The sequence below is a fragment of the Kitasatospora sp. NPDC057738 genome (genome assembly GCF_042798815.1).
GTDB lineage: Bacteria > Actinomycetota > Actinomycetes > Streptomycetales > Streptomycetaceae > Kitasatospora > Kitasatospora lactacystinica.
In genome coordinates, this window is record NZ_JBHVJT010000044.1 from 38,048 (window position 1) to 78,523 (window position 40,476).

The 40,476-nt window shown below is 72.4% G+C and carries 30 protein-coding genes; 8 read left to right on the top strand and 22 right to left on the bottom strand.

Annotated features, from left to right (window positions below):
• Nucleotides 1–94: 94 nt before the first annotated feature.
• From ACFVGO_RS23540 to murJ, 3 genes are read right to left on the bottom strand one after another with little or no spacing between them, the layout of a single operon-like run.
• Nucleotides 95–448, bottom strand: a complete 354-nt coding sequence (locus tag ACFVGO_RS23540; protein WP_380633841.1) for a hypothetical protein — start codon at nt 446–448, stop codon at nt 95–97.
• Nucleotides 449–462: 14 nt separating this feature from the next.
• A complete protein-coding gene (locus ACFVGO_RS23545; RefSeq protein ID WP_359903620.1) occupies nt 463–783 on the bottom strand; it encodes a hypothetical protein in 321 nt (106 codons plus the stop codon).
• Entirely contained in the window at nt 780–2,354 is a 1,575-nt protein-coding gene (gene murJ, locus ACFVGO_RS23550; protein ID WP_359903622.1) for a murein biosynthesis integral membrane protein MurJ, read from the bottom strand. The genes ACFVGO_RS23545 and murJ overlap by 4 nt, the downstream gene beginning before the upstream one ends.
• Nucleotides 2,355–2,500: 146 nt before the next feature.
• Between murJ and ACFVGO_RS23555 the strand changes: the two genes are divergently transcribed.
• Both ACFVGO_RS23555 and ACFVGO_RS23560 read left to right on the top strand, forming a co-directional pair.
• The gene (locus ACFVGO_RS23555) at nt 2,501–3,175 is read left to right on the top strand and encodes a response regulator transcription factor (RefSeq protein WP_359903625.1); all 675 of its coding nucleotides are present in this window, start codon (nt 2,501–2,503) and stop codon (nt 3,173–3,175) included.
• Nucleotides 3,169–4,590, top strand: coding sequence for a sensor histidine kinase (locus ACFVGO_RS23560; RefSeq protein WP_380350114.1), 1,422 nt, complete (start codon nt 3,169–3,171; stop codon nt 4,588–4,590). The genes ACFVGO_RS23555 and ACFVGO_RS23560 overlap by 7 nt, the downstream gene beginning before the upstream one ends.
• Nucleotides 4,591–4,613: 23 nt before the next feature.
• On the opposite strand, the gene ACFVGO_RS23565 is transcribed toward ACFVGO_RS23560, so the two are convergent.
• The 4 genes from ACFVGO_RS23565 to ACFVGO_RS23580 form a co-directional block, all read right to left on the bottom strand.
• Entirely contained in the window at nt 4,614–5,855 is a 1,242-nt protein-coding gene (locus ACFVGO_RS23565; protein ID WP_359903631.1) for a histidine kinase, read from the bottom strand.
• An 8-nt stretch (nt 5,856–5,863) separates the two neighbouring features.
• On the bottom strand, nt 5,864–6,586 hold the full coding sequence (locus ACFVGO_RS23570) for an ABC transporter permease (protein WP_359903634.1): 723 nt from the start codon (nt 6,584–6,586) through the stop codon (nt 5,864–5,866).
• Complete coding sequence (locus ACFVGO_RS23575; protein WP_359903636.1) at nt 6,583–7,557, bottom strand: ABC transporter ATP-binding protein; 975 nt, start codon at nt 7,555–7,557, stop codon at nt 6,583–6,585. Before ACFVGO_RS23575 ends, ACFVGO_RS23570 begins: the two co-directional genes overlap by 4 nt.
• 194 nt (nt 7,558–7,751) lie before the next feature.
• Nucleotides 7,752–9,905: a prolyl oligopeptidase family serine peptidase gene (locus tag ACFVGO_RS23580; protein ID WP_359899583.1), complete on the bottom strand. Its 2,154-nt coding sequence runs from the start codon at nt 9,903–9,905 to the stop codon at nt 7,752–7,754.
• Nucleotides 9,906–10,218: 313 nt separating this feature from the next.
• Between ACFVGO_RS23580 and ACFVGO_RS23585 the strand changes: the two genes are divergently transcribed.
• The 5 genes from ACFVGO_RS23585 (at nt 10,219) to ACFVGO_RS23605 (ending at nt 16,401) form a co-directional block, all read left to right on the top strand.
• Nucleotides 10,219–10,413: a DUF2304 family protein gene (locus tag ACFVGO_RS23585; protein ID WP_049658010.1), complete on the top strand. Its 195-nt coding sequence runs from the start codon at nt 10,219–10,221 to the stop codon at nt 10,411–10,413.
• A 105-nt stretch (nt 10,414–10,518) separates the two neighbouring features.
• On the top strand, nt 10,519–11,427 hold the full coding sequence (gene mshB, locus ACFVGO_RS23590; RefSeq protein WP_380633846.1) for an N-acetyl-1-D-myo-inositol-2-amino-2-deoxy-alpha-D-glucopyranoside deacetylase: 909 nt from the start codon (nt 10,519–10,521) through the stop codon (nt 11,425–11,427).
• Nucleotides 11,424–11,882 (top strand): DUF6113 family protein, encoded by a 459-nt coding sequence (locus ACFVGO_RS23595; RefSeq protein WP_359899579.1) that lies wholly within the window; start codon nt 11,424–11,426, stop codon nt 11,880–11,882. Before mshB ends, ACFVGO_RS23595 begins: the two co-directional genes overlap by 4 nt.
• Nucleotides 11,883–12,126: 244 nt before the next feature.
• Nucleotides 12,127–14,538, top strand: a complete 2,412-nt coding sequence (locus tag ACFVGO_RS23600) for a hypothetical protein (RefSeq protein WP_380633848.1) — start codon at nt 12,127–12,129, stop codon at nt 14,536–14,538.
• Between the two features lie 150 nt (nt 14,539–14,688).
• A complete protein-coding gene (locus ACFVGO_RS23605) occupies nt 14,689–16,401 on the top strand; it encodes an ABC transporter family substrate-binding protein (protein WP_380633850.1) in 1,713 nt (570 codons plus the stop codon).
• Between the two features lie 24 nt (nt 16,402–16,425).
• On the opposite strand, the gene ACFVGO_RS23610 is transcribed toward ACFVGO_RS23605, so the two are convergent.
• From ACFVGO_RS23610 to typA, 12 genes are all read right to left on the bottom strand, one after another.
• Nucleotides 16,426–17,475 carry an ABC transporter ATP-binding protein gene (locus ACFVGO_RS23610; protein ID WP_380633852.1) on the bottom strand — a complete coding sequence of 350 codons (1,050 nt, stop codon included), beginning with the start codon at nt 17,473–17,475 and terminating at the stop codon, nt 16,426–16,428.
• A 156-nt stretch (nt 17,476–17,631) separates the two neighbouring features.
• A complete protein-coding gene (locus ACFVGO_RS23615; RefSeq protein ID WP_359899596.1) occupies nt 17,632–18,690 on the bottom strand; it encodes a dipeptide ABC transporter ATP-binding protein in 1,059 nt (352 codons plus the stop codon).
• A 25-nt stretch (nt 18,691–18,715) separates the two neighbouring features.
• Nucleotides 18,716–19,768 (bottom strand): ABC transporter ATP-binding protein, encoded by a 1,053-nt coding sequence (locus ACFVGO_RS23620; protein WP_359899571.1) that lies wholly within the window; start codon nt 19,766–19,768, stop codon nt 18,716–18,718.
• A gap of 15 nt (nt 19,769–19,783) precedes the next feature.
• On the bottom strand, nt 19,784–20,698 hold the full coding sequence (locus tag ACFVGO_RS23625) for an ABC transporter permease (protein WP_359899595.1): 915 nt from the start codon (nt 20,696–20,698) through the stop codon (nt 19,784–19,786).
• Nucleotides 20,699–20,774: 76 nt separating this feature from the next.
• A complete protein-coding gene (locus tag ACFVGO_RS23630) occupies nt 20,775–21,701 on the bottom strand; it encodes an ABC transporter permease (protein WP_380633855.1) in 927 nt (308 codons plus the stop codon).
• 126 nt (nt 21,702–21,827) lie between these two features.
• On the bottom strand, nt 21,828–23,453 hold the full coding sequence (locus tag ACFVGO_RS23635; protein WP_359899567.1) for an ABC transporter substrate-binding protein: 1,626 nt from the start codon (nt 23,451–23,453) through the stop codon (nt 21,828–21,830).
• Nucleotides 23,454–23,674: 221 nt separating this feature from the next.
• Nucleotides 23,675–24,691: a dipeptide ABC transporter ATP-binding protein gene (locus ACFVGO_RS23640; RefSeq protein WP_359899565.1), complete on the bottom strand. Its 1,017-nt coding sequence runs from the start codon at nt 24,689–24,691 to the stop codon at nt 23,675–23,677.
• On the bottom strand, nt 24,684–25,733 hold the full coding sequence (locus ACFVGO_RS23645) for an ABC transporter ATP-binding protein (RefSeq protein ID WP_380633857.1): 1,050 nt from the start codon (nt 25,731–25,733) through the stop codon (nt 24,684–24,686). Before ACFVGO_RS23645 ends, ACFVGO_RS23640 begins: the two co-directional genes overlap by 8 nt.
• Before the next feature lie 19 nt (nt 25,734–25,752).
• Nucleotides 25,753–26,697: an ABC transporter permease gene (locus ACFVGO_RS23650; RefSeq protein ID WP_359899562.1), complete on the bottom strand. Its 945-nt coding sequence runs from the start codon at nt 26,695–26,697 to the stop codon at nt 25,753–25,755.
• A complete protein-coding gene (locus ACFVGO_RS23655) occupies nt 26,690–27,616 on the bottom strand; it encodes an ABC transporter permease (RefSeq protein WP_359899560.1) in 927 nt (308 codons plus the stop codon). Before ACFVGO_RS23655 ends, ACFVGO_RS23650 begins: the two co-directional genes overlap by 8 nt.
• A gap of 140 nt (nt 27,617–27,756) precedes the next feature.
• Nucleotides 27,757–29,394 carry an ABC transporter substrate-binding protein gene (locus ACFVGO_RS23660; protein ID WP_359899558.1) on the bottom strand — a complete coding sequence of 546 codons (1,638 nt, stop codon included), beginning with the start codon at nt 29,392–29,394 and terminating at the stop codon, nt 27,757–27,759.
• Nucleotides 29,395–29,825: 431 nt separating this feature from the next.
• Entirely contained in the window at nt 29,826–31,730 is a 1,905-nt protein-coding gene (gene typA, locus ACFVGO_RS23665) for a translational GTPase TypA (protein WP_359899557.1), read from the bottom strand.
• A 256-nt stretch (nt 31,731–31,986) separates the two neighbouring features.
• Between typA and ACFVGO_RS23670 the strand changes: the two genes are divergently transcribed.
• On the top strand, nt 31,987–33,111 hold the full coding sequence (locus tag ACFVGO_RS23670; RefSeq protein WP_380350090.1) for a hypothetical protein: 1,125 nt from the start codon (nt 31,987–31,989) through the stop codon (nt 33,109–33,111).
• Nucleotides 33,112–33,148: 37 nt separating this feature from the next.
• Here the strand turns inward: ACFVGO_RS23670 and ACFVGO_RS23675 are convergent, their stop codons facing one another.
• The 3 genes from ACFVGO_RS23675 to ACFVGO_RS23685 all read right to left on the bottom strand — a co-directional run.
• Nucleotides 33,149–34,972, bottom strand: a complete 1,824-nt coding sequence (locus tag ACFVGO_RS23675; protein ID WP_380633861.1) for an ABC transporter family substrate-binding protein — start codon at nt 34,970–34,972, stop codon at nt 33,149–33,151.
• 93 nt (nt 34,973–35,065) lie between these two features.
• Nucleotides 35,066–37,666 (bottom strand): SpoIIE family protein phosphatase, encoded by a 2,601-nt coding sequence (locus ACFVGO_RS23680; protein ID WP_380350085.1) that lies wholly within the window; start codon nt 37,664–37,666, stop codon nt 35,066–35,068.
• A 228-nt stretch (nt 37,667–37,894) separates the two neighbouring features.
• The coding region (locus ACFVGO_RS23685) for a SpoIIE family protein phosphatase (RefSeq protein WP_380633863.1) at nt 37,895–40,476 on the bottom strand (2,582 nt) is incomplete at its 5' end.

Genomic DNA, 40,476 nt, shown 5'->3' on the forward strand with positions numbered 1-40,476 from the left:
GGGGGGGGGGGGGGGAGCCGTAGGGGGGGGGTGGGGGGGTGGGGGGGGGGGGGGGGAGGGGGGGGGGGGGAATTACGCTCCCTCCTCCCCCCCGCTACGGCAGCCAGCGCCGGGCGGCCTCGACGCTGTCGGCGGGGCTGGTGTTGAAGGCGATGGCGGCCTGCGGGGCGTGGCGGCGGACGAGGTTGACGACGAGTTCGAAGAAGGGCAGGGCCGACTCGGGCTTGCGGATGCCGCCGCCGATGACGACGACGTCCCACCCGCGCCCGGCGAGGGCCGCGACCACGGCGGGTTCGGCGGTGTCGTCGGGCGCGACCAGCGCGACGGCGGCGTCGATGCCCTGCTCGGCGAAGCGGGCGAGTTCGGCGTCGAGGAGGGCCCGCACGGCGTCGCCGTCCGTGCCGGGGACGGTGTGCGGGTCGAAGCCGAGAACGAGAACGGTGGGCATGTCCGAAAGGACGCTCACCCCGGCTGCCCGGGTTCCCCGCGCAGGAAGCGGGCCGCGTCGGCGAGGGTGAGCTTGGGGTCGCTCCAGGAGCAGACCTCCAGCCAGGAGAGCCGGCCGTCCTCGGCGAAGAGCAGGATCTCGCCGTCGGAGCCGATCGCCGCCTCGGCCACCACGTCCGAGCGGGCGCCGTCCGCGACGCCGGCGAAGAGGGCCGTGCTGCAGCCGCACCGGCAGCGGGACTCCACGCGCAGGTGCGGGACCTGGGCGCGCAGGGGGTGGCCCTCCGGGAGGAGGACGTCGAGGACGCGGGCGACATCGGTGGGAAGGAGAGTCATGGGCGTCTGCGCAATCGTGTGGTGAGGGCCGACAGTTCGTCGACCCGCAGGAGGTGGGCGAGCAGGAGGTAGCCGACAACGAGGGTGGCGGCGGCCGGCGCCAGGCCGTACCGCGCGGTCCACCAGGCCGCGGTGGCGGCCGGGAGGGCGGCGAGCAGCAGCCTGGCGTGGTCGCCCAGGACCCGCACCGGGCCGAGGCGGCGCCGCAGCAGCAGGGAGGCGCCCAGGACGGTCAGCAGGAACGAGCCCCCGTAGCAGCCGGCCATCCCGGTGACGGCCCAGCGCAGCGGCAGCAGCCGGTGGCAGAGCACCGCCCCCAGGGCCGTGGCGGCGACCGGCAGCAGGTTGAGCAGGAAGGGCGTGCGGCTGTCGCCCAGCGCGTAGAAGGCGCGGGTCAGCGCGTACGAGGCCGAGTAGAGGACCAGGCCGGGCGCGAAGGCGGTCAGCATCCCGGCGATGGCCCGGACGTCGGCGGGGTCGGTGCTCCCGTGCCCGAAGGCGAGCGCGCACAGCTGCGGCGCGAGGACCGCGAACCCGCAGGCCGCCGGGACGGTGACCACCGCGACGGTGCGCACGGTCCGGGCGAGCAGCGCCCGCACGGCCCGCGGGGAGTCGGCGGACGCGCTGAGCGCGGGCACCGCCGCCGTCACCAACGACACCGTGACGACCCCGTGCGGCACGATCCACAGCAGGTACGCGCTGCTGTAGGCGGTGTACCCGACGCCCGGCAGCCCTGCCGCGGCGGCCTGCGCGCCGACCGAGGTCGACAGCCTGGTGACCACCCAGTAGCCCGCCTGGTCGGCGAGCACCAGCAGCAGCGTCCACCCGGCGGCGCGCAGCGGCTCGCCGAGCCCCGCCCGCCGCCAGTCCCAGCGCGGCCGCAGCCGTACCCCGGCCGCCCGCAGGCAGGGCAGCAGCACCAGGCCCTGGGCCACCACGCCGGCCGTCGTCCCGGCCCCGAGCACCGTCAGGTCCCGCTCGTCGAAGGAGCGGTGGCCGACGAAGGCGCCGAACACCCCGATCACCACCAGGTTGTTGAGCACCGGCGCCCACGCCATCGGCGCGAACCGCCGCCGGGCGTTGAGGAGTTGGCCGAGCACCGTGAACAGCCCGTAGAAGAACACCTGCGGCAGGCACAGGTACGCCAGCAGCACCGTCCGGTCCAACTGGGCACCGTCGTACGAGGTGTAGGCCCGCACCACGTACGGCGCACCGGGCACCACGACCGCCGTCAGCACCAGCAGGGCGACCACCAGCACCGTCACCAGCCGGTCGGTGTGCGCCGCCCCGCCGTCCGCCGACTCCTTGGCGGCGCGCACCAGATGGGGCACCAGCGCGGTGTTCAGCGCACCGCCGATCAGCAGCACGAACAGGATGTTGGGCACCGTGTTGGCCACGTTGTACCCGTCCGCGAGCAGCCCCGAGCCGAGGACCGCCACCAGCAGCGCCGAGCGGACGAAACCGGTGGCCCGGGAGACCACCGTCCCGGCCGCCATCACCAGGCCGGGCGGGAGCGCACGGCGCGGCCTGCGGTGCCGGACGGGCACCGCGGGGCCTTCCGGAACACTCATCCGCCGGTCCCTCCCGCTCCGAGCAGCGCCGACCCGGACGGATCGGCGAAACCGGCGAGAGCATGCTCCGGTTCCCCTGAAGCGAGGCTGAGAAAGCTGAAGGCGGCTTAAGGAACGGATCCGGCGCCGATGGCATCCTGATCCGCATGGAGATTCTGGTGGTGGAGGACGACGCCCAGGTCGCGGCGGCCGTACGGCGCGGTCTGGAGGCGGAGGGCTACACCGTCGACCTCGCCCCGGACGGTCTCACCGGCCTGCGGCTGGCCCAGCGGCACGCCTACCGGGCGATCGTGCTCGACATCATGCTGCCCGGCCTGAACGGCTACAAGGTGTGCGAGGCGCTGCGCTTCGACGGCGTCACCACCCCGATCCTGATGCTGACCGCCAAGGACGGCGAGTACGACGAGGCCGAGGGCCTGGACACCGGCGCCGACGACTACCTCACCAAGCCGTTCTCCTACCTGGTCTTCCTGGCCCGGCTGCGCGCCCTGCTCCGCCGCAGCCAGACCCCGGGCCCGCTGCTGCGGGTCGGCGACCTCTGGCTGGACCCGGCGGGCCGCCGCTGCGGCCGGGGCGGCGCCGAGATCACCCTCACCGAGCGGGAGTTCGCCGTCCTGCGCTGCCTGGCCGAGCACCCCGGCGAGGTGCTCTCCAAGCGCCGGATCGTCGACGAGGTGTGGGACATCGCCTTCGACGGCGAGGAGTCCATCGTCGAGGTGTACGTCAGCATGCTGCGCCGCAAGGTGGACACCCCGTTCGGCGTCCGCTCGATCACCACGGTGCGCGGCGCCGGCTACCGACTGGAGACCGCACCGTGCTGAGCCGCCTCTCCACCCGCCTGCGCACCTCGCTGGCGGCCGGACTGACCGCGCTGCTGCTGCTCGGCGGCGGCGCCTGGTGGCTGCGCGGCCACCTGTACGACGCCCAGTTGGAGGCCGCCCAGGCGGAGGCCAAGTCGCAGTCCCACGACCTCAGCAACGGCTACAAGCTCGGCCAGCAGCTGGTGGACAACTGGAGGCTGCCGTACGTGGTGCTGGGCGGCGACGGCCAGGTGCTGTTCATGGGCGGCACGCTGACCACCCAGCACCTGGCCGGGCCCCCGCCCGCCTCCGTGCCGCACCTGGCCCGGGACGACTGGCAGTCCGTCCAGCGGATCACCATCGGCCCCGCGGGCACGGCCGCGGCCAACCGCTACTCGGGACGCACCTTCACCGCGATGGGCAGCTGGAGCCCCCTGCTGCGCAAGGACGGCGACCAGACGAAGCCGATGGCCGGCCCGTTCACGGTGTACGTGCTGGTCACCCCGTTCGCCGCCGAGGCCTCGCTGCACACCATCGACCCGGTGCTGCAGCTGGGCGTGCCGGCCGCCGCGCTGCTGGTCGCACTGGTGGCCTGGGCGGCGACCAGCCGGGCGCTGCGCCCGGTGGAGGCGATCCGCGCCGGGCTGGCCGAGATCGGCGAGCACCGGCTGGACCGCCGCGTCCCGGTGCCGCGCGCCGGCGACGAGCTCACCCGGATGGCCCGGACCACCAACGCCACCCTGGACCGGCTGGAGCGCTCCGCCGTGCAGCAGCAGCGCTTCGTCGCGGACGCCTCGCACGAGCTGCGCAGCCCGATCGCCGCGCTGCGCACCAATCTGGAGGTGTCGCTGGCGCACCCCGAGCGCACCGACTGGCCGGCCACCACCCGGGAGGCGCTCACCTCGGTCGAGCGGCTCCAGCAGCTCACCGAGGACCTGCTGTTCCTGGCCCGGGACTCGCACCCGGCGTCGGCCGGCCGGCTCACCGACGTCGACCTGTCCGCCGTGCTGCGCGAACTCGCCGACCAGTACCGCCCGGTCGTCGGCGCCCGGCTCGCCCTGCTGGTGGACGCGCCCGAAGCGGTGCTGGTGCGCGGCAGCCGCATCCGGCTGCACCGGCTGGTGCGCAACCTGCTGGACAACGCCCAGCGGCACGCGGCCGCCGAGGTGGTGCTGTCCGTGCGGCACACCGTGCACGGCTGTGTCCTGGAGGTCCGGGACGACGGCCCGGGCGTGCCGCCGGAGGACCGCGAGCGGATCTTCGAGCCGTTCACCCGGCTCGACGAGGCCCGCAGCCGGGACGCCGGCGGCAGCGGTCTGGGCCTGGCCATCTCGGCGGACATCGCGACCCGGCACGGCGGCACCCTGCGGGTCGCCCACGCCCCGTACGGCGCCCGCTTCGTGCTGGAACTGCCGTCGGCCGGACGGGACTCCTAGTCCGGGGCGTGGCCGGGGCGCCTCTAGGGCGTGGCCGCGGACACCGTCCGCAGCGGCACCGAGGCCCTCAGCCGAAAGCCCCTCCCCCGCTCCCCCGGCCCGGTCTCCAGCCGCCCGCCGACCAGGGCCAGCCGCTCCTCCAGCCCGGACAGGCCGTTGCCCGGTTGGGACTTGCCCGGCCCGCGCCCGTTGTCGGTGATCTCCAGGACGGCGCAGCGCTCGCCGCTCGCCTCCCAGCTCTCGTCCGCCGTCACCGTGCAGACGGTGGCGCCCTCGCCGTGCCGGACCACGTTGGTGACGGCCTCGCGCAGCGCCCAGGCCAGCGCCCCGGTCTCCTCGTCGGCCAGCGACGGCCAGGCGTCCACCAGCTCCGGCGCGGCCTCCAGCCGGACCTGCGCGGCGGCCAGCGCGGTACGGGCGGCGGCCAGTTCGACCGGCAGGGTCGGGCGACGGAAGCCGGTCACCGCCTCCCGGACGTCGATCAGCGACTGCCGGGCGACCTGCTCGATGTCGGCGACCTGCGCCCGCGCCGCCTCGTCCTTGCCGGCGTCCATGAACCGCCCGGCCAGCTCGCTCTTCAGGGTGATCAGCGACAGCGAGTGCCCGAGCAGGTCGTGCAGGTCGCGGGCCAGCCGCAGCCGCTCCTCGGAGGCCGCCAGGTGGGCGACCGCGGCCCGGGCCTCGCGCAGCTCCTTCATGGTGGCGACGAGCCGCTGCAGACCGGTCATCGCGATGCCGGAGAGGAAGGCGCTGAGCGCGAAGGTGGAGACGTTGTCGACGCCGGCCCCGATGCCCGTCCCGACGGCGGCGGTGAGCACGGCCATGGCGACCAGGGCGCGCAGCGCGTAGTGGGTCGGCACGATGATCGCGACGCACACCGAGGCGTAGATGAACAGCGTCAGGAACGCGGCTCCGAGGCCGACCGGGGCGGCGACGGCGAGCCCGACCATCGTCGTGACGACCACCAGGCAGGCCCGCGGCCGCATCCCGGCCTGCGAGCGGAAGACCACCAGCAGCACGTAGGCGGCCACGAACCCGGCCAGGCAGCACCAGCCGAGCACCGTCCCGGCCGTGGTGTGGCCGCCGTTCAGCAGGTCGCCCGCCGGGTAGGCCAGGTAGAGCATCCACAGCATCATCCAGGCGACCTTGACCAGCAGCTGGCGCCTGCTCTCCACCGGGGAACCGGGCACGTTCATGAAGGACGCGCGCGCCACGCCCGCCTCCGGCGGTTCGTCGGGGCGGTGGGCCTGGCGCGCGTCACTCATGTCGATCATCATGCCTGGCGGCTGTCGCGGCGGTACAGGGCCGCCGCGGCGGCGCCGAACACCACGAGGAAGGCGGCCAGCCCGGCGACCGCGCCGGTGTCCAGGGAGTGCCCGGGCCGGGTGAAGTCGGCCAGCCGGTTGTACAGGTACACCGGGTTGAAGCGGGCGAACCTCTCCAGCGAGCCGCTCACCGGGAACCAGGTGCCGCCGAGCAGGGCCATCGCCATGTAGGTGATCATCACGATCGGCTGCACCGCGTCCGGCGCCGCCGCGTACCCGAGCGCCACCCCGAGCGCGGCGAAGACGAAGCTGCCCAGCCAGAGCGCGGCCGCCAGCCCGAGCCACTGCGGCACGCTCAGCGAGACGCCCTGGCTCGCGCCGACCGCGAAGACCACCAGGATCGCCGGCAGCGTGGTGACGGCGGTCGCCGCGATCTTGCCGACGGTGTACGCCCGGCCGGGCAGCGCGGTCAGCCGCAGCTGGCGCACCCAGCCGCTCTTGCGCTCCAGCGAGATCCGCTGCGCGCTGCCGGTCAGCACCGCGCCGACCGCGCCGAAGGTGGCCATCGAGACCATGAAGTAGGTCTTCACCGGCAGGCCCCCGGCGAGCTGGGTGGAGCCGTAGGCGTTGATGAAGAAGAAGTACATCAGCGCCGGGTAGGCGACGGTGAAGAGCAGGTAGCGCCGGTTGCGGAGGGTCCGCAGGATCTCCAGCCGGATCAGGGTGGTCATCGCACGGTCTCCTTCTCGGTGCTCTCGCGGCCGGCGTCCCCGGCGCCGTCCTCGCGGTCCAGTTCGCCGGTGATGGTCAGGAAGGCCTGCTCCAGGCCCACGCCGGCGACCTCCAGCCCGCGCGGGTACAGCCCCGCCCGGTAGATCCCGGCCACGGTGGCGTCGGCGTCCGCGGTCCGGATCCGTACCGTCCGCACCCCCGGGACCCTCGCGGTGACGTCCAGCGACCGCACGCCCGGCAGGGTGCGCAGCACGGGCTCCTCGAACCCGCCGTCCGCGTCGTGGAGTTCGAAGGCGACCCGGCGGGCGCCGGCCCGCGCCTTGATCTCCGCCGAGCTGCCGTCGGCGATCAGCCGGCCCCGGTGCAGCACCAGGACGCGGTCGGCGATCGAGTCGGCCTCCTCCAGGTAGTGGGTGGCGAACAGCACCGTGCGCCCGGCGTCGGCCTGCGCGCGCATGCTCGCCCAGAACGACTGCCGCACGCCGACGTCCATGCCGGTGGTCGGTTCGTCCAGCACGATCAGGTCGTTGTCGCCGGCGATGGCCAGGGCGAAGCGGACCCGCTGCTCCTGGCCGCCGGACAGCTTGTCGACCCGCCGCTCCGCCAGCTCGGTGATCCCGGCGTCGGTCAGCACCTCGGTGACCGGCCGGCCGCGCGGGTGCACGTCGCAGGCGAGCCGCACCAGCTCGCGCACCTTGACGTCGGTCATCAGCCCGCCGCTCTGCAGCATCGCGCCGACCCGGCCGGCCTCGATCGCCGCCCGCGGGGTGCCGCCGAACAGGGTCACGCTGCCCCGGTCGGGCTCGCGCAGGCCGAGCAGCAGGTCCAGGCTGGTGGACTTCCCGGCGCCGTTCGGCCCGAGCAGGGCGACGGTCTCGCCCGGCCTCAGCACGAGGTCCAGTCCGTCCACGGCGCGCACCCGCCCGTAGCTCTTGCCCACGCCGCGGAAGGCGGCCACCTCGGTACCCATCGCCCGGCTCCTCTCCCTGATGGTGTCACGCTCGTGGCGTCACGGTCGGTGCTGTTCGCACCACCTCAGAGTCCCGCGCGGGCGGGTGGCGGCGGCAGTGTCCGCCGTCGTGCCTTCGGCATGACGGATGTCATGCCGGCGGCCGGTACCCCCGTCAGGGGCACCGGCCGCCGAAAGCGCTGGTCGGACGGGTGTCACACCCCCAGCGAGCGCTTCACGAAGTCGACCTGGAGCAGCAGCAGGTTCTCCGCGACCTCCTCCTGCGGGGTCATGTGGGTGACGCCGGACAGCGGCAGCACGGTGTGCGGGCGCCCGGCGGCGAGCAGCGCCGAGGACAGCCGCAGGGTGTGCGCGGCCACCACGTTGTCGTCCGCCAGCCCGTGGATGATCATCAGCGGGCGCTCCAGGCCGGCCGCGTACCCGCTCAGCGAGTTGGCGGCGTACACCTCGGGCCGCTCGGCCGGGTCGCCCAGGTAGCGCTCGGTGTAGTGGGTGTCGTACAGCTCCCAGTCGGTCACCGGCGCCCCGGCCACCGCCGCGTGGAAGACGTCCGGGCGGCGCAGCACGGCGAGCGCGGAGAGGTAGCCGCCGTACGACCAGCCGCGGACGGCGACCCGGTCGAGGTCCAGCGGGAACTCCCCGGCGAGCGCCCGCAGCGCCTCCACCTGGTCGTCCAGGGTGGCCCCGGCGAAGTCGAAGGCGATCGACTTCTCCCAGGCCGGCCCGCGCCCGGGCGTGCCGCGCCCGTCGGCGACGACCACCGCGAAGCCCTGGTCGGCGAACCACTGCGAGTTGAGGTGCGGGTTGTGCGCCTGGACGACGCGCTGGCCGTGCGGGCCGCCGTACGGGTCCATCAGGACGGGCAGCAGGCCGTCCCGCTCCCGGTCGTAGCCGGTGGGCAGGAAGACGGCGGCGGGGATGCGGCGCTCGCCGGCGAAGCGGAAGACCGGGCGGGCGGTGATGACCGGGGTCTCGGCGTACGAGGCGATGGTGGCGACGTCGTCGACCGCCAGGCCCTCGGGCAGGTCCCGGGCGACCTGGACCAGGGTGCCGGGCAGGTCCGGCTCGGCGGTGGCCCGGACGGTGATCCCGCCGCCGTGCACCGCGCTGGTGACGGAGGTGAACGGCCGCCCGTTGGCGGACTCCCAGCCCAGTCGCGTGCCGTCGTGGCTGATCCGGCCGACGCCGATCCAGCCCGGCTCGGGGTCGGTCTCCTCGGCGCCGCCGGCGGCGCCGAAGAACACCTCCCGCTCGGTGACCGCGACGACCGAGCGGACGTGCAGGTCGGCCCCGGTCACGGTGCGGTCGCCGATCACCAGCGCCCGCACGCCTCCCTCGTCGGAGATCCGGACCAGCTTGCCGTCCGGGGTCCAGGCCGGCGCGCCCGGGAACAGCTCCAGCCAGGCGCCGTCCTTCTCCTCGTGCAGCACCTCGGTGGCGCCGGTGGCGGCGTCCAGGCCGAGGATCCGCTGGCCGCGCTGGTCGCGGGTCTGGACCAGGAGCAGCGGCACGCCGCCCTTCGACCAGTGCACCCGGCCCAGGTACGGGTAGGCCTCGCGGTCCCAGACCACCTCGGTGCGCCCGCCGTGCAGGTCGAGCAGCCAGAGCCCGACCTCGGCGTTGGCGCCGCCGGCCGCCGGGTAGGCGACCTCGGCGGGCTCACGGTCCGGGTTCGCCGGGTCGGCGATCCACCAGCGGCGCACCGGGCTGTCGTCGGCGCGCTCGACCAGCAGCCGGTCGCCCGCCGGGGACCACCAGAAGCCGCGGTCGCGGTCCATCTCCTCCTGCGCGATGAACTCGGCCTGGCCCCAGGTGACGTTCGGGCCGTCCGGCTCGGCGAGCACCCGGTCGCCGCCGCCGTCGGTGCGGGTCAGCCGCAGCTCGCCGGCGGTGTTGGCGTACGCGACGTAGGCGCCGTCCGGGGAGAGGCGCGGGTCCAGCAGCGGCCCCTCGGCGGGCAGTTCGGCGGTGGCGCCGGTGGCCAGGTCGGCGGTGAACAGGCGGCCGGAGAGGGCGAAGGCGGCCAGCTGCCCGGCCGCGTCCAGGGCGTAGCCGACGATGCCGGCCGAGCCCTCGCGGCTGCGCTCGCGGCGGGCCCTCTCGGCCGGCGAGAGGTCCTCCTCGCCGCCGCCGAGCAGCGCGGCCGGGTCGGCGGCGACCCGCTCCTCGCCGGTGGCGGTGTCGAGGGTCCAGAGCAGGTTGGCCCGGTCGCGGCCGGATCGCGAGCGGAGGAAGACGACCCGCGAGCCGTCCGGCGCGACGGAGAAGGAGCGGGGCGCGCCGACGGTGTAGCGCAGGGTCCGCGCGTACTGCCTCGGGAAGGTGTCGGCAGAGGTGTGGGAGGTCATGGCACCAGACCTTATGACGACGGACCACCACCCCCGGGTGTGCGTTGATCACTCGTTCGGAGCATCGTCGACAAGTACGCCCCAAAGAGGTCCAAACCGCCTCCGACCGGCCCACGCGCCCCTCGGATGCCACGATGCCCCGGCGCGCGCGGACTCACCGAGGGTAATGACACCCTCACCCATCGGGTATGACTTGTCGCGCGAGTGAACGTCCGGCCCCGTCCCGGACCGCGGTCACCCGCAGCCCCCAGTCCCGCACCGTCCCTCGCCGCTCTCCCCCGGGCGGCGTGCCCGAGAAGGGGTGTGAGCCGACATGGCCATGAACATCTCCGCCGCCGTGCTGATGCTGGTCATCGTGGTGATCCTGATCCGCCGGTCCGGCCTGAAGCTGGCGCACGCGATCGTCTGCGCGCTGCTGGGCTTCTACCTGGCCTCCAGCTCGATCGCCCCGTCGATCAGCCAGGTCACCAGCAACCTCGCCGGAATGATCAACGGCCTGAGGCTCTGACCCCGCCGCCGCGGCCGCGAGGGCCTGCTCGTCGCACGCGCGCCCGCCCCCGCCTCCCTCCGGGCGGACGACGGGAGCGTGACGACAGGCCCTAGGCTTCCTCCCATGACCGCGACTACCGGCCGCCGCCTCCTCCTGGTGCACGCGCACCCCGACGACGAGTCGATCGGCAACGGCGCCACCATGGCCCGGTACGCCGCCGAGGGCGCCCGGGTCACGCTGGTGACCTGCACCCTCGGCGAGGGCGGCGAGGTGATCCCCGCGCGACTGGCCCACCTGACGGCCGATCGGGACGACACCCTCGGCGCGCACCGGATCGGCGAGCTCACCGGGGCGATGCGCGCCCTCGGCGTGACCGACTTCCGCTTCCTCGGCGGCCCGGGGCGCTACCGCGACTCCGGGATGATGGGCGTGCCCGAGAACGACGTGCCCGGCTGCTTCTGGCGGGCGGACGTCGAGGAGGCGGCCGGCCACCTGGTCGCGGTGATCCGCGAGACGCGCCCGCAGGTGCTGGTCACGTACGACCCGGACGGCGGCTACGGGCACCCGGACCACATCCAGGCGCACCGGGTCGCGATGCGCGCCCACGAGCTGGCCGCCGACCCGGCGCACCGGCCGGAGCTGGGCCCGGCCTGGCGGATCGCCAAGGTGTACTGGAACCGGATGCCCCGCTCGGTGATCGAGGCCGGGCTCGCCGAGGCCGCCGCCAAGGCGCCCTTCCCGGGCGTGGCGCAGCCCTCCGACATCCCCGGCGTGGTCGACGACGAGGTGGTCACCACCGTCCTGGACGGCGCGGCGTACGCGGGGCGCAAGGCCGCCGCGCTGACCGCCCACGCCACCCAGATCACCGTGGACGGCGCCTTCTTCGCGCTCTCCAACGACCTCGCCCAGCCGCTGTTCACCACCGAGTACTACCAGTTGGTGCACGGCCAGGCCGGGCCGGGCGGGCCGGAGGACGACCTGTTCGCCGGCCTTCCGCTCGACGCCGCCCACGCCGAGGAGGGCACCCGATGAGCAAGTCCGACGCCACACCGCCGCGCCGCACGCTCGCCGCCGCCGTCCTCGGCACCCGCGAGGAGCGGCTGGCGGAGCCCCAGCCCCCGCGCGCCGCCCGGATCGGGGCCTACGTCCTGTTCTTCCTGCTGGGTGCCGCGGTGTCGGTCTGCGGATCCTTTGTGCAGGCCCTGTGGCCGCCGGTGGGAGTCCTGTTGGCGCTCGCCGCGACCGGCGCCACCTTCTACGGCGGCCTGCGGGTCACCGGCACCCGGCTCGGCGCGGGCGCGCCCGCGGCCGGCTGGTTCCTGGCGATGCTGCTGCTGATCGTGCCCCGGCCCGAGGGCGACAACGTGCTGTGGTCCAACGCCACCTCGCTGGCCTGGCTGTTCGCCGGGTCGGTGCTGGGCGTGATCTGCGCCACCCTACCCACCCGCACCAGCTGGTTCCCCGGGGTGCCCGGCCCCCCGCGCTGACCCGGGTCGTGCACGGCGTACCGTACCGCGTACGACGAGCAGTCAGGAGCGTACGGCCTTACTCTCATACCGGAGGAACCGGACGTATCAGGATCTGTCCGAAGCCGTTCGCCGCTCAGTTCTTCCCAGTATGGTGGTCCCGCAGAACGCCGTACCCGACCGCCGCCCGCCCCAGCCAAGGCCCGGCGACCACGAACCGCGGTCGCGCCGCACGGCCCGCCCGCGAACCCGGAGCAGAGCAGCATTGAGCAGCCGCGAATCTGACAACGCCCACCCGACGCCCCGGCGCACGGGCCCGGACGCCTACCCGTCGGGCACACCGCCCTACGGCACGCCGGGGCTTCCCGGCGGCGACCGGGCCGACGCCGGACCGGGCGCCGCGTCGGGCGGCGAGGACGACGGTCCGAAGACCGAGACCACCCTGACCACCCGGGTCCGGATCAACATCCCCGGCTCGCGTCCGATCCCGCCGGTCGTCGTCCGCAGCACCGTCAAGAACGAGGACGGCCCGGGCGATGACGCCCCGGCCTCCGCCGCCGAACCGGGCGGCCCGCGGCACCGCTCCGCGCCGACCTCGCCCGTCCTCGGTGTGATGGACGACGGCGGCCGCCAGGCCGCCCCGCCGAACCTGCCGCCGGAGTGGCAGATCCCGCCGATCCCGCCGGCGACCTCGGAGTCGGAGTCCACCGGCGCCTGGTTCCGCCCGCGCCAGAAGAAGGCCGCGACCGCCGAGTCCGCGCCGGCCACGGCTCCGGCGACCGTTCCGGCCGGTGCCGTGGGCACGACGGAGGCCCCGGTCGCCCCCGGCGGCGCCGAGCCGCGCCCGCAGGGTGCCCGTCCGGCCGCGGGCCGGCCCGCCCGTGCCGACGGCGCGCGGAACGGCGCCCCGAACGGCCGGCCGGTGCCCGCCCAGGGCAAGCAGCCGAACCCGGCAGCCGCGCCCGTCGCGCCGTTCCACGCCGAGGCCCCGGTGGAGGAGCCCGGCGTGTACGAGGCCGCCGACCCGTTCGCGCCGGTCACCGACCCGTTCGGCACCTCCGTTCCCGACGCCGGCGCGCAGGGCCTGCCCCGGCGCGACGGCGGCCAGCAGAGCCGCGGACAGCAGAACGGGCAGCAGAACGGGCAGCCGCAGAACCGTCAGCAGCGCAAGAACCGGCCGGGCGGGCCGCAGCAGCCCGGCCCGCAGAACGGCTTCCAGCCGAACGGCCACCAGGCGCCCGCGCCGCACCCGCAGGCCGAGCCGAACCCGGAGGACACCTCCGTCGACGGCTTCGCGCCGATCCGCGACAACACCCCGCCGCCCGCCGCGATACCCGGCCTGCCCCAGAACGGCGCCCCGCACGGCGCCGACGGCCGTCCGCAGCCGGGCCTGTTCGCCTCGGCCCCGACCGGCACCGACCCGTTCGCCGCCCAGCGCCCGGCCGCCCCCGGCCACGGCCAGGAGGTCCCCGCCGCTCCGGCGGGCCCCGGCGCCCTCTTCGCGGGCGCGCCCGGCACCGCCGCGCAGCCCGGCGACCCGGAGGCCACCGCGGTCACCCCGCTGCCGGCCCCGGCGCCCGGCCCCCGGCCCGAGGGCTCCGAGGAGACCCGGAACGCCAAGGGTGGCAAGGGCGGCAAGGGCTCCAAGGCCGCCCCGGCCCCCGCTCCGGCCCCCGCCAAGGCGAAGGCCGAGCCCGCCGCCCCGGCCAAGGCCAAGCGCGGCGGGGCCGGCAAGAAGCTGGTCAAGCTGGGCGTCTACGGCATCGTCGCGGTGCTGTTCCTCGGCGCCGCCGCGTACGGCACCGGCCTGATGCTCAACCAGTCCGACGTCCCCAAGGGCACCGTGGTGCTCGGCGCCGAGATCGGCGGCAGCAGCCGCGACCAGGCGATCCACCAGCTGGACGAGTCGGTCGGCAAGGCCGGCCAGCAGCCGCTCAAGCTGAAGATCGGCGACCAGGCCGTGGACCTCGACCCGGCGGTCGCCGGCCTGAGCTTCGACACCACCGCCACCGTGGACGGCCTGGCCCAGCACAGCTACAACCCGCTGGACGTCTTCAAGTCGCTCAAGGGCGGCACCAAGACCGTCGCCCCCGAGGTCAAGGTCGACAAGGCCAAGCTCAAGGCCGCCCTCGACACCCTCGCGGCCGGTTCCGGCCAGGGCCTCCAGGAGGGCTACGTCAAGTTCGGCGACGTCAACGGCGAGCCGATCGTCGTGCCCGGCCGGGCCGGCCAGGCGGTGGACTCGGCGAGCGCCCTGGACGTGATCGCGCAGGCCTACCGCGACCGCGCCGACGGCAAGCCCGAGCAGCCGATCGCCCTGGCCGTCACGGCCGCCCAGCCGAAGATCTCCACCCAGGCCCTCCAGGGTGCCGCCGACACCCTCGGCAAGCAGATCGCCGCGGGCAAGGTGCACGTCGTGGCCGGCGCCAAGTCCTGGGACTTCGGCCCGAAGACCGCCGCCAAGGCGCTCACCCTCGTTCCGGACGCCTCCGGCAAGATCGTGCCCAAGTGGGACCTCGACGCGCTCGCCGCCCAGCTGGGCACCGCGTTCGACAAGGTGAAGGTCAAGAAGAACGGCCAGGTCGCCGCGATCACCCCGCAGGACGTCGCGGACGGCATCACCTCGGTCCTCGACAAGACCGGCGACAAGGACCGCACCTTCAAGTTCGTGGTCTGACGCGGTCGGGGGCCGGCGCGTCCGCGTCCGCCGTACCCGCACCGCACGAGGGGCGGGCCCGCATCCGGGCCCGCCCCTCGACAACACCCGTCCCGGTCAGCAAGATGTGACGCCACACCATCCGCCACATCCACCCCGGGGAGCACGCCGATGCGCCGCCGCCTCCAGCACCACGGGACGGCCCTGCTCGCCGGTCTCACCGCCCTCACCCTCTCGCTGGCCCTCTGCTCCTGCACCTCCGGTCAGGACGCCGCCGAGGCCCCGACGGCCGCCCTCGCGTCGCCCAAGCTCACCTCGGTCGACATCAACCCGCACGACCGGGCCCAGCTGCGCCAGGGCGGCACCCTGAACCTGGCGATCGCCCAGTTCTCCCGCCAGTGGTCGCCGATCCACACCGACGGCAGCGAGTCCTCGACCGTCATGGTCAGCAAGCCGCTGCTGCCGACCTTCTTCCGCTCGGACGCGGCCGGCACCCAGACCCCCAACCCGGCCTACCTGCAGGAGGCGCACGCCGAGCTCAGGGACGGCCGGCAGGTGGTCACCTGGACGCTCAACCCGAAGGCGCACTGGTCCGACGGCACCCCGATCACCTGGCGCGACATCGAGGCCAACTGGCGTGCGCTGAACGGGAAGGACCCGGCCTACAAGTCCTCCAGCAGCACCGGCTTCGAGCTGGTCTCCGCGGTGGAGCGCGGCAAGGACGACTTCCAGGCGGTGATGACCTTCGACCACCCGTTCTCCGAGTGGCAGTCGATGTTCAACAGCGCCGGCAACGCCCCGCTGCTGCCCGCCGGCCGGATCTCCACGCCGGAGCTGTTCAACTCCTCCTACCTGGACGCTTTCCCGGTCACCGCCGGCCCGTTCAAGGTCGAGCAGCTGGACCGCGCCGCCCAGACCGTCACCCTGGTCGCCGACCCCTCCTGGTGGGGCGACAAGCCGGTGCTGGACCGGATCGTCTTCCACGCGATGCTGCCCGACGCGATGCCCGACGCCTTCGCCAAGGGACAGCTCGACCTCGTCAACATCGGCCCGGACGTGGCCGGCTACCAGGTCGTCAGGAACACCAAGGGCGCCGCGGTGCGCCGGGCCGGCGGACCGGACTTCCGCCAGCTCACCCTGAACGCCCGCACCCCCGCGCTCGGCGACGCGACCGTGCGCCAGGCCGTCTTCCAGGCGATCAACCGGGACGTGGTGATCCGCTCCGACCTCAGCGGCCTGGACTGGCCCGCCGTCCCGCTCAACAACCACCTGCTGGTCACCAACCAGAACGGCTACCGCGACAACTCCCTGGGCCTGGCCCGCTACGACCCCGCCGAGGCGGCCCGCAAGCTGGACGCGGCCGGGTGGAAGCTGGACGGCGACGTGCGGAGGAAGGACGGCCGCGAGCTGAACCTGCGGATGGTCGTCCCGGCCGGCGTCAACCCGGCCCAGGCCGAGGCCGCCAACGCCACCAGAATGCTCAAGGACGTCGGCATCAAGGTCACCACCGTGACCGCCCCCGCCAACGAGTTCTTCGACAAGTACGTCAACCGCAACGACTTCGACATCGCCGCCTACTCGCTGATCGGCACCCCCTTCCCGGCCAGCGGCAACCGCGCCAACTTCGTCCAGAGCGGCGGCACCAACCACGTCGGGGCGGGCAGCCCGGCGGTGGACGCCGCGCTCGACCGGGCGGCGGCCGCGGGCGACGCCGCCACCGCCACCGAGGCGATCAACCAGGCCGACGGGGAGCTCTGGAAGGTGGCCGGCGTCCTGCCGCTCTACCAGCGCCCGCAGCTGTACGGGGCCCGCGCCGACCTCGCCAACATCGGCGCGCAGGGCCTGTCCGACATCGTCTGGGAGAACGTCGGCTTCGCGAAGTAGCCGCCGGCCGGGCCGGGCGCGGCCTCAGCCGTGCAGCGTCTCGCGCCAGTAGTGGCAGGCGCTGCGGCGGCCCGCCAGCTCCGTCCCGTGCTCGCCGGTCACCGGTGTCAGCGCGGGGAGTTCGGTCCGGCAGCGGTCCTGGGCGCGCGGGCAGCGGGGGTTGAAGGCGCAGCCCTCCGGGGGGCTCAGCAGGCTCGGCGGCAGGCCCTTGATGGCGTGCAGGTTCCGGCCCTTCTGGTCGAGCCGGGGGATGGAGTCCAGCAGTCCCCGGGTGTACGGGTGCGCGGGCCGGGCGTACAGCTCGTGCACCGGGGCGGTCTCGACGATCCGGCCCGCGTACATGACGGCGATCTTGTCCGCGACGTCCGCGACCACGCCCAGGTCGTGGGTGATCAGGATCAGGCCCATGTTGTACTCGGCCTGCAGCTCGGCCAGCAGGTCCATCACCTGGGCCTGCACCGTCACGTCCAGCGCGGTGGTCGGCTCGTCCGCGATGATCAGGTCCGGCTCCAGGGCCAGCGCCATCGCGATCATGATGCGCTGGCGCATGCCGCCGGAGAACTGGTGCGGATAGTCGTTCACCCGCTGCTTGGCGGCCGGGATGCGCACCCGGTCCATCAGCTCCACGGCCCGGTCCCGGGCCTCCTTGCGGGAGACCTTCCGGTGCGCCCGGAACATCTCCCCCAGCTGGTAGCCGACGCTGAGCACCGGGTTCAGCGCGGAGAGCGCGTCCTGGAAGATCATCGCGATGTGCCCGCCCCGGACGGACCGCCGGGCGTTGGCACCCATGGTCAGCAGGTCCTCGCCGCGGAACAGGATCCGCCCCGCGGTGATCCGCCCCGGCGGCATGTCCAGGATGCCCATGATCGCCTGCGCCGTCACCGACTTGCCCGAGCCGGACTCCCCCAGCACCGCCAGCGTCTCCCCCGCCGCGACGGAGTAGCTCACCCCGTTCACGGCCCTGGCGACGCCGTCCCGGGTACGGAACTCCACGTGCAGGTCGTCGACCTCCAGCAGCGGCGTCCCGGGTTCCGCGCTCCCCCGACCGCCGCCGATCAGCTCCACCGCGTCCATCAGAGCAGCCTCCCCGGCGCCGCGGCACCCACCACTGGGCGCAGAGCAACTATCAAGGAAGGGACCGCACTTGGCGAGCCCGCGGCAGATCTCTTTTCCGTCACGGGAAAGGGCGCGTCCCCGCCGGCGGGGACGCGCCCTGGTCGTCGACCGGTCTCAGCCGGCGCCCTTCCCGGCCTCCCTCTCCGCCGCGAAGTGACACGCCGAGTCGTGCCGCGCCGCGCCGTCCAGCCAGGACGGCGCGGCCAGCAGCGGCTCCTCGACCTCGCACCGCTGCTGCGCCTTCCAGCAGCGGGTGCGGAAGCGGCAGCCGGACGGCGGGTTGGCCGGCGAGGGCACGTCGCCGGTGAGCACGATCCGGTCCCGGACCTCCCGCGCCCTCGGGTCCGGCACCGGCACCGCGGAGAGCAGCGCCTGGGTGTAGGGGTGGGTGGCGTGGTCGTAGATCTCCGCGTCGCTGCCGATCTCGACCATCTTCCCCAGGTACATCACGCCGACGCGGTCGGAGATGTGCCGGACGATGGAGAGGTCGTGCGCGATGAACATGTACGACAGGTTGAACTCGCCCTGCAACTGCTCCAGCAGGTTGATCACCTGCGCCTGGACGGACACGTCCAGCGCCGAGACCGGCTCGTCGCAGATGATGACCTCCGGCTTGAGCGCCAGCCCCCGGGCGATGCCGATGCGCTGGCGCTGACCGCCGGAGAACTGGTGCGGATAGCGGTTGATGTACTCGGGGTTGAGCCCGACCACGTCCAGCAGGTCCTGGACGGCCTTGCGGCGGTCGCCCTTGGGCGCCACCTCGGGGTGGATCTCGAACGGCTCGCCGATGATGTCGCCGACCGTCATGCGCGGGTTGAGCGAGGTGTACGGGTCCTGGAACACCATCTGGATGTTCCGGCGGACGGCCTTCAGCCCGGCCCCGGAGAGCCGGGAGATCTCCTCCCCCTTGTAGCGGACCGATCCCGAGGTGGCCGGTTCCAGGTTCATCAGCACCTTGGCCAGCGTGGACTTGCCACAGCCGGACTCGCCGACGATCCCGAGCGTCTCGCCCTGCATCAGGTCGAAGGTGACTCCGTCGACCGCCTTCACCGCGCCGACCTGCTTCTTGAACAGGACGCCCTTGGTGAGCGGGAAGTGCTTGACCAGGTCCCGGACTTCGAGGATCGGCCGGCCGCGCGGCACCTCCTGCTCGAAGGCGACCTCCTCCGGCATCGCCGCGCCCAGCGCGCTGGACCCGTTAACGGTCATGGAGGGTCTCCTTCCAGAAGAAGCAGGCACTGCCTCGCCCCTCCAGCGGCGTCCCGTCCTCCTCGGTGACCGGGAACAGCTCCGGCACCTCGGTCCGGCAGCGGTCCTGGGCACGCGGGCAGCGGGGGTTGAAGGCGCAGCCCTCGGGGATGCGCAGGAGGTTGGGCGGCAGGCCCTTGATCGCGTAGAGCTCCTGGCCCTTCTGGTCGAGCCGGGGGATGGAGTCCAGCAGTCCCCGGGTGTACGGGTGCGCGGGCCGGGCGTACAGCTCGTGCACCGGGGCGGTCTCGACGATCCGGCCCGCGTACATCACCGCGATCTTGTCCGCGACGTCCGCGACCACGCCCAGGTCGTGGGTGATCAGGATCAGGCCCATGTTGTACTCGGCCTGCAGCTCGGCCAGCAGGTCCATCACCTGCGCCTGCACCGTCACGTCCAGCGCGGTGGTCGGCTCGTCCGCGATGATCAGGTCCGGCTCCAGGGCCAGCGCCATCGCGATCATGATGCGCTGGCGCATGCCGCCGGAGAACTGGTGCGGATAGTCGTTCACCCGCTGCTTGGCGGCCGGGATGCGCACCCGGTCCATCAGCTCCACGGCCCGGTCCCGGGCCTCCTTGCGGGAGACCTTCCGGTGCGCCCGGAACATCTCCCCGAGCTGGTAGCCGACGCTGAGCACCGGGTTCAGCGCCGAGAGCGCGTCCTGGAAGATCATCGCGATCTTCTGGCCGCGGATCCGCCGCCGCTCCTCCTTGCTCATCCTGAGCATGTCCTGGCCCCGGTAGAGGATCTCGCCGCGCGGGATCCTGGCCGGCGGCATGTCCAGGATGCCCATGACCGCCTGCGCCGTCACCGACTTGCCCGAGCCGGACTCCCCCAGCACCGCCAGCGTCTCCCCCGCCGCGACGGAGTAGTTGACGCCGTTCACGGCCCTGGCGACGCCGTCCCGGGTGACGAACTCGACGTGCAGGTCCCGCACGTCGAGCAGCGGCCCCTGGTACGGCGCCTCCTGCACGCGCCCGGTGGTGTCCACCGCTGTACTCACGATGCGCTCCCTCGCTCAGCGAAGCTTCGGGTCGAGGGCGTCGCGGACCGCGTCGCCCATCATGATGAAGGCCAGCACGGTGATGGAGAGCGCCGCGGCCGGGAAGAACATCACGTACGGCGCGGTCCGGATCACCTTCTGGGCGGAGGAGATGTCGATGCCCCAGGAGATGGTCGGCTCCTGAAGACCGATGCCGAGGAAGCTCAGCGTCGCCTCGGTCGCGATGTAGCCGCCGAGCGCGATGGTCGCCACCACGATCACCGGCGCGACCGCGTTCGGCAGGATGTGCCGGAGCATCAGCCGTCCGGTCCCGGCCCCGAGGGCCCGGCCCGCCGTCACGAAGTCGGACTGTTTGACGGTCAGCACCGCGCCGCGCATGACGCGGGCGATCTGGGTCCAGCCGAGGACGGCCAGGGCGACCACCACGGTCCACACCGTGCGGACGGTGAACGCGTTCAGCAGCACCAGGGCGCCGAGCAGCAGCGGGATGCCGAAGAAGATGTCGACGATCCGGGACACCACCGCGTCGACGACCCCGCCGTAGTACCCGGCGACCATGCCGGTCAGCCCGCCGAGCAGGGTGACCGCGGCGGTCACGAAGATGCCGACGGTGATCGAGGCCCGGGCGCCGTAGACCACCCGGGCGTAGATGGACCGGCCCTGGGCGTCGTAGCCGAACCAGCCGGCGCCGAAGAAGTCCGTCCAGTCCGGCCGCCGGAGGTAGTCGTGCACCAGGTCGGCCCGGCGCGGGTTGGCGTCGGTGAAGGCCCAGGGGAAGATCGCGACGAGCACCAGCAGCACGATCAGCACGACCGAGAGCAGGAAGATCGGCCGCCGGCGCAGGTCCCGCCAGGCGTCGCCCCAGAGGCTGCGGGCCTCCTCCCGCTTCTCCACGTCGGATTCGACCAGGGTCTCCTGCTCCACCGCCATGCCCTGCTCCCCCGCGTAGTCGAGACGGGAGACACCAGGTTTGGGATGTGGTTCGTAGGAGTCCTCGTCGTGGATGTCAGACATAGCGGATCCTCGGGTCCAGGACCGCGTAGAGCAGGTCGACGAGCAGGCTGGCGACCAGGTAGATGATCACCAGGACGGTCACGATGCCGACCACGGTCGGGCCTTCCTTCTGGTTGATCGCCCGGTACAGGACGTTGCCGATGCCCTGCACGTTGAAGATGCCCTCGGTGACGATCGCCCCGCCCATCAGCGCGCCGAGGTCGGTGCCGAGGAAGGTGACCACCGGGATGAGCGAGTTGCGCAGCAGGTGGCGGGAGATGATGGTCCGCCGGGGCAGGCCCTTGGCGGTCGCGGTCCGGATGTAGTCGGCCCGCAGGTTCTCGCCGATGGAGGTCCGGGTGAGCCGGGCGACGTACGCGAGCGAGAGCGAGCCGAGGACGACCGCCGGCAGGATCAGCTGGGAGAGGTCGTAGCTGTCCTGCACCGTCGGCGTGACCCAGCCCAGGTTGGTGGCGAACACGGTCTGCGCGATGTAGGCCAGCACGAAGACCGGGATCGAGATCACCACCAGGGTCAGGATGAGCACCAGGGTGTCCGCGATGCTGCCGCGCTTCAGCCCGGAGAGCACGCCGAAGGCGAGGCCCACGATCATCTCGAAGAGAAAGGCCATCAGCGCCAGCCGGATGGTGACCGGGAAGGCGTCCGCCATGATGTCGGAGACCGGGCGGCCGGTGAAGCTGGTTCCGAAGTCCCCCTGGAAGAGGTTCCCCATGTAGTGCAGGTACTGCTTCCAGAGCGGCTGGTCCAGGTAGTACGTGTGCTTGATGCTCGCGACCACCGACGGGTCCGCGGCCTTCTCGCCGAACAGCGCGACCACCGGGTCGCCCGGCAGCGTGTAGACCATCACGAAGATCAGCAGCGTGGTGCCGAAGAACACCGGGATCATCTGCAGCACCCGCCGCAGCACGTAACTGCCCATCCGAGCCTCCTTCCTGTGTGGCCGACCGGGCCGGGCCGGTCGGCCGGGAGACCGCGCCCCGCCCTCCGTGCGGGGAGGGCGGGGCCGGTGCGCGGGGATCAGGGTCCGGGGACCAGGGCCCGGGGATCAGCCCTTGACCTCGACCTGCGTCCAGGCCGGGTTGCCGAAGGAGTCGAACTTCACGTTCTGCACCTTGGTCGAGTAGCCCGAGTTGGTGCGGTAGTACCAGAGCGGGACGGCCGGCATGCCGCTCTGCAGCACCGCCTCGGCCTGCTGGTAGCCGGTCACCGTGTCGGCGACGCTGGCGGCCTCGTCGGCCTGGGTCGCCGCCTGGTCGAACTGCGGGCTGCTGTACCCGGTGTCGTTGGACGCGGCACCGGTGCGGTACACGTCGGCCAGGAAGTTGGCGTTCAGCGGGTAGTCCTGCACCCAGCCGGTGCGGAAGGCGCCGTTGAGCTGGTGCGCGGTGATGGCCTGGCGGGCGGTCTTGAAGTCGGGCTTCGGGTCGCCGAGGCAGTCGACGCCGGTGTTCTGCCGGATCGAGTTGCAGACCGCGTCGACCCACTCCTTGTGGCCGCCGTCCGCGTTGTAGGTGATCAGCACCTTGTTGCCGGGGACGCCGCCGCCCTGCTGGATCAGCTGCTTGGCCTTGGCGGGGTCGAAGTTGCAGAAGTCCCCGCAGGTGCCGGCCTTGTAGCCCTCGACGCCCTCCGCCACCCAGGCGCTGGCCGGCGCGCGGGAGCCCTGCAGCACCGTCTTGGTGATGGTCGCGCGGTCGATCGCCATCGACAGGCCCTGGCGCACCTGGGCCTTCTCCGGGGCGGCCCAGTCGGCCTGGTAGAGGGTGAAGCCGATGTTCTGGATGGCGCCCTGCGGCGCGTCCACCGCGCGGTCGCCGAGGTCGCTCTTGTACGTGGCCAGCGCGGACGGCGGCACCTGGTCCATCACGTCCAGGTTGTTGGACTGGAGGTCGGCGTAGGCGGCCTCGGAGGTGGTGTACATCTTGAAGACGACGCCGCCGTTCTTCGGCTTGTCCACGCCCTGGTAGTCCGGGAAGCTCTTGGTGACCACCTGGCTGTTGTGCGCCCAGCTGACGAACTGGTACGGGCCGTTGCCCACCGGCTTCTGCCCGTACCCGGCCGGGTCCTTGAAGAAGCCCTCGGGCAGCGGCGAGAAGGCGATGTAGCCGAGCTTGTACTCGAAGTACGAGACCTTGTGGTTCAGCTTGACGGTGAAGTGCAGGTCGTCGGTGACGGTCAGTCCGGACATCTTGTCCGAGGTCGGCTGGCCGGAGGCCGGGTGGACGTCCTGGTAGCCCTCGATGTCGGAGAACCAGGAGCTGTTGATCTGGTTGTTGGCGGGGTTGGCGCCCCAGTTCCAGGCGTCGACGAAGTTCTGGGCGTGCACCGGGGTGCCGTCGTGGAACTTCCAGCCGTCCTTCAGGGTGACGGTGAAGGTCAGCGAGTCACTGGTGTCGATCGTGTCGGCGACCTGCATCCGGATCTTGGCGGTGGCGGGGTCGTAGTCGACCAGCCCCTTGAAGAGGTTCTGGATGATGCGACCACCGCCGACCTCGTTCGCGTTGGCGGGCTGCAACGGGTTCTGCGGCTCGTTGCTCTGGTAGCTGAAGGTCTTGCTCGCGTCCGACGAGCCGCTGCCTCCTCCGCCGTTGCTGCTGCTGCACCCGGTGGCCACCAGGACCACGGACGTCGCGACGGCGAGGACCCAACGAGCACGGGCGGCTTCGGGCATGGAGGTCCCTCCTCAGGGTGTGTGTCGCATCACACCCCATGAGAAGCGCGCCCCGGCGACGGCGCGAGTCAGGTGCACCCGGACGGGTGCCGTGACCCCCTGCCGAGTTGACGCGGCGCCGGATCGCCGCAGCACCGGATCCACGCGGCGCCGGATCCACAGAATGCCGGAAGGGCCCGCGGCGCGAACGCCACGGGCCCTTCCTGGGACCGACGGGGGAATCAGGCCGCGGCCTGCTCCCGGACCTCGGGGAAGTGGCAGGCCGACTCGTGCGCGGCCGGGCCCTTCAGCAGCGAGGGGACCGCGAGCAGCGGGACCTCCTCGGAGCACCGCTCCTCCGCCTTCCAGCAGCGGGTGCGGAAGCGGCAGCCGGACGGCGGGTTGGCCGGCGAGGGGATGTCCCCGCTGAGCACGATCCGGTCGCGGGTCTCGCGCGCCGCCGGGTCCGGCACCGGCACCGCGGAGAGCAGCGCCTGGGTGTACGGGTGGGTGGCGTTCTCGTAGATCTCCTCGTCCGAGCCGATCTCGACCATCTTGCCCAGGTACATCACGCCGACGCGGTCGGAGATGTGCCGGACGATGGAGAGGTCGTGCGCGATGAACATGTAGGAGAGGCCGAACTCGCCCTGCAGCTGCTCCAGCAGGTTGATCACCTGCGCCTGGACGGACACGTCCAGCGCGGAGACCGGCTCGTCGCAGATGATGATCTCGGGCTTGAGCGCGAGGCCGCGGGCGATGCCGATGCGCTGGCGCTGGCCGCCGGAGAACTGGTGCGGGTACCGGTTGATGTACTCCGGGTTCAGACCCACGACGTCCAGCAGGTCCTGGACGGCCTTGCGGCGGTCGCCCTTGGGCGCCACCTCGGGGTGGATCTCGAACGGCTCGCCGATGATGTCGCCGACCGTCATGCGCGGGTTGAGCGAGGTGTACGGGTCCTGGAACACCATCTGGATGTTCCGGCGGACGGCCTTGAGGGCCGCCCCCTGGAGCGTGGAGATGTCCTCGCCCTTGAAGAGCACCTGGCCGGAGGTGGCCCGCTCCAGGTTCATCAGCACCTTGGCCAGCGTGGACTTGCCACAGCCGGACTCGCCGACGATCCCGAGCGTCTCGCCCTTCTTCAGCTCGAAGGAGATGCCGTCGACCGCCTTGACCGCGCCGACCTGCTTCTTCAAGAGGATGCCCTGGGTCAGCGGGTAGTGCTTGACCAGGTCCTTGACCTCCAGGATGTTCTCAGCCATGGAGGGTCTCCTTCCAGAGGTGGCACGCGCTGCGGCGGCCGGTGAGCTCCTTGCCGTCCTTGTCCGTCACGTGGTGCAGCGCCGGGGTCTCGGTGCGGCACTGGTCGGTGGCGACGTCGCAGCGGGGGTTGAACGCGCAGCCGGCCGGAACCTTGAGCAGGTTCGGGGGCAGGCCCTTGATCGCGTACAGCTCCTGGCCCTTCTGGTCCAGGCGCGGGATGGAGCGGAGCAGGCCCTTGGTGTACGGGTGCGCGGGGTTCGCGTACAGGTCGTGCACCGGGGCGGTCTCCACGATCCGGCCCGCGTACATCACGGCGATCTTGTCCGCGACGTCGGCGACCACGCCGAGGTCGTGGGTGATCAGGATCAGGCCCATGTTGTACTCGGCCTGGAGCTCGGCCAGCAGGTCCATCACCTGGGCCTGGACGGTGACGTCCAGGGCGGTGGTGGGCTCGTCCGCGATGATCAGGTCGGGCTGGAGGGCCAGCGCCATCGCGATCATGATGCGCTGGCGCATGCCGCCGGAGAACTGGTGCGGGTAGTCGTTCACCCGCTGGCGGGCGGCCGGGATGCGCACCCGGTCCATCAGCTCGATGGCCTTCTCCTTCGCCTCCTTCTTGGAGGCGCCCTGGTGCACGCGGAACATCTCGCCGAGCTGGTAGCCGACGCTGAGCACCGGGTTCAGCGCGGAGAGCGCGTCCTGGAAGATCATCGCGATCTTCCGGCCGCGGATCCGGCGCCGCTCCTCGCCGCTCATCGTGAGCATGTCCTGGCCGCGGTACAGGATCTGGCCCTGGGTCACCTTGCCCGGGGGCATGTCCAGGATGCCCATGATGGTCTGCGCCGTCACGGACTTGCCGGAGCCGGACTCGCCGAGCACGGCGAGGGTCTCGCCGGCCGCGACGGAGTAGTTGACGCCGTTCACTGCCTTGGCCACGCCGTCCCGGGTGTGGAACTCCACGTGGAGGTCCTTCACCTCCAGGAGAGGAGTGCCGACTTCGAGCCGGTCATTCTTCTGGTTGTTCTCGATCACGGTGGTCATCGGGTCGTCACCTCTTCTCTCAGCGGAGCTTCGGGTCGAGGGCGTCGCGCACCGCGTCGCCGAGCATGATGAACGCCAGCACGGTAAGGCTCAGCATTCCGGCGGGGAAGAACAGGGCGAACGGAGCCGTACGGATCACCTTCTGGGCCGAGCTGATGTCGATGCCCCAGGAGATGGTCGGGTCCTGGAGACCGATGCCGAGGAAGCTCAGCGTCGCCTCGGTGGCGATGTAGCCGCCGAGCGCGATGGTGGCGACGACGATCACCGGGGCGATCGCGTTCGGCAGGATGTGCTTGAACATGATCCGGCCGGTGCCGGCGCCGAGCGCCTTGGCCGCCGTCACGAAGTCGGCCTGCTTGACCGTGATCACCGAGCCGCGCATGACACGGGTCATCTGGGTCCAGCCCAGGGCGACCAGCGCGAAGACCACGCTCCAGACGGTGCGCGAGGTGAAGGCGTTGAGGACCACCAGCGAGCCGAGCAGCAGCGGGATGCCGAAGAAGATGTCGGTGATGCGGGAGATGATCGTGTCGACCCAGCCGCCGAAGTAGCCGGCCACCATGCCGGCGAGGCCGCCGAGGATGGTCACGCCCAGGGTGACGCAGATGCCGACCACGACCGAGGCGCGGGCGCCATAGATGATGCGGGCGTAGATGCTGCGGCCCTGGAGGTCGTAGCCGAACCAGTCCGCCTGGAAGAAGTGGCTGTAGTTCGGCTTCGACAGGTAGTGGTTGCGCAGGTCGCCGGCCCGCGGGTCCACCGAGGTGAACAGCCCGGGGGCGATGGCGATGACGATCAGCAGCAGGATCAGCAGCGCGGAGATCACGAAGATCGGCTTGCGACGCAGGTCGTGCCAGGCGTCCGAGCCGAGGCTGCGGGCCTTCTCCTGCTTCGGCGCCGGGGCGTCCGCCGCGCGCTGGGCCGGGATGTCCCCGGCGGTCTTCTTCTCGGTCAGGTCAGGCATAACGGATCCTCGGGTCCAGGACCGCGTAAAGCAGGTCGACGATCAGGCCGGCGGCCAGGTAGACGATCACGAGGAAGGCCACGAAGCCGGAGACGGTCGCGCCCTCCTTCATGTTGATCGCTTGGTAGAGCGCGTGGCCCACGCCCTGGACGTTGAAGATGCCTTCGGTCACGATCGCGCCGCCCATCAGGGCGCCGAGGTCGGTGCCGAGGAAGGTGACCACCGGGATCATCGAGTTGCGGAGCAGGTGGGTGCCGATCACCTTGCGCCGCGGCAGGCCCTTGGCCACCGCGGTGCGCACGTAGTCGGCCTTGATGTTCTCGGCTATGGAAGTACGGGTGAGGCGCGCGACGAAGGCCAGCGAGAGCGAGCCGAGCACCACGGCCGGCAGCACCAGCTGGGTGATGTCGTTGCTGTCCTGGACGGTCGGGGTGACCCACTTCAGGTTCTGCCCGAAGACCGTCTGGAAGATGAAGCCCAGCACCGGGACCGGGATCGAGATCAGCAGCAGGGTGAGGACCAGGGCTCCCCGGTCGAACAGCTTGCCGCGGCGCAGACCGGAGTACAGGCCGATGCCGATGCCCAGCACGATCTCGATCACGAACGCGAACAGCGCCAGCCGGACCGTGACCGGCAGTGCCTCGCTGATCTTGTCGATGACCGGGCGCTGGTCCAGACCGGTGCCGAAGTCACCGGTGAGCAGCTTGCCCATGTAGTCGAAGTACTGCTGGATCAGCGGCTTGTCGAAGCCCTGCTGGTGCTTGAGAGCGGCGAGCTGCACCGGGTCCGGTGCCTTGTCGCCCCACAGTGCTGCCACCGGGTCACCAGGCAGCAAGTGCACCATGAAAAAGATGAGTGCGGTCGTTCCGAGGAACACCGGGATCATCTGGAGCAGTCGCCTTGCGACAAAGCGCCCCATCGTGCCTCCATGTATGGCCCTGCCGAGCCCGTCAACTCGGCAAGAGAAAAGTCGGCGTGCCAACGGCCGGTGCCAGTCCTCGCCCTTGTGGGGATGGACGGGCACCGGCCGTTGTCACCGGGTCAGGCGGTGCCGACCGATTACTTCTTCTTCTTGACCTCGACGTCGGTGTAGACCGGGTCGCCGAAGGAGTTGAACTTCACGTTCTGGACGTTCTTGGAGTAGCCGGAGCTGGTCTTGTAGTACCAGAGCGGGATGGCCGGCATGTCCTTGGCCAGAACGGCCTCGGCCTGCTGGTAGAGCTCGGCGGTCTTCTCGACCGTGGTGGCGGCGTCCGCCTCCTTCGACAGCTTGTCGAACTCGGGGCTCGAGTAGCCACCGTCGTTGGCCGCGGCACCGGTGCCGTAGACGTCGCGCAGGAAGTTCGCGTTCAGCGGGTAGTCCTGCACCCAGCCGGTCCGCATCATGCTCTGGACCTGCTTGTTGGTGATGATGTCGCGCGAGGTCTTGAAGTCCGGCTTCGGGTCACCGAGGCACTCGACGCCGGTCGCCTGGCGGATCGAGTTGCAGACCGCGTCCACCCACTCCTTGTGGCCACCGTCGGAGTTGTACTGGATGAGGACCTTGCCGCCGGGGACGCCGCCGCCCTCGGTGATCAGCTGCTTGGCCTTCTCCGGGTTGTACTTGCAGGCGTCGCCGCAGGTGCCGGCCTTGTAGCCCATGACGCCGGGCGCCACGAACGAGTCGGCGGGCAGGCGGTTGCCGTTCAGCACGGTCTTGGTGATCGTCTCGCGGTCGATCGCCATCGAGAGGCCCTGACGGACCTTCTCCTTGCCCGCCTCGCTCCAGCCGCCCTGGTACAGCGCGAAGCCGATGTTCTGGATGGCGCCCTGCGGCTGGTCGACCGCGCGCTTGCCCAGGTCGTCCTTGTACTTCGGCAGGTCGGTCGGGTCGACCTGGTCCAGCACGTCCAGCGTGTCGGACATCAGGTCCTTGTACGCGGCCTCGCCGGCGGTGTAGTTGCGGAAGACGACACCGCCGTTCTTCGGCTTGTCGATGCCCGTGTACTTGTCGAACGCGGCCAGGGTGATGGCCTTGTTGTGCTCCCACGAGACGAACTTGTAGGGGCCGTTGCCGACCGGCTTCTGGCCGTAGCCGGCCGGGTCGGCGAAGAAGCCCTCGGGCAGCGGGAAGAAGGCCGAGTAGCCGAGCTTGTACGTGAAGTACGAGACCGGGCTGGTCAGTTCGATCGTGAAGTGGGTGTCGTCGACGATCTTCAGACCGGACATCTCGGTGGCGGTCGGGTCACCCTTCTCCGGGTGCACGGCGTCGTAGCCGACGATGTCCGAGAACCAGTCCGAGTTGATCTGGTTGTTCTTCGGGTTGGCCGACCAGTTCCAGGAGCTGACGAAGGACTTGGCGGTGACCGGGGTGCCGTCGTGGAAGGTCCAGCCGGACTTCAGCGTGACGGTGTAGTTCTTGGCGTCCGTGGTCTCGATCTTGTCGGCCACCTGGTTGCGCAGGGCACCGGTCGCGGGGTCGTAGTCGACGAGGCCCTTGAAGAGCTGCTTGACGATACGGCCGCCCTGGTTCTCCATGGCGTTCGCCGGCTGGAGCGGGCGCTGCGGCTCCGCGCTCTGGTAGCTGAAGCTGGCCCCGGGGTCGACCGCAGCGCTGTCGGAGCTACCCCCGGAGGAGTCGCTGCTGCTGCACGCAGTCGCAGCGAGGGCGACAGCAACAGCTGCGACAACCCACTTGGCCTGGCTCGCACCGCGCATCGGTGTGCCTCCTGAATTCGACGTTGCAACGAGGAGGGCACTGCGGAACGGTGATCACCGGGCCCGCTGTGCCGTCCGCGCTCGTGGTTTCGGCGCGCACCCCTGCGCGTTCACCCTTGACCCGAGCCTGACTGCACCCACTATCCGTCACGCACGGACACGAAAGTGACCAGTGACGATCTCAATTAGGTCACATGAACAGTCGGTAAGTTTCGAAAACCGGACATTTGAGACATAGCCAGACAGGCACCAAACGGACAGTCGTCACGGATGACGAACTGTCACGTCCGCTCAGCGGACACCCGGCGGTGATGAGCGCTATTCCGTGAATAGCGGCCCCGACAACTTGGAGTAGTTGAAAAAGTTCGCCCCCCTCTCCATGGGAAAGGGGGGCGAATCATTCCGGCCAATGGCCGTTCAGTGCGTCCGGATCACGCCTTCTTGGCGCGCGAGGCAGTGCGTCCGCGGTCCTTCTGGTCAAGGACGACCTTACGGATGCGAACCGTCTCCGGGGTCACCTCGATGCACTCGTCCTCGCGGCAGAACTCCAGCGACTGCTCCAGCGAGAGCTTGCGCGGCGGGACGATCGACTCGGCCACGTCGGCGTTCGCCGAGCGCATGTTGGTGAGCTTCTTCTCCTTGGTGATGTTCACGTCCATGTCGTCGGCACGCGAGTTCTCACCGACGATCATGCCCTCGTACACCTCGGTGCCCGGCTCGCAGAAGAGCACGCCGCGCTCCTGCAGGTTGGTCATCGCGAAGGCGGTGACCACGCCGGCCCGGTCGGCGACCAGCGAGCCGTTGTTGCGGGTGGTCAGGTTGCCGAACCACGGCTCGTGACCCTCGTGGATCGAGTGGGCGATGCCGGTGCCGCGGGTGTTGGTGAGGAACTCGGTGCGGAAGCCGATCAGGCCGCGGGACGGCACGACGAACTCCATCCGGACCCAGCCCGAACCGTGGTTGGACATGTTGTCCATCCGGCCCTTGCGGATGCCCATGAGCTGCGTGACCGCGCCCATGTGCTCCTCGGGCACGTCCACCGTGAGGCGCTCGACCGGCTCGTGGGTCTTGCCGTTGACCTCCTTGGTGACCACCTGCGGCTTGCCGACGGTCAGCTCGAAGCCCTCGCGACGCATGGTCTCGATCAGGATGGCCAGCGCCAGCTCACCGCGGCCCTGCACCTCCCAGGCGTCCGGACGCTCGGTGTCCAGGACGCGCAGCGAGACGTTACCGATCAGCTCGCGGTCCAGGCGGTCCTTCACCTGGCGGGCGGTGACCTTGCGGTCCACCTTGCCGGCGGCCTTGGCGTCCGCGCCCTTGCCGCTGCCACCACGGCCGACCAGCGGGGAGGTGTTGGTGCCGATGGTCATCGAGATGGCCGGCTCGTCCACCGTGATCAGCGGCAGCGCGATCGGGTTCTCCGGGTCGGCCAGGGTCTCGCCGATCATGATCTCGCCGATGCCGGCGACGGCGCAGATGTCACCGGGGCCCGCCACCTCGGCCGGCTTGCGGGTGAGCGCCTCGGTCATCAGCAGCTCGGAGATGCGGACGTTCTGGATCGAGCCGTCACGCTTGATCCAGGCCACGGTCTGGCCCTTGCGCAGCTCGCCCTGCTCGACGCGGAGCAGCGCGATGCGGCCGAGGAAGTTGTCGGCGTCCAGGTTGGTGACGTGGGCCTGGAGCGGCGCGGCCTCGTCGTAGCTGGGGGCCGGGACGTGCTCCAGCAGGGTGGAGAAGAACGGCTCCAGGCTGGTGCTGTCGGCCGGGACGGTGCCGTTCTCCGGCTTGGTCAGCGACGCGACGCCGTCACGGGCACAGGCGTAGACGATCGGGAACTCGATCTGGTCCTCGTCCGCGTCCAGGTCCAGGAACAGGTCGTAGGTCTCGTTGATGACCTCGTCGATCCGGGAGTCCGGACGGTCGGTCTTGTTGATGCAGAGGATGACGGGCAGGCGGGCCGTGAGCGCCTTGCGGAGCACGAAGCGGGTCTGCGGCAGCGGGCCTTCGGAGGCGTCGACCAGCAGGACGACCGCGTCCACCATCGACAGGCCGCGCTCGACCTCGCCACCGAAGTCGGCGTGGCCCGGGGTGTCGATGATGTTGATGGTGATCGGTGCGCCACCATCCTTGGGGTGGTACTTGACCGCGGTGTTCTTCGCGAGAATGGTGATGCCCTTCTCGCGCTCCAGGTCGTTGGAGTCCATCATCCGGTCATCGAGGTGCTGGTGGGCGGCGAAGGCGCCGGCCTGCTTGAGCATGGCGTCGACCAGCGTGGTCTTGCCGTGGTCGACGTGGGCGACGATGGCGACGTTACGGATGTCGTTGCGCGTGGGCATGCCTAGCGGATTCTCCCGGAATCGTGGGTTACGGCGCCCGGCCGCGAGACGCGCACTTGCGACCGCTTCGGTCGCCGCCACCCGTTCCGCCTGCTACTACCGGTCCACCCGCCGGGCATATCGACATGCCTCGGCTTCCTCCTATCGTACGGGGAAGCGCCCAGGTGAGCAGAAACGGGCAGGTCGCACGGGATCAAGATCACAGGTGGGTCACACACCCTTCACCCCGCGGCCCGCCTCCGACACTCTTCCGTTCGTGATCCAACACCTCCGGGCCTCGCTGCCCTGGCTGTTCCGTGCCGTCGGCGCCGTGCTCCTGTACCTGGCGGTCCTCCGCGACCTGCCGGGCCCGACCGCTCTCGGCTGCGTGATCGGCTTCCTGGTGGGCCAGGAGCCGCTGTCCGACCTCTGGTTCCTGCTCACCCACCGGCTCTGCGGCGGGTGGCTGTACAGCGCCTCGTACGGCAGGGGCCGGACCCTGTGGAGCGGCTCGGTCGCCGGAGTGCCCGTCGAACTGGGGCTGCGGCCGACGAGCGGATTCCTGTTCCCCTGGGGCCTGCTGCCGGTCCGCGCGCCCCGGCTGCGGCTGTGGCTCGTCTCGGTCGCACGGTTCGGAGTCCACGCGGGGCTCGGGGCCTGGCTGGCGGCCTCCGCCACGGAACTGCCCCGGGGCATCGGCCTCGGGCTGCTGTTCTCCCTCGCCATGACCGCGGTGACCTCCGCGACGAGCCCGGTCAACTCCCTCTGGGCCGTGTTCGTCATGCCCTTCCGGCCGGGATCCGTGACGATCGACGCCGAGTCGCCGAGCGCCGTCGAGGCCGAGCGGTTCCTGGTCCGGGGCCGGATCTCCGAGGCGCGCCGCGAGCTGGGCAAGGGCACGCCCATGGTCCTCACCGCTGCCGGGATCGCGCTGGCCGAGGGCCGGCACGAGGAGGCCGAGCGGCTCGCCGACGAGGCCTTCGAGCGGGGCCACACGCCCGCCGACTCGACCGTGGCCTTCCTCGCCGCCATGACCTTCGTGGGCCGCGTCGACGCCGGGGAGCACTCCCCCGCGCGGGCCGGAGCACTGCTGGAGCCGTATCTCGTCCGACTGGGCGTCCACGACCGGACGCTCGCCCGCGACTTCCTCCCGGCGGCCGAGCTCGCCCGGTTCCAGAACGATCCGCAGGCCGCCGTCCGCATGGCCCGCCGTCTGTCGAACAGGGTCGGCTCCCGCTTCCACCGGTCCCTGGCCTGCTGCTCCCTCGCCGCCGCCCTCATCGCGGCCGGGCGTCCGGAGGAGGCCCGCGAGGCACTCGCCCGGGCCCGCCGGGAGTGCCCCGAACTGGCCCGGATCGCCGATGTCGAACGCATGCTGGAGCCGGTGGAGGCGGCCCGGTGAGTGTCCCGATCGTCCTGGTGCGCGGCACCCGGGAGCTCTAGTCGAGCAGGCCCACGTCCTGGAAGCGCGGCCACCCGTAGCCGTACGCGCCCGCGCCGGCCACCCCGGTCCGGACCCCGACCAGCTCCGGCCGCTGGTAGAGCGGCACCGAGTGGCCGAGCTGCCAGATCCGTACGTCCGCCTCCTGGAGCAGGCCCAGCCGGGCCGCCGGGTCCGGTTCGGCGGCCGCCCGGTCGAACAGCCGGTCGATCTCCTCGGTACCGCTGCGGCCGAAGTTGCCACCCGGCTCGGGCACGCCGTCCAGGTCCGGCCGGGGCTTGGCGTAGACGGAACGCTGTTCGACCGCCGGGCTGGGGCCGGCCGGCCAGGAGAGGAGCGCGAGGTCGTAGTCCCCGGCCGCCAGGTGCTCCCCGACGAAGGACTCGGCGGGCGCGGGCACCCGCTGCACCGCGATCCCGGACTCCCCGAGCTCTGCGATGAGCGCGTCGGCGGTGCGCTCGGCGGTCGCCGAACCGGCCGGGACGAGCAGCGAGAGGGCGAGCGGCTTGCCGCCCTTGGCCCGGGTGCCCCCGCCGGCGGGCCGCATCCAGCCCGCCTCGTCGAGCAGCAGGCCCGGGTCCGCCGGACCGGCCGCGTCGCTGTTGTCCCGGTAGCCCTGCTGGTCGCCCGCGAACAGGTGGCTACCCAGCGGGGCGGCGGGCAGGCCGAGCGGGGTGAGCGCGGCGTCGGCGATCCGCCGCCGGTCGACGGCCCGGGTGAGGGCGCGGCGCACCAGCGGGTCGGTCAGCGGGCCGCGCGCCGCGTTGAGGGTGAGCTGGGTGAGCGAGGCCGCGGCGGCCCGGTGCACGGTGACGCCGGGCAGCGATTCGGCCCGCCGCAGCGCCAGTGCCGCGGCCTCGGGCGCGGCCGCGGGCGGCGGCGCGGCGGAGGCTGACGCGGAGGCGGAGGCGGAGGCTGACGCAGAGGCGGAAGGCTCGGGAGGGGCGGCCGGCGCCGCCCGGTCCACCGCCGCGGTGAGCGGGGCGATGTCCAGCCGCTCCTGGTCCAGCGCGTCCAGCCGCTGCTCGGGCCGCACGGCGAGGAAGTCGATCCGGTCGGCCTTCGGCGGATCGCCCCACCAGAGCGGGCTGCGCACCACGGTGACCGTCCCGCCCTCGGCGTCGTACCGGGAGAGGGTGTACGGGCCGGCGCTCGGCCGGCCGCCGTCGGCCGGCGGCCGGGTGGAGGCGTCCGGGCCGGCCGTCTCGGCGGCCGGGTAGAGCGGGCCGAACAGTGCGCGCCACTCCGCGTACGGCCGCCGGAAGGTCACCCGCACCTCGTACGGGTCGGCGCCCTGGGCGACCGAGTCGATGGCGTCGTACCCGGCCGCCTTCCCGGTCCGGCGGGCCGGGTCCGGGCCGGACAGCGCGATCCGCTGGGCGTCGAGGTCGGCGGCCGAGATCGGGGTGCCGTCGCTCCAGACGGCGCGCGGGTTGAGCCGGTAGGTCACCACCTGCGGCTGCTCCCCGGGCGGGGTGCAGTCGAAGCCCGCCAGGTAGTCGGGGTCGGGGACGAGCCGGCCGTGCTCGTCCGGCCGGAACAGCGAGGGGTACAGCGCGTGGGCGAGCAGCGCCGAGTCGGCGGTCGCCGCGCCCTGGTAGACGTTCAGCGTGGCCGGGACGCCGTCCACCGCCCAGCGCAGCGTGCCGCCGTCCCGGACGGCGGCGCGGTCGGCGGGCCCGACGTCCCCGGTGGTGGCGGTGGGATCGGCCGGGGCGGGCACGGGGGCGGGGGCCCGGGGGCCGGGGTCGTCGGAGCAGCCGCCGAGAGCGGCGGAGAGCAGCAGCGCGGCGGCTGCGGCGGTGAGCTGGCGGACGCGCATGGCGGCCATCGAACGCCGCCGCGGCCGCCCTGCCCATGCCGACACGGCGGGCCGCCGGGCGACTGCACCCGTCCGGCCCACCGGTGCGGGCTGCTACAGGGCCAGCTCGAACCAGACGATCTTGCCCTTGGGCGTGCGCCGGCTGCCCCAGCGCTCGGCCAGCAGGCTGACCAGCTGCAGGCCGCGCCCGCCCTCGTCGGTCTCCTGCGCGCGCCGCTGCCGGGGCTGCGCGTAGCCGTCGTCCCAGACCTCGCAGACCAGGCTGCGCTCGCGCAGCAGCCGCAGCCGGATCTCGCCCCGCCCGTGCTTGAGCGCGTTGGTGACCAGCTCGCTGACCAGCAGCTCGGTGGTGTCGACCAGCTCCTCCAGCCCCCGGGCGAGCAGCCAGCTGCAGGCCAGCTCCCGGGCCTTGGCCACCGAGGTGGGCTCGGGCGGCAGGAACCAGTTGCCGACGGCGTCGTCGGGGAAGGCGTGCACCTTGGCCATCAGCAGGGCGATGTCGTCCTCGCCGTGGTGCGGGTTGAGCTCCCCGAGCACGTGGTCGCAGAGGTCCTCCAGCCCCTTGCCCTCGTCGGAGAGCGCGGAGCGGAAGGCCCGCAGGCCCTCGTCCAGCTGGTGCTTGCGGCTCTCCACCAGGCCGTCGGTGTAGAGGCCGAAGACGGCGCCGTCCGGGAGGTCGATCTCGACCTCCTCGAAGGGCTCGCCGCCGACGCCGAGCGGCAGGCCGGGCGGTACGTCGAGCATCCGGGCGCCCTCGCCGGGGCTGAGCAGGACGGGCGGCAGGTGGCCGGCGTTGGCGATCCAGCAGCGCCGGCTGACGGCGTCGAAGACCGCGTAGACGCAGGTCGCCAGGTAGACCTCGCGGGCCTCCTCGTCGGCGGTCGAGGTGAGCCGGCCGTACGGGGTGGGCGGGCCGACCGGCACCGAGTCGTCGCCGAGGCCGCGGGCGATCTCGTCCAGGGCGGTGAGCACCTCGCCCGGCTCCAGGTCGAGCATGGCCAGGGTGCGGACGGCGGTGCGCAGTTGGCCCATGGCGACGGCGGCGCGCAGGCCGCGGCCCATCACGTCGCCGATGACCAGCGCGGTGCGGTTGCCGGGCAGCGGGATGACGTCGAACCAGTCGCCGCCGACCTCGGTGTTGTTGTTGCTGGGCAGGTAGCGGCAGGCGATCTCCAGGCCGCTGGCGGCCGGGTTGCCCGGGGGCAGCAGGCTGCGCTGGAGGATCAGCGCCCGCTCGTGCTCGCGCCGGTAGAGCCGGGCGTTGTCGATGCAGACGGCGGCGCGGGCGACGAGTTCCTCGGCGATCGCGACGTCGCGGGCGTCGAAGGGCTCGCTGCCGATCGCCCGGGAGAGCTGGACGAGGCCGAGCACCTGGTCGCGGGCGACCAGCGGGACGATCAGGGTGGAGCGCAGCAGCGGGTCGCGCCCGGGCTCGGGGACGACGCTGCGGCCGGTGCGCAGCGCCCGGGCGTGCGGGGAGCGGCGGGGGTAGCAGAGGGTGCCGCCGGCCTCGGCGATCGGCAAGCCGGTCACCGAGCCGAGCACCGAGGAGGCGCCGCCGACCACGCTGGAGACGGCGACCCGGCGCAGTTCGCCGCTGCCGTCGGTGAGCACGGTGTCGCCGAGCCGGCCGGCGCTGGGCACGGTCTCGCCGGAGAGCAGCGCGGTGTAGAGGTCGACGGTGGCGAGGTCGCAGAACGGCGGGACGACGACGTCCAGCAGTTCCTTGGCGGTGGTCTCCAGGTCGAGCGTGGAGCCGATGTGCGCGCTGGCCTCGTTGAGCAGGGCCAGGTTGCGGCGCACGCCGTCGGCCTCGCGCTCGGCGACGTGCCGGCTGGTGACGTCGGAGACCTGCCCGGCGACGCCCATGGTCTGCCCGGCGGAACCGTTCAGGCGGTACAGCGAGACGGCCCAGAGCCGGTTGCCCTCGCGGGTCGGGACGGCACCGTGGAAGCGCAGGTCGAAGACGGGCTCGCCGGTGGCCAGGACCTTGCGCAGGGCGGCGGAGAGCCGGTCGGCCTCGGACGACGGGAAGAGGTCGTGCGGGGTGAGGCCCTCCAGGTCGGTGGGGACCAGGCCCATGCCGGAGGCGAAGGCGTCGTTGACCCGCTGCAGCCGCAGCCGGTCGTCGAACAGCACGAAGCCGGTGGGGGTCTGCCCGAAGACGGCCTCGGAGGCGGCCAGGTCGGTCTCGATCCGGCGCAGCCGTCCGAGGTCGACGGCCAGGCAGGTGGCACCCGCCGTGGGCAGGGAGCTGTCGGGCATCAGGTAGAGCTCGGCGAGGCCCTCTCCGCCGTCGGCGTCCCGGTACGGGGTGGTGCCGACCCATTCCTCGCCCGCCAGGGTGCGCTCCAGCCGGGCCCGGCCGCGCTGCCAGAGCTCGCGGGGGACGAAGGTGGAGATCGGGTCGGCGCCGACGGCCTCGGCGGCCGGGACCCCGAAGAACTCGGCGGCGCGCTCGCTCCACTGGCTGATCCGCCCGTCGGGGCCGATCGCGAAGGTGGCGACCCGGATGTAGTCGTAGATCGAGCCGGGGTCGCCCGCGCCCCAGGGCCGGCCCTCGGCGACGGGGTGGTGGCCGCGGCCGGCGGGCGCGCCGTCCGGTACGGGCAGGTGCGAGGAGCCGGCCTGCCCGGGTACAGCGGCATGACCGCTGCTCCTCGGCGACACGCTCCGCGCCGGAGTGCTGTTCAACGGACCGACCCCTCCAACCCGCGACCGTCCGGATGTCGAGAAGACCGAGTATTCATCATCGAGGGGTACGTTCACACGCCCTCAACATCACAACATCAGATCGGGCGAAGGTTTTTGTCCTACCGCCCGCGCAACCACAATGCCACGCCCGCGCCCCCTTCCGGAGCGCGCGCTCCCCCTGAGCGCCCGCTGGCACTGGCGACACCCCCTCCTCGCTGTTCGCTCCGCTCACGATCCGTCCGGCTCATTACCCGGCAGCGCCTGCTCGAACCAGACCACCTTGCCGATCCCCTCGGCCCGGGCGCCCCAGTGCAGGGCCAGCCGGTGGACCAGCTCCAGACCGCGCCCGCCCTCGTCGGCCTCGGCGGCGTGCCGCTCCTGGGGCGGGTCGGGCAGCGGATCGGAGATCTCGACCAGCAGCGTCTCGCCGAGCGTCAGCCGCACCCCGATGGGGGCGCTGGCGTACCGGACGGCGTTCGTCACCAGCTCGCTGACCAGCAGCTCGGCGATGTCGGTGAGCTCCTCGACGCCCCACTCGGCGAGCGTGGCGCGGACCAGCCGGCGCGCCCGGGAGACGGCGGTGGGCTCGGCGGGCAGGGTCCAGCCCGCCGTCGGGGTGCCGGCCTGGCCGTGGCCGAGCCGGGCCAGCAGCAGCGCGACGTCGTCCGGCTCCCGGCCCTGCTCCATGGTGTCCAGCACCGCCTCGCAGGCGGCCTGGATGGAGGCGTGCGGCTCCTGGAGCACCGTGATCAGCCGGCCGAGGCCGACGTCCAGGTCCTTGTCCCGGGACTCGACCAGGCCGTCGGTGCACAGCGCCAGCAGGCTGCCCTCGGGGATCTTCAGTTCGACCGATTCGAACGGAACTCCGCCCACCCCGAGCGGGGCGCCGGAGGGCAGGTCGAGGATGCGGCCGGCGCCGCCGCGCAGCGGGCCGCCGTTGCGGGTCGGCTCCGGGGCGGCCTCGCCGGGCACCACCAGCACCGGCGGGATGTGTCCGGCCTTGGCGACGGTGAGCCGGGCCGTCGTCGGGTCGAAGACCGCGTAGACGCAGGTGGCCAGCAGCGCCTCGTCCGGGCCCTGGGCGAGGTCGTCGGCCAGCTCGTGGACGTGCCGCAGCAGGACGTCCGGCGGCAGGTCGAGGGCGGCCAGCACCCGGACGGCGGTGCGCAGCCGTCCCATGGTGGCGGCGGCCCGCAGGCCGTGGCCCATCACGTCGCCGACCACCAGCGCGGTGCGGTCGCCGGGCAGCGGGATGACGTCGAACCAGTCGCCGCCGACCTCGGTGCCGCTGCTGCCGGGCACGTACCGGTAGGCGACCTCGACACCGGTGGGCTGCGGGACCTGCTGCGGGAGCAGGGTCCGCTGGAGGGTGAGCGCGGCGGTGCGTTCGCGGGCGTAGAGGCGGGCGTTGTCCAGCGAGCTGCCGGCCCGGTCGGCCAGCTCGACGGTGAAGGCCAGGTCGTCCCGGTCGAAGCCCTCGCGGTAGCCGGACCGGCTGACCAGCAGCAGGCCGATCACGATGCCCCGGGCGCGCAGCGGCACGACCAGCATCGAGTGCACGCCGAGGTCCCGGGCGGCCTGCATCTTCGGGTCGCCGGGGTAGGTCACCTCGTCCAGCTGGTCGGCGCCGGACAGCGGCTCGGGCACGCCGGTGCGCAGCACCCGGCCGCAGACGGAGTCCTCGGCGAAGGTGATCCGGGCGCCGCGGCGCAGCATCACGTCCACCTCGGGGCCGTCCTGGACGGAGGCGGTGCCGAGCTGGAGCAGCGAGGTGCGCCGGTCGTGGCCGTGCCGGGGCAGGTCGTCGCCGTGCGCGACGGCCTGGAGCAGGATCACCGCCGAGAGGTCGGCCAGCCGGGGAACGACCGAGCCGGCCAGCTCCTGGGCGATCCGGGAGGCGTCCAGCAGGTCGCCGACCCGGGAGCCGAACTCGTTGAGCAGCGAGAGCCGGCGCCGGGCGTGCTCGACCTTGGCGACCGCCCGGTAGCGCTCGGTCACGTCCATCACGGTGCCGGAGATGCCGAGCACCCGGCCGGAACGGTCGGTCATCCGGCTGTAGGAGATCGAGCGGTAGCCGGCCCGGGTGGTGACCGGGGAGGCCAGGGTGACGTCGATGACCGGCTCGCCGGTGGCCAGCACCTGGCGCTGGATGGCGGTGATCTCGTCGGCGGCCCGCTCCGGCAGGGTCTCGCCGGTGGTGCGGCCGACGTGGTCGTCCAGGGCGACGCCGTTCATCTCGGCGAGGGTCTGGTTGACGGCGGTGTAGCGCAGGTCGGTGTCCATGATGGCGATGCCCAGCGGGGACTGCTCGAACAGCGCGTCGCGCACCGCGAGGTCCCGCTCGACCGCCTGGACGGCGGCCGCCTCGGCCATGTTGACCTGGAGGAACGGGGTGCCGTCGCCGTCCACCAGGAGGGAGATCCGGGCGTCCACGGCGACCGGGGAGCCGTCCCGGTCGCGCAGCTCGGCGGGGCCGGCCCAGCGGCCGTGCCGCAGGGTGTCCTGGATCGCGCGCCGGATCCGGGCGACCTGCTCCCGGTCGGGGATCAGCTCGTCGATCCGGCGGCCGACCAGCAGCTCGTTCGGCCAGCCGAGCAGTTCCTCGGCGGCGGGGCTCCAGAGCACCACCCGGCCCGCGGTGTCCAGGATCGCGATGGCGACCCTGAGCATGTCCAGCAGGCTGCCCTCGGCGGGCGTGCCCGGGCCGCCGGGACCGCCCGTGCCGACCGGACCTCCCTGGGCGTCGGCGGGCCCGCCGGGGAACGGCCGGCCGGGACGGCCGCGCAGATCGGACCGGGCGCCGGGGCTGC

Bases quoted from the DNA above. Each gene is read 5' to 3' on its own strand.
- ACFVGO_RS23540 (WP_380633841.1), bottom strand. From the start codon at position 448: ATGCCCACCGTTCTCGTTCTCGGCTTCGACCCGCACACCGTCCCCGGC.
- ACFVGO_RS23545 (WP_359903620.1), bottom strand. From the start codon at position 783: ATGACTCTCCTTCCCACCGATGTCGCCCGCGTCCTCGACGTCCTCCTC.
- murJ (WP_359903622.1), bottom strand. From the start codon at position 2,354: ATGAGTGTTCCGGAAGGCCCCGCGGTGCCCGTCCGGCACCGCAGGCCG.
- ACFVGO_RS23555 (WP_359903625.1), top strand. From the start codon at position 2,501: ATGGAGATTCTGGTGGTGGAGGACGACGCCCAGGTCGCGGCGGCCGTA.
- ACFVGO_RS23565 (WP_359903631.1), bottom strand. From the start codon at position 5,855: ATGAGTGACGCGCGCCAGGCCCACCGCCCCGACGAACCGCCGGAGGCG.
- ACFVGO_RS23570 (WP_359903634.1), bottom strand. From the start codon at position 6,586: ATGACCACCCTGATCCGGCTGGAGATCCTGCGGACCCTCCGCAACCGG.
- ACFVGO_RS23575 (WP_359903636.1), bottom strand. From the start codon at position 7,557: ATGGGTACCGAGGTGGCCGCCTTCCGCGGCGTGGGCAAGAGCTACGGG.
- ACFVGO_RS23580 (WP_359899583.1), bottom strand. From the start codon at position 9,905: ATGACCTCCCACACCTCTGCCGACACCTTCCCGAGGCAGTACGCGCGG.
- ACFVGO_RS23585 (WP_049658010.1), top strand. From the start codon at position 10,219: ATGGCCATGAACATCTCCGCCGCCGTGCTGATGCTGGTCATCGTGGTG.
- mshB (WP_380633846.1), top strand. From the start codon at position 10,519: ATGACCGCGACTACCGGCCGCCGCCTCCTCCTGGTGCACGCGCACCCC.
- ACFVGO_RS23595 (WP_359899579.1), top strand. From the start codon at position 11,424: ATGAGCAAGTCCGACGCCACACCGCCGCGCCGCACGCTCGCCGCCGCC.
- ACFVGO_RS23605 (WP_380633850.1), top strand. From the start codon at position 14,689: ATGCGCCGCCGCCTCCAGCACCACGGGACGGCCCTGCTCGCCGGTCTC.
- ACFVGO_RS23610 (WP_380633852.1), bottom strand. From the start codon at position 17,475: ATGGACGCGGTGGAGCTGATCGGCGGCGGTCGGGGGAGCGCGGAACCC.
- ACFVGO_RS23615 (WP_359899596.1), bottom strand. From the start codon at position 18,690: ATGCCGGAGGAGGTCGCCTTCGAGCAGGAGGTGCCGCGCGGCCGGCCG.
- ACFVGO_RS23625 (WP_359899595.1), bottom strand. From the start codon at position 20,698: ATGGCGGTGGAGCAGGAGACCCTGGTCGAATCCGACGTGGAGAAGCGG.
- ACFVGO_RS23630 (WP_380633855.1), bottom strand. From the start codon at position 21,701: ATGGGCAGTTACGTGCTGCGGCGGGTGCTGCAGATGATCCCGGTGTTC.
- ACFVGO_RS23635 (WP_359899567.1), bottom strand. From the start codon at position 23,453: ATGCCCGAAGCCGCCCGTGCTCGTTGGGTCCTCGCCGTCGCGACGTCC.
- ACFVGO_RS23640 (WP_359899565.1), bottom strand. From the start codon at position 24,691: ATGGCTGAGAACATCCTGGAGGTCAAGGACCTGGTCAAGCACTACCCG.
- ACFVGO_RS23645 (WP_380633857.1), bottom strand. From the start codon at position 25,733: ATGACCACCGTGATCGAGAACAACCAGAAGAATGACCGGCTCGAAGTC.
- ACFVGO_RS23650 (WP_359899562.1), bottom strand. From the start codon at position 26,697: ATGCCTGACCTGACCGAGAAGAAGACCGCCGGGGACATCCCGGCCCAG.
- ACFVGO_RS23655 (WP_359899560.1), bottom strand. From the start codon at position 27,616: ATGGGGCGCTTTGTCGCAAGGCGACTGCTCCAGATGATCCCGGTGTTC.
- ACFVGO_RS23660 (WP_359899558.1), bottom strand. From the start codon at position 29,394: ATGCGCGGTGCGAGCCAGGCCAAGTGGGTTGTCGCAGCTGTTGCTGTC.
- typA (WP_359899557.1), bottom strand. From the start codon at position 31,730: ATGCCCACGCGCAACGACATCCGTAACGTCGCCATCGTCGCCCACGTC.
- ACFVGO_RS23675 (WP_380633861.1), bottom strand. From the start codon at position 34,972: ATGCGCGTCCGCCAGCTCACCGCCGCAGCCGCCGCGCTGCTGCTCTCC.